Raw genomic sequence first — 57,671 nt, forward strand, 5'->3', positions numbered from 1 at the left:
AAAGGAAAACAGCGGGTCGAAAAGCCGGTGCCGGCTTTTCGGCCCGTTGTTTCTTTGTTTACTGCAGCGGCAGGATGAAGCGATTCATCCGCATAATGCCGATCAAATGTTGGTAATATAAATCGAGTTCAGCGAACATCGTCGATGGCTTAACATCAAGGTGAATGACGTCCATGCCCAGCTCCTTTGCGGTTTCCATAAATAGTTCGTACCGTTTGTTTGGCTTGACGGACGGATCGGGAATGCCTTCACGGCAAATGTAAAGTGGTTGGAAATCGCCGGGGTCCGTCGGATGAAGGACAACGGCCAAGGAGACGACCGCCTGGCCTTTTTTCACCGTATGGAAGACAAAGAATCCGGACAAACGATGGCGGTTGGCCTTCGCCAATGCAATCAGCTCATATATATCCGAATATCCTTCGCCAAGTTCGATAAATCGTTGGATCATGAATCGTTCCCCCTTGCAAGCATCGTCCACCCTTAACTTTACCGGCCATCCTCGCGAATTGCAATCAAAAAAAACCTTGCGGAAATGAACCCGCAAGGCCCTTTCCAGTTCCTTGCCTCCGCGCAGGGCGGAACAAGGATCGGAAAGAATAAAGAAAAGGGAGAGGAGAAACCGGAGGAAGAACTTATGGGGAAACGTAAGTCTTCTCCGTCACTGGCAACAACGCACGAAGCGTGTTGCCATTACTCATTATGGACCGTTTGCCGATTTCTATACATGAATGGCGAAAAAATTCCGTAGTTTGACGATCATCAACTTTATGGTAAGATTACCATGAAAACAACGAATCAAATGGATGACAAAGCCACCTTGAAACGGTGAATTGGGTGAAGATGATGAGAGTCATTTCCGGGACATGCAAAGGACGGCGTCTGCAAGCGGTTCCAGGGATGTCGACGCGGCCGACGACCGATAAAGTCAAAGAAGCGATATTTAATATGATCGGGCCATATTTCTCAGGCGGCAACGGTCTTGATTTGTTTGCTGGCAGCGGCGGCTTGGGCATCGAGGCGCTCAGTCGAGGAATCGAGCGCGTCATTTTCGTCGATCATGACAGGAAAGCGGTGCAGACGGTCCGAAAAAACGTGGCGGCCTGCGGGCTTGAGAAGCGGGCGGAAATTTACTGCAACGACGCCGAGCGGGCGCTGAAGGCGGTAGCGAAGCGCGGCCTCCGCTTTGCGGTTATTTTCCTTGATCCGCCGTACAAAGAGAAACAGTGGCCGACGTTGCTGTCGTCGATCGCCGAGCGTCAGTTGCTGGAGCCGCGCGGTGTCGTCGTCGCTGAACACTCGGCGGAGGCGGAGCTGCCGGAGGAGGTCGGCGGCCTGACACGATGGAAGCGGGAAACATACGGTATCACCGGTGTGACGATTTATAGATGGGAAGGGGATGGAAGCGATGGCGAGCATTGCGGTTTGCCCCGGGAGCTTTGACCCTGTGACGTACGGGCATTTGGATATTATTAAACGAGGGGCGAAAGTGTTTGATCAAGTGTATGTGGCGGTGTTGAACAACTCGTCGAAAAAGCCGCTGTTTACTGTCGAGGAGCGGATCGAGCTGCTTCGTGAGGTGACGCGGACGCTTCCGAACGTCCATGTCGAAGCGTTTCACGGCCTGCTTGTTGATTACGCCCGCAGCAAAAAAGCGAATGCCATTTTGCGCGGCTTGCGCGCTGTGTCCGATTTCGAATACGAAATGCAAATTACGTCGATGAACCGCGTTCTTGATGAAAACATTGAAACGTTTTTTATGATGACGAACAGCCAGTATGCGTTTTTAAGCTCGAGCATCGTCAAAGAAGTGGCGAAATACAACGGCGATATTTCCGAGCTCGTGCCCCCGGTTGTTGAGCAGGCGCTGAAGCGGAAATTTGCGTCCACGGCCGCTGATTGACGCTTCCTTATGAAGCCGCTTAAGCGAACGTTGCAGTCGGCGCCGGCCCGGTTTTGCCGTCAAGGGCGGCTCACGGCCGAGACGACGCGAACCGCCCCGATGGCTTTTTGCTGCCAAAAAGCTGGGCGCTCAAGCGTCTTATGAGCGCCCGCGCGATTCACTGGCCGCCTTGATGACGAGCCATATATAAAGGCAAAGGAACAACAGTGTCAGGAGCGGCCCGTATTGCTGCAGCAACCGCCAGCCTTCATTCCAAGCGCCGTCTTTGGCGGCGTGAAGAAACGCTGGGATGTTAGTCGGCATCCCACCGGCTGTTTTGATGTACAACGGTTTCCAAAGCAAGTATGTAAAGGAAGCGGCAAACACTCCATGCAGCAAGCGCGCGATGAAAAACGGCTGAAAGCGGATGCTCGCTTCGGCGAGAATGCTGGCGACTTGCGCTTGGACGGAAAAACCGCCGAAAGCGAGGACGAAGCTTGTTGCCACTGCTTTTTCCATCAGCATCGCCTCATCGGTCTGACTGATCATTTGGCTGCCGAGTGTAATTTCAAACAAGCCGGAAAACACTGGGATGTCAAGCTGCTCCGGCAGCTGGGCAAGGCGGAGCAGATGGCGCAGCAATGGGGCAAGCTGTTCGGTCAAATGCATCATATACAGAAGTTTATTCATAACCGAAAAGAGAATAATAAAACCGCCGATCATTAACAGTGTTTGGACAGAAGAGCGCACGGCGTCGCCAAGAAGTTTGCCAAGCGGCTGTTCGTTTTTCAGTCGCGTGCGGTGCAGTGTGCGCAGCGCATACGGGAGCGAAAATGAGCGTGGTTGCCGCTTCGATTGCCTCTGTTCTTTTCGGATGCCGTGAAAGCGCATGATCAGCCCAACGCTAATGTTTCCTAAATAGTGGGAAACGGCCAGCACAAGGCCGAGTTGCGGGTTGTTGAAAAATCCCGCTGATACAGCTCCAAAAATAAAAAGTGGGTTGGATGAATTGGTGAACGACGAGAGCCGTTCGGCTTCAATCGTCGTCAGCTGTTTTTCCTGGTACAGGCGGGCGGTCAGCTTGGCTCCAGACGGGTAGCCGGACGCCATTCCCATGGCCCAGGCGAATCCGCCGACGCCCGGGACGCGAAACAACGGGCGCATGAGCGGCTCGAGCAAGACGCCAAGGAAGCTGACGACGCCGAAGCTGATGAGCAGCTCCGAGACGATGAAAAACGGCAAAAGCGATGGAAAGACGACCTCCCACCACATATTTAAACCGCGAATGGACGCTTCAAGCGACTGTTTTGGATAGCAAATGAGCGAAAACGCAAACAAGGTGGCGGCGGAAGCGAGCAATACGGTTTTCCATTTCGCCCCCCAATTTTGTTTCACTTTTCTCCCCCCTTTTTTGCCGTGCGGTTTCTTGTAGTACAACCTCATATAACCTAATATACGAGCATAGGGGGGTGTTTTAGACCATAAGATGAAAGCGGATAGCGCTGCGACAAAGGGGGAGGAGGCGTGCCGCCAAAAGTCGGATTGGCGCTCGGGTCGGGAGGAGCGCGCGGGTTCGCCCATCTTGGGGTATTGAAAGTGCTTGAGGAGGAGCATATTCGGATTTCCTATTTGGCCGGCAGCAGCATCGGCGCGCTCGTCGCCGTCCTTTACGCAAGCGGCCATAGCCTCCATCGTCTCTATCGGTTGGCTCAATCGTTTCGACGCAACGATTTTCTTGACTGGACGGTGCCGAAAATGGGGCTGATCGCTGGCGAGCGCATCACGCAGTTTCTTCGCTTGTTGACGAAAGGGAAACGAATCGAGGAGATGTCCCCGCCTGTGGCTGTTGTCGCCGCTGATTTGCAGACAGGGGAGAAAGTCGTGTTTCGGCAAGGGGAAGCAGCCCAGGCGGTGCGGGCGAGCATCTCGATTCCCGGCATTTTTGTGCCGGCGGAGGTGAATGGCAGACTGCTTGTCGACGGCGGCGTCGTCGACCGGGTGCCAGTGTCGGTCGTCCGAACGATGGGAGCGGATATTGTCATCGCCGTCGATGTCTCTCCGCTCAACACAAAGGCGGAAATTGCGTCGATCGCCGATGTCATTTGGCAGAGCCTCGATATTTTGCAAGCGGAACTGGTCGCTCACCGTCAGCTCGCCTCAGACGTTATGATCCGGCCGCGAGTCGAACAGTATAGCTCGCGGGCGTTCACAGATATTGAGGAAATCATCGCTCGCGGGGAAGAGGAAGCGCGGAAGCAAGTGGGAGCGATCCGTCAAGCGATCGAACAGTGGAAGGAGTCATCACACGAATGAAGAAACGGACGTATATTGCCCTGTTTTTCTTTGGCGCCGCCCTCATCTTTCTGCTCATTTTTATGAAGCTGCCGTATTATGTGACGATGCCGGGAAGCGCGCAAAGTTTGGAGCCGCTCGTTCACGTGGAAAACGGCGACCGCGATAAGGGAACGTTGATGCTTACGACGGTGCGGATGGGGCGGGCGAATGTGATGGCGTATTTGTTGGCCCATATCCGCCCGTTTTATGAGCTTCATCCGGTCGAGGAAATCAAGCAGGAAGGGGAGAGCGACAAGGAATATACGATGCGCCAGCTTGAGCTCATGGAACAGTCGAAGGAAGCGGCGATCATCGTCGCTTATCGTCACGCCGGAAAGCCGGTGTCGTATGAACCTCATGGCGTTTATGTCATGAGCGTCCTCCCGGATATGCCGGCCGCCGGCCGTCTAAAGACCGGTGATCGCATCGTCGCGATCGACGGAAAGCCGCTCGGCACATCGGAGCAGATGGTCAACTACATTCGCGGAAAACAAGCGGGTGATCGCGTCCGCGTCGCATTCATTCGCGGCCGGAAGCGGCAGGAAACAGAGCTCGAGCTCAAGCCGTTTCGACAGCACCCGAACCAAGTCGGCCTTGGGGTGACACTCATGACCGATTATGACGTCCGCACCGACCCGCCGGTTGACGTGGAGTCGGAACAAATCGGCGGACCGTCGGCTGGGCTCATGTTTTCACTTGAAATTTACAACCAACTTGTCGATGAAGATATTACAAAAGGTCATAAAATCGCCGGCACCGGGACGATTGATCTTGACGGAAACGTCGGGCCGATCGGCGGTGTTTCGCAAAAAGTCGTGGCCGCTGACCGCGAAGGAGCCGAGGTGTTTTTCGCCCCGAACGAACATGGTGCGCCGACGTCGAACTATCGCGAGGCGGTACGGACGGCGAAAAAAATCGGGACGCATATGAAAATCGTCCCGGTCGATACGTTCGACGAGGCAGTTCGTTATTTGCGTTCGATGCCGGAAGCGTAAATCGGCGCCGTGGCGTATTCTTCTTTCAGCGCGGCGCTGTAGAGCGGCTCCGGAAAAGCGGCGGCGTACACAGCTGCCGCTCTTTTTTCTTGCTCATAAAGAGGGTCGCCATTGAGTTTGGATGCTCTGGCGACGAGCGGGAGCGCAGCGCTTTTTTTCACCTGCTTTAAGTAGCGGCGGCCGGTTTCACTCATGCCGAGCAGCCGGATATAGGTCGGGTTGGCCGCTTTGGCTTGCTCCTCTTTTGTGAAATTCGTCAACACATGCGCGCATAGGCGTTGCAGCCTTGTCCAGGTGTATCGCTTCGTTTTGACAGCGGCGATGAAGGCGGCAAACGTTTCGGCGTGGGCGATGTGTTGCTTCAGCCGGTGTTCGATCCCTTCCTCCACGCCGGCGATGCGGCGCAAGTCGGCCTCTGTGGCGGTCAACAGCCGATATTTTAGGAGCGGAAAATACACTTCCCAATCGTGAAAGCGCCCGTATGTCTCCCGGTATTGGCGGAGTTGTTCGAGCGCAGCGGGCGGAACGTACGCCGCGATCGACTCGAGACGACCGGTTTGTCGCAATGTTTTCCGCAGGCTGGTGGCGCTCGCAATCGACGGGTGGGAAAATGATTCGTCATGATAGCCGGCGGCCAGCCGCGGAATCGTGCGCGGCATCATCGCCAGCTTGTTTTGCCAAATGGCTTTCACATACGCGAAACCAAGCACGTTGTTTGGCTTGGACAAATCAAGCGGAGCGGCGCCGAACGTTTGCCACGCTTCAGCGGCGGCTTTCGGAAAGCTTTGTCCGCGCGAAAGCCCGGTGCGGATGAGGGAATCGAACGTTTCCTTCTGTTCAAGCCATGTTTTGGCCGCGGATAAAAAAGCGGAAATTTCCCCCGATTCGCTGCCAAAGCAAAGCTCTTGGCAGCCGATCGACGCAAGCAGCTGCACCGCCCCATGTGCGAACTGTTCAGCCGCTTGCACAGCGAAGGCGTATGGCAGCTCGATGACCACATCTACGCCGGCGGCGAGCGCCATTTTGGCCCGCGCCCATTTGGAGACGATGGCCGGCTCACCGCGCTGCAAGAAGTTTCCGCTCATAACGGCGATCAAACAGTCCGCATCTGTCTTTTGCCTCGTTTCGTTCAAATGGTGGAAATGACCGTTGTGAAACGGGTTGTATTCCACGATCACGCCGACGGCTTTCACCTTTTTTCGCTCCTTTCATGGCGATTCGCGCGGCTTGGCCGCAACGAAATGGCTGTCTATTCTATCTGAACTTAGTATGGAATAGAAAGCGGCGAAGATCAACGGCAACATGCGGTGAGGACAGCAAAAGAAACGAAGCGGTCGACCGTTTTCCGATGTCCGCGCGCCGACCGTGCATGTTCGGAATGGCATTTGGACATGATGGGAGTATGCCGTTCTTTTCCCAAGGAATGAGTGGTTGTAAAGAAAAAACATTGACAAAACTAGAAACGAAACGTATAATTTTATTCGTTGCCTTGAGGTGATGATATGAAATGGACGGTCCAACAGCTTCGCCGTTTTCAACATAAGGAAATGGCGATTGATGAGACGGTCGATGTGTCCGATTTAAAACAAATTGACACGTTGATCCGCGATATTTCGCCGGTGCACGTCCAAGGAAAAGCGGATGTCGGGTCGACGAAATTCACGTTTCATTTGACGTTGTCTGGAACGATGGTGTTGCCTTGTTCGCGGACGCTTGTCGATGTGGCGTATCCGTTTTCCATTCAGACGACGGAGACGTTTTTTGCGGATGGCAGCGGCATCGTGGAGACCGATGAGGACACCCATATGGTGGCGGGGGACACGATTGATTTGAATCCCATCATCCGCGAGTTGATTTTGCTTGAAATCCCGTTGCAGCTGATCGCCGAAGGACCGGTTGCCGGCGGAGCTCCGCAACATGGGGAAGGATGGGACGTTCTGTCGGAAGAAGAATGGGAGAAAGCGATGCAAGAGCGGGAAAAGAAAGTAGATCCTCGCCTTGCAGGGCTGGCCAAGTTTTTCGAGGAAAAACGAGAGGAATGATCGTGAGTCGGCGTTGCCGGCCGATGGCGCCGAATATTGCGCACCGTCCGGCAGCCGCCTTGTGTGCCGGCGGACGGCGGCCTCGAGGTTGACTGATCCGCCGGCATGGATATGCCAAAATGCGCCCGACAAGGAGGTGGGAATGATGGCAGTACCTTTTAGAAGAACATCGAAAACGAGAAAACGGCTGCGCCGCACGCACTTTAAACTGCAAGTGCCAGGCATGGTGCAATGCCCGAACTGCGGCGAATGGAAATTGGCGCACCGCGTCTGCAAAGCATGCGGAACATACAAAGGAAGAGATGTCGTCAACAAATAATGGCCGACATCGAACGACAGGCTGTCCGAAAAGAGGACAGCCTTTTTGATTGTCTGCAAAAAATCAGTTGTTCGTCCAGGCGGCAGTTTTTTTCGGCGTGAGGCAGGAAATTGAAGAGAACGCGCCCAATTCATTGATGAAGAAAGGAGAGACGTGCTGATGGAAGCCATGTTGGAGCATCATGACGGCATTGCGCTGTTTACGATTTGCCGTCCAGAGAAACGGAATGCGATCAATTTTGCCGTGATGGGGGCGCTTGAGGAGGCGATGGAACAGGCGGCGGCTGATCCACAGGTGAAAGTGTTCGCCATTACCGGCGCCGGCAGCGAGGCGTTTTGCTCCGGCGGCGATTTAAGTGAGTTTGGGCATTTGCGCGGCACGGAGGCAAGACAGATGCTCATGCGCATGGGAGAGCTGCTGTACAGGCTGCTGACGTTTCCGAAGCCGACGGCCGCCCTTGTCAACGGAACAGCGATGGGGGCGGCTGCGAGCTGGCGACCGCTTGCGATTTTCGCTTTGCCAAAGAAGGAAGCCGGATCGGATTTGTGCAAGGCCGGCTTGGCATTACGACCGGCTGGGGAGGAGCGTCGATGTTGTTTGCCAAACTTCCGTACGGGCGGGCGCTTGATGTATTGCTGCGCGCCGAGCCGATGACGGCGGAGGCGATGGAAGCGTGCGGTTGGGTTGACGCCATCCTACCAGCCGAACATTGGCGCGAACAATGGCGTGAACGGCTGGCGCCTTATGCGGAGCGGTCGCTTTCCGTCTTGCAGGCATATAAGGCCGCAGCCGGCGAAAAATGGCGAACAGCTTGGTTTCGAGAGCAGTTCTTCGCCGAGATCGCCCGTTGCGCCGAGCTGTGGGGGTCGGCCGAACATGAACAGGCATTGCGTACTTTTTTGTGTAAGAAGTAATTTTTTCCTTCTACCGTTTCTACTAGCCGCATACATATAATGACAAAGCGGCGATAAGGGGGAAGGGGATGACGGGAGTGCGTCAAGACGCATGGACGAAAGAAGAGGATGAGTTGTTGGCGAATGTCGTGCTTCAGTATATTCGCGAAGGCGGCACCCAGCTGGAGGCGTTTGCCGAAGTCGGGCGGCGCTTGTCGCGGACGGCGGCAGCGTGCGGATTTCGCTGGAATTCGTGCGTTCGCAAGCAGTACAAGGAGGAGATCGAGCAAGCCAAGCAAGAACGGAAGATGCGAAAAAAAGAAACCCCATCGGCAAAGGAAAGCGAGGGGCAGGCGAAGGTGGAAACGGCAGTCAAAAGCCATTTGTCATGGGCGGAAGTGCTGGCCTTTTTGCAAGCTGAGGAGCAAAAGGCGCGCGACGCCCGACGGACGGCCGATGAAAACCGGGCGCTCAAAAACGATATGGAGCAGCTGCAGCAAATGGTAACGAAGTTGCAAATGGAAAAAGAATCGCTGCAAAAACAACTAGCTGCGATCCAGGAGGAGTATAAAACGCTGCTTTCCATTATGGAGCGGGCGCGCAAAATGGTGACAGACAGCGGGAAACCGGCGCCGAATGCAGTGGCTGAAGGCGTCGACGAAGGGTAAAGGCTGGCTTTTCGCCGGCTTTTTTTCTTAACGGAAGAAGAAGATCTCTGCTAAAATAAGGCTAACGCCATGTTGCAAGAAAGCGGGGGAGAAGGATTGAACATTGGGATTGTCGGCGGCGGAGCAATCGGATTGCTGCTCGCCGCTTATCTTGGGCGGCGCCATGGGGTGACGGTCTATACGAGGCGTCCGTCCCAAGCAAGGCAGCTTGCCGAGCATGGTGTGGCGCTGAAAAAAGATGGCGAGACATCGGTCGTGGCGGTGCGCGCGCAGCCGTTTGCTGGAGCGGAGCTGGACGAGCCGCTCGTGTTTGTGACCGTCAAACAGTACGATCTCGCTTCCGTCTGTGCGCAAATCGACGCGTTTCGCCGCGTTCGCACGCTCGTTTTTTTGCAAAACGGCATGGGGCATCTCGAGCAGTTGACGATGTTTGCCGACAAAAATGTCCTCGTCGGCGTCGTGGAGCATGGTGCCATAAAGCTGGATGACCGGACGGTGGCGCATACGGGCGCCGGAAAGCTGACACTTGCTTCCCGCTATGGTTCATTTGGCGACGCCTGGGAGCTTCGGGAAGGGGAGCGCGGCTTTCCGATCGAATGGGCCGATGATTGGGAGCGCATTCTTGTGGACAAGCTTGTCGTCAACGCAGTCATCAATCCGCTCACCGCTCTATTGCAAGTGAAAAACGGGGCGCTGCTAGAAACGGCTCCGTACCGCGATATGATGAGGCAGCTGTTTGATGAGGTGCGGAACGTGCTGCCGCTTGAAGACGCCGATCGGGCGTGGGAGCGCGTCGTCCGCATATGCCAAAAAACAGCGGACAACTATTCGTCGATGTATATGGACTTGGCGAACGGGCGCCGGACGGAGATTGACGCCATTTTGGGCTATGTGTTGAAACAAGGGGAGGCGCGCGGCGCTATGTTGCCGGTCGTCCGCTTTGTCTTTTGCGCGGTGAAAGGGAAGGAAGGGGGAGAGACGGATGGGTGATTGGCTCGCTTCGACGCTGGCGACGTTTGTGACCGCGCCGCTTCTGCTGTTTTTGCTCGTCTACTTCGGAGCACGCTTGGTCGGCAGGCGGAGGCGGGCAGCGTTTTACGCCGCGGTCAACGCTGCGACTGCTTTTTTCATCGCCGCTGTCTATTTTTTGCTGACAGTGCTGTTTGGGAAATCGTACTTCGTTCCTCTTCTTCTCTTTTTGTTTGGTCTGCACGCGGCGATCGCGCTTGGCTATTGGCGGAAAATGGCGGACTTTCGTTTGCGGACGGTGTTCCGTGTCTTTTGGCGGGCGAGTTTTCTTATTTTTGCCTCCCTTTACGCCGGGCTGCTTGTATACGGAATGGCCATGCGCGTTGCGATGAGCCTTTAGTGTGGCCGAGCAAGCTTTTTTTCTCTTGGCCATAAACGTGCTATACTCATGAAAGAATACATAAGAAAGGGAGTTTTTCGCCATGGAAGTTCGCGAAATTCCGTTGCCAGCAGCGACGAAATTGGCGGCTGATTACATAACCGGCGCGTTTCCAGCAGAGAGCGGCTTCGCTTATGCCCAGGCGGACGATGAAGCGTTTTGTCGGCGGTTGGCCTATTTGCAAGGAAGAACCTATGACCGAGAAGGGCTTGCCGACTATTTGCGCGCTTATCACCGGCGCTTCTCGGCGAGTGTGGCTACGATGGCAAATATTGAGAAACTGCGCAACGAGCGAAGCGTCGTCATTGTCGGCGGGCAGCAAGCCGGGCTGTTGACTGGGCCGCTGTATACGATTTATAAGATCATCACCATCATCCAGCTTGCCAAAGAGCAGGAACGAAAATTGGGCGTCCCGGTCGTGCCGCTGTTTTGGATCGCCGGCGAAGATCATGACATCGCGGAAATCGATCATGTCTATGTCGTTGAGGAAGGAGAAGTAAAAAAAGCAGCGTACCCACACAAAACGAACGAAAAACGGATGGCTGCCGATGTGCTGCTGGACCGGATGGCTGCGAAAGAGTGGATCGAGCGCGTCGTCAAAACGTATGGGGAAACGGACGTGACGAATGAGCTGCTCTTCTTTTTGTCATCGTGTCTTGACGAGGCGCGCACGTTTGTCGACTTTTTTGCCGCCATTGTGCTCCGGTTGTTCGCTGATCACGGTTTAGTTGTTTTGAACGCTGGCGATGCGGCGGTGCGGCCGCTTGAGCGCCGCTTTTTCGCCGCGCTCATTGAACGCCATCGCGATGTGACGGCCGTGGTGCTCGCTCAGCAAGAGGCGTTGCGCGCGCTCGGATATGCGCCGCTGATTGAAATCGGTCGTGACGCGGCCAACTTGTTTTATTACGACGGCCGTGAACGTTCGCTTTTGCAGTATGATGAGGAACGCGGCCTGTTTCACAATAAAGCGGGAACTCTCGTTTGGACAAGAGAAGAGCTGCTTGAGCTTGCCGAAACGAATCCGGCCCGTTTAAGCAACAATGTCGTCACCCGTCCGCTCATGCAAGAGCATTTGCTGCCGACGCTCGCTTTCGTTGCCGGACCGGGGGAGATCGCTTATTGGGCGGAATTGAAAGAGGCGTTTCCGCTTTTCGACCTAGAAATGCCTCCGGTCGTGCCGCGTCTGCAGGCGACAATCGTCAGCCGTTCGCTGCAAACCGACCTGTCCGATATCGGCCTTGAGGTGGCTGATGTATTGTCCGGGCGGCTCGATGAAGCAAAGCGGGAGTGGCGGGAGGCGACCGCTCAAGCGCCGCTTGCTTCGGTGTTTGCCAAAGCGAAGGCGGACATTGACGCGGCGCACCGGCCGCTCCGTGAGCTTGGGGTGGCGATTGACCGCGGATTGGAGGGATTGGTGGCGAAAAATGCCGCCATCATTCAGGCGCAAATCGAGTTTCTTCAGCACGCGCTCGAGCGGGCGCTGTTGCGCAAACATGAGGCGGAGCGGCGGAAATTTTGGCGCATCGAGACGTCGCTTCGGCCGAACGGTGCGCTCCAGGAGCGGGTTTGGAACGTGTTTTATTACATCAACCGCTACGGATTTGATTTTGTAGAAAAACTTTTGGCCATTCGCAGTCCTGGCAATGGAATGCATAAAATTGTATATATGTGAGGCTTTTTCAAAGAAAAAGTCGAAAAGAAACATCCTGCTTTGAGCAGGATTTTCTTTTTTGTGAAATGAATTGTAAAAAAACAATATTCACGAAATGGAAATAAAAGTAAAGGGGTGAAGCCGCCAGGATGGCCGTGATTGGTCCGTCCGACAAAAAGAAACAAAAAAGGACGTTTTTTTACAAAAAAAGCTAAAATTTTGTCCATCTTTGCGATATAATAAGGAGGCGGCCACTGGCCGATGTGAGTGTGGCTTTATGCAACGAAGGTGGTGGACATGTGTTTCAACATACAACCGTGTTGCTGAAAGAGGCAGTCGATGGGCTGAACATCCGCCCTGACGGCATTTACGTCGATTGTACGCTGGGCGGCGGCGGCCATAGCGAGTATTTGCTCTCCCGTTTGTCGGCACGTGGGAAGCTGTTTGCCTTTGACCAAGACGAAGCCGCCATCATGCATGCGCGTGAACGACTCGCCCGCTACGGCCGGCAAGTGCAGTTTGTGCACCGGAACTTCCGGTTTTTGCAAGAGGAGCTTTCGGCGCTTGGCGTCAAGTCCGTCGATGGCGTCTTGTTTGATTTGGGTGTTTCTTCGCCGCAGCTCGACGAACCCGAGCGCGGCTTCAGCTATCAGCACGATGCGCCGCTTGATATGCGGATGGACCGCAAGCAGCGGCTGACGGCGGCGGAGATTGTCAACCGCTGGCCATACGAGGAGCTCGTCCGCATCTTTTTCCGTTACGGCGAAGAGAAGTTTTCGAAGCAAGTGGCGCGCAAAATCGAGGAAGTGCGCCGCACGAGGCCGATTAAAACGACGGGGGAGCTCGTTGAGGTGATTAAGGAAGCGATTCCCGCTCCGGCGCGCCGCAGCGGCGGACACCCGGCCAAACGCATTTTTCAGGCGCTTCGCATCGCGGTCAACGACGAACTTGAGGCGTTTCGCGAGGCGCTCGAGCAGGCGATCGAACTGCTCGCCCCCGGCGGCCGGGTGAGCGTCATTACGTTTCATTCGCTTGAAGACCACATTTGCAAAGAAACGTTTAAAAAGGCGAGCGAAAGCCCGCCATTGCCCCCGGGGCTTCCGGTTCTCCCCGACGACTACCGCCCCGTGCTGAAAATCATTACAAAAAAACCGATCGTTCCTTCCGAGGAAGAGCTCGAACGAAACCGTCGCGCCCGTTCGGCCAAACTCCGCATTGCCGAAAAGCTGTAGATGACGAAAATAGCGGGGAAACACAACCAAATTTCAATGCGGGCGCCGCCCAGTGCGGCGAAAAACGAATGCATGGAGAAACAGGAGGGGAAAAATGTGAACGATGCAGCAGTCAAAGTCGCGCGCGAACAACGACATCCGGCGTCACCGCCAAGCCCGAAGACGCGGCGGAAGCAGCGCTTTCGCCTGTCGCTGGCTGAAAAGATGCTGTTTGTGTTGTTTTGCTTGTTTGTTTTCTATGCGGCGGTTCATATCGTCTCGAACCAAGTGCGCATTTACGAATTGAACAAAGGGGTGCAAAAGCTCGAGGCGTCGATTGACGAACAGAAAAAGAAGAACAATGACCTATATGTCGAGGTGCAACGGCTGAGCGCGTACGAGCGCATTTTGCAAAAGGCAAAAGAGCTCGGTTTGTCGCTCAACGAAAACCATGTGAAAGTTGTGCAGGAATGATCGGCGATGGAGGCAAGAAAGCATCGCAACACCCATCAAGGAGCGTTCATCCTGTTTTGCCTGTTCGGCTTCCTCTTTTCTCTGTTGTTCGCCCGCTTTGTGCAGCTTGAATGGACCGGCAAAGCGGACGGCCAAACGCTGGCTGTGATCGCGGAGCGGCAGCATCAACAAACGCGGACGATCAAGGCGAAGCGCGGAACGATTTTCGACCGCAACGGCGCCGTTTTGGCTGAAGATGTGCCGTCGTATACGGTTGTGGCCGTTTTGGATCCGAAGATGACAACCGATCCGGATCATCCGCACCATGTGGTCGATCCGAAAAAAACAGCGGAACAACTCGCCCCGTTGCTTGGCATGGACGTCGAGGCGATGGAGCGCATTTTGACCAAAAAAGCGAAGCAAGTCGAGTTTGGGTCCTACGGCCGCAACATCAGTTTTGAGCTGAAACGGAAAATCGAAGCGCTCCATTTGCCAGGCATCGCTTTCATCCGCGACACGAGCCGGTTTTATCCGAACGGCGTGTTTGCGTCGCACGTCATCGGCTACGCGCAAAAAAATGAAGCTAACGAAACGGTCGGCAAAATGGGCGTGGAAAAAGAACTTGACCGGTATTTGCGTGAAAAAGACGGCTATGTGTCGTTTGCCGGCGACGCAAACGGCTTCCGCCTCCCCGGGGGGAAGAGCGCATTGTCAAGCCGGACAATGGGGCAAACGTCTATTTGACGATCGACGGAAAGATCCAATCGTTTTTGGAAGATGCGATGAGCAGTGTCGAGAAGCAATACAAGCCGAAAAAAATGATCGCCATCGTCGCTGATCCAAAAACAGGGAAAATTTTGGCAATGGCGACGCGTCCGAGCTTCGACCCAAACAAGCGTGATATTACGAACTTTTTAAATGACGCCATTTCCTATCCGTATGAGCCGGGATCGACGATGAAAGTGTTCACGCTCGCGGCGGCCATCAACGAAGGAGTGTATAACGGCAACGAAACGTATCGCTCCGGTTCCTACAAAGTGGGGCCGAACACGATCCGCGACCATAACGATGTCGGCTGGGGGACGATCACGTTTAATGAAGGGGTGCAGCGCTCTTCAAACGTCGCCTTTTCGATTTTAGTGAAAGAAAAGCTTGGTGAAGATCGGTTTTTGCAATATTTGCACCGTTTCCATTTTGACCGGAAAACGGGCATCGATTTGCCGAACGAAGCGGTCGGGCAAATCCGCTATCGCTACCCGATTGAACGAATTACGACCGGATTCGGCCAAGGGACATCGGTGACGCCAATCCAGCAAATCCAAGCGGCGACGGCGATCGCCAACGATGGGAAAATGATGAAGCCGTATGTCATCGAGAAAGTCGTCGACCCAGACAGCGGCAAAGTCGTGCTCGATCATGGGCCGACCGTGGTCGGCGAGCCGATTACGGCGGAAACCGCGCGCAAAGTGCGCGCCATTTTAGAGACGGTCGTCACGTCCGAGCACGGCACCGGCCGTCCGTACCAAATCAACGGCTACCGCGTCGCCGGCAAAACGGGGACGGCGCAAATTCCGTCGGCTTCCGGGGGCTATTTGACCGGACGGGAAAACTACATTTTTTCGTTTTTAGGCATGGCGCCGACGGATGATCCGAAGCTTCTCATGTATGTCGCGGTCCAACAGCCGCACCTCGATGTGACCGAAACCGGAGCGGCGCCGGTGTCGCAAATTTTTACGACGGTGATGAAAAGCAGTTTGCAATATTTGCATATTGAACCGAACGGGGAAAAACGAATGAAAGCAAAGACTGCAAAACCGCAGGCGCTTGATTCATGGATCGGCCAGCCGGCGGCTTCGGCAGCCAAGCAGCTGAAGGACAAGGGATATGTGCCGGTCGTGATCGGCCGCGGCAAATATGTTGAGCAGCAGCTTCCGCAAGGCGGCGATCACGTTCTTTTGGGCGAACGGGTCGTGTTAAAAACGGACGGGGCGGCAACGATGCCGGATTTGCGCGGCTTCTCGCTGCGCGACGCTATGAAAGTGGCTCATATACTCGGCTTGCGGCCGAGCACGAAAGGGACCGGCTATGTCGTCAGCCAAAACATTCGTCCGGGAGCGGAGGTGCGCAAAGGCGATTATTTAATTGTTGAATTGGCTCCACCGCGCCAATGGGAGAAAGCGGCGGCGGAGAAGGAGAAAGAGGCGGCTTTACGGAAAGAAGCCGAGCCGCACGAATGATTTTTGCCGTTCTATAACGGGGCGTACAAGCATATAGTGGAACGAGCCCACCATGAAGGAGGTTCCGCCATATGCGCGTATCGTACGTTACCGTGCGCAAGCGGTTGACGATCGTGTTTTTGATCGGGATTTTGATTTTTGCCATTATCGATCTCCGTCTCGGCTACGTCCAATTTTGGCTCGGCGATCTATTAGCGGAACGGGCGAAAGGGCTATGGGGCCGGAACATTCCGTTTGAGCCGAAGCGAGGCGAAATTTTGGACCGCAACGGCGTCCCGCTGGCGACGAACATGAGCGCGCCGACGGTGTATGTCATTCCGCGGCAAGTCAAAAACCCGGCAGAGGCGGCGAAAAAGCTGGCGGGGGTGCTGGGCGGTTCGGTCGAATCCATCTATAAACAAATCACGCAAAAAACGTCGATCGTCCGCCTGAAAGAAGGGCGGAAAATTTCCGATGAAAAAGCGGCGAATGTGCGCTCTCTCGACTTGGATGGGGTGTATATCGCTGAAGATACGAAGCGCTACTATCCGTTTGGCAGCTATTTGTCGCACGTGCTCGGCTTCACCGGCATTGACAACCAAGGGCTCACCGGGTTGGAGCTGTATTATGACAAGGAACTGAGGGGCGAGCGCGGCTCCGTGCAGTTTTATTCCGATGCGAAAGGGCGGCGCATGCCCGATATCGCTGATGACTATACGCCGCCGACTGACGGCTTGAATTTGGTGTTGACGATCGATTCGCGCATTCAGACGATCATGGAGCGCGAACTTGACATCGCGGAGGCGAAATACAATCCGGACGGCATCATCGCGATCGCCATGGACCCGAACACCGGTGAAATTTTGGCGATGGCGAGCCGGCCGACGTTCAATCCAGCGGATTACCGGAGCGTTCCTCCGGAAATTTACAACCGCAACTTGCCGATTTGGAGCACGTACGAACCGGGATCGACGTTTAAAATCATTACGCTGGCCGCGGCGCTTGAGGAACATAAGGTGAATTTGCTGAAAGACCATTTCTTTGACCCGGGCTACGCCAAAGTAGCCGGCGCTACGCTTCGCTGCTGGAAAAAAGGCGGCCACGGAGATCAGACGTTTTTGGAAGTCGTGCAAAACTCGTGCAACCCGGGGTTTGTCGAGCTTGGCGAGCGGCTTGGAAAGGAGACGTTGTTTCGTTACATTAAGCAATTCGGTTTTGGTGAGAAAACGGGCATCGACTTGCAAGGCGAAGGAACAGGCATTTTGTTTGATTTGAAACGGGTTGGGCCGGTGGAACTGGCAACGACGGCGTTTGGCCAAGGAGTGTCGGTGACGCCGATCCAGCAAGTCGCTGCCGTGTCGGCGGCAATCAATGGCGGCATTTTGTACACTCCGTACATTGCCAAGCAGTGGGTCGACCCGGAAACAGGAGAGATCGTTCGCCGCAACACGCCAAAAGCGAAACGGCGCGTCATTTCCGAGGAAACATCGAAACAAGTCCGTTACGCACTTGAGAGCGTCGTCGCTCAAGGAACAGGGAAAAAGGCGTATGTCGAAGGGTACCGCGTCGGTGGAAAAACGGGAACGGCGCAAAAGGCGCAAGGCGGCCGCTATTTGCAAAACAACCATATCGTTTCGTTCATCGGCTTCGCTCCGGCGGATGACCCGAAGCTTGTCGTGTACGTCGCCGTCGACAACCCGAAAGGAACGGTTCAGTTCGGCGGCACGGTCGCTGCCCCGATTGTGGGGAAAATTATGGAAGATAGTTTGCGCACGTTGGGCGTGAAGCCCCGCAAAGACCAGCTCGAGAAGGAGCGCGACTGGAACGAGCCGAAAGTCATTGAAGTGCCAAACTTGATCGGAATGACAAAAAATGATTTGCAAGAGCAGCTTTTTGACTTAAAATTAGATGTTAGTGGCGAGGGAGATGTCGTTGTGGAACAATCCCCGAAGCCAGGGGCGAAAGTGAAAGAAGGCTCAACGGTCCGCATTTATTTGGCGAAACGCGAAGCGGCGGAAGAACGGTAAGACGAACGTGCAAGGGGCGACCGATGCGATGACACATCGGGTTGGTTGTGCCCCTTTTTCCGCTGTCTGCCTAACGGAGCGGACGATTTCGAAGCGAAAGGGATGAACGAAATATGAAACTGCTGACGCTGCTGTCACACTTGCCCGGTTTTTGGGTGCACCATGGAGGCAATCCCGATATCGTGGCGCTCGAAATGGACTCGCGCCGCGTTGCCCCCGGTTCTCTCTTTTTTTGCCTTAAAGGGTTTACAGTAGACGGACACGACTTTGCCGAGGAAGCGGTGGCGCGCAAAGCGGCGGCGATCGTGGCCGAGCGACCGCTTTCCGTTGATGTTCCCGTCGTTCTTGTGTCGGATAGCCGGCGGGCGATGGCGATTTTAGCGGACGCATTTTACGGACGGCCGACCCACCGCCTTCATTTAATTGGAGTGACAGGCACAAACGGCAAGACGACGACAACGTCGATCATCGAACAAATCGCGAGAAAAGCCGGCAAGAAAACAGGGCTCATTGGCACGGTTCACATCAAGGTCGGCGACCGCTCCTATCCGGCGGCCAATACGACGCCGGAGTCGCTCATTTTGCAGCGCACGTTTAAACAGATGGTCGATGAAGGAGTGGAGTTTGTCGCCATGGAAGTGTCGTCGCACGCGCTGCACCAAGGGCGGGTGCATGGCTGCGATTACGATGTGGCCGTCTTTACGAACTTAACGCAAGACCATTTGGATTATCACGGGACAATGGAAGAATATCGGAACGCCAAAGGGCTTTTGTTCGCCCAGCTCGGCAACCGCTACGACGAACGGCGGCCGAAATTTGCCGTTCTCAATCATGACGATCCGGTTTCGCAGTATTATAAACATATGACGGCCGCGCCGATCGTCACATACGGGATGAGGGAAAAAAGCGATGTGATGGCGGAACAGATCCGCATGACCGCAGGCGGCATGGCGTTTCGGCTGTGCACGCCGCACGGATCGGCGGCGGTCGAAACGAAACTTGTCGGCTCGTTCAATGTCTATAACATTCTCGCCGCTGCCGCTGCCTGCCTTGCCTCTGGCTTTTCGCTTGAAACGATCGCCGCGGCGCTTGCGGATGTCGAGCCGGTGCCGGGTCGGTTTGAAACGGTTGATGAAGGGCAAAACTTTACGATCATCGTCGATTACGCCCACACGCCGGACAGTTTAGAAAATGCCTTAAAAACGGTGCGCCAATTGGCGAAGCGAAACGTGTATGTCGTCATCGGCTGCGGCGGCGACCGCGACCGGTCGAAACGCCCGCTCATGGCGCAGGTGGCGGTGCGGTATGCGGATGTCGCTATTTTTACCTCCGACAATCCGCGCTCGGAAGACCCGCAGCAAATTTTGCGCGACATGGAAGCGGGAGTAAGCGCTGAGGTCGGAAAGCATGTGACGATTCCTGACCGTGAAGAGGCGATCCGCTACGCCATTGGCCAGGCGCAGGAAGGCGATGTTGTGTTGATTGCCGGCAAGGGGCATGAAACGTATCAAATCATTGGCAATGATGTGATTGAGTTTGACGATCGTGCTGTTGCCCGAGCGGCAGTGAAGGAGAGAGGATGACGATGATCGCATACAGGATGGTGCAATCGATGGCGGTGGAGGCGCGCGGCATTGTCGATGAAACGATTTGTTTTCATGCCGTGTTCGTCGATCCGATCCAGCAGGTGAAGAAAGGATTGTTCGTCCCGCTTGAGCGTGGGGCGGAAACATTGAAAACAGCGATTGAACACGGGGCGATCGGTTCGTTTTGGCCTCTTGGCGAACCGTTGCCGCGCTACATTCCTAACCAATTTCCACTTTTTTTCGTTCCGTCGCCGCTCGAGGCGGCCGCGGCATTGCTTGAACGGTATTTAGAGCAAGGCGGCGAGAGGGAGGCGCAGTTTTTCTTCGAGCTTCCCGAAGACAGCCCCATCGCTGGGGAGGCCGTGCGTCGCCGGTTGGCGAAATTGAAGAAGCGATGGCTGGACGCTCGGCCGTTTAAAGGATGTGACAATGCATGCGAGAACAAGTGATCATCATGGCCATGGCGGCTTCCTTTCTCATCACTGTCATTTTATCGCCGCTGTTCATTCCGTTTTTGCGGCGGTTGAAATTCGGACAAAGCATCCGCGAGGAAGGGCCGAAGTCGCATCAAAAAAAATCAGGCACGCCGACGATGGGCGGCATCATGATTTTGTTGGCGATTGTGGCGACGACCCTATGGATTACGCCGAGAATCGCCGGCTTGTCGACGAGGACGTATTTGCTGTTGTTGGTCACCGTCGGCTATGGGGTGCTCGGCTTCCTCGACGATATGATCAAAGTCGTGATGAAGCGAAATCTTGGCTTGACGAGCCGGCAAAAATTTATCGGCCAGCTCCTGATCGCAGCCATCTTTTTTGCCGTCTACCGCCAAAGCGGCTTTTCGACGGTGTTACATATTCCCGGCGCCGATTGGTCGGTCGACCTTGGATGGACGTACGGTGTGCTCTTGTTGTTCATGCTTGTCGGCAGCTCGAACGCCGTCAACTTGACCGATGGGCTTGACGGGCTGCTTGCCGGAACAGCGGCGATCGCCTTTGGCGCTTATGCTGTCTTGGCTTGGAATCAAGGCCAGTACGATGTCGCTGTATTTTGCGTTGCTGTTGTTGGCGCCGTGCTTGGCTTTTTAGTGTTTAACGCCCACCCGGCGAAAGTGTTTATGGGCGACACTGGCTCGCTCGCACTTGGCGGGGCGATCGCCGCTGTCGCTGTCCTGACGAAGCTTGAATTGTTGCTTGTCATCATCGGCGGTGTGTTTGTCATCGAGACGCTGTCGGTCATCATTCAAGTGGCTTCGTTCAAAACGACGGGACGGCGCGTGTTCCGCATGAGTCCGCTTCATCATCATTATGAGCTTGTCGGCTGGTCAGAATGGCGGATCGTTGTGACGTTTTGGGCCGTCGGCCTTTTATTTGCGATGCTAGCAATTTATATCGAGGTGTGGATGTAATTGAAACCGACTCGTTTTTATCAACATCGTCGTGTGCTTGTCATTGGATTGGCGAAAAGCGGAGCGGCGGCAGCTCGGCTTCTTGCGGAGTTAGGCGCTAAGGTCGTCGTCAATGATCAAAAGCCGCTTTCGGAAAACATGGAGGCCAAGCAGCTTGAACCGCTCGGCATTCGCGTCGTTTGCGGCGGTCATCCGCTTGAACTGCTTGATGAGCCGTTTGACCTTGTCGTGAAAAACCCGGGCATTCCGTACACGAACCCGATGGTGAAAAAGGCGCTTGAGAAGGGGCTTCCGGTTGTGACCGAAGTGGAGCTTGCTTATCACATTTCCGAAGGGCCGTTTATCGGCATCACCGGGTCCAACGGAAAAACGACGACGACGACGCTCATTTACGAAATGTTAAAAGCGGATGGCCAAGATCCGCTGCTTGCCGGCAACATCGGCCTTGTCGCCTGCGAGGTGGCGAGGGAAGCAAAGCCGGGGCAATGGCTTGTCACGGAACTGTCTTCGTTCCAGCTTGCCGGCATTGACAAGTTTCGCCCAACCATTGCGGTTTTGCTCAATATTTTCGACGCCCACTTGGACTACCACGGAACGAAAGAGGCGTATGCAGCGGCAAAGGCGAACATTTTCCGCAATCAAACGGAGCGCGATTATGCCGTCGTCAATGCCGACGATCCGCTCGTGATGAACATTGCCTCCTCGGTTCGATCGCAAAAAGTGCTGTTTTCGGCGACGAAGCTTCTTGGCGAAGGGGCGTACGTTCAAGATGGCGCCATCTATTGGAACGGTGATCCCGTTATCAGAATCGCTGACATCGTTCTTCCTGGACAGCACAATTTGGAAAACATTTTAGCGGCGGTGGCGGCCGCCAAGCTGGCCGGCGCCAGTGATGAGGCGATCCGCCAGGTGCTGGCGACGTTTTCCGGCGTGAAACATCGGCTTCAGTATGTGGCGGAAATTGACGGCCGGCGGTTTTACAACGACTCGAAAGCGACGAACATCTTAGCGACGCAAAAGGCGCTTTCAGCGTTTGCGGGCGAGCCGGTCATTTTGTTGGCCGGCGGGCTTGACCGCGGCAATGAGTTTGATGATCTTCTCCCGTATTTGCAACAGGTGAAGGCGGTCGTACTGTTCGGCCAGACGGCGGATAAAATCGGCCGCATCGCCCAAAAAGCGGGAATAGAAACGATCCGATATGTCGATAATGTGGAAAAAGCCGTCCCGGTTGCTTTCGAGCTTTCCGAGCCGGGCGACGTCATTTTGCTCTCTCCAGCATGCGCCAGCTGGGATCAATACAAAACTTTCGAGGAGAGAGGGGACATTTTTATCAATGCCGTGCATAAGTTGAAATAGAGGGAAAGGGACAGCCCTTCCCCTCTAGTTTACAAAAATAGAGGTGTTGGGCATTGCCGCGGAAAAAGTCTGCGCCAGATTTTTTGCTCATGATTTTGACGTTTTCGCTCTTGGCCATCGGACTTATTATGGTGTACAGCGCGAGCGCCATTTGGGCGGAATACAAATTCAACGATTCATTTTTCTTCGCCAAGCGCCAGCTATTGTTTGCGGGCGTCGGCATAATCGCGATGTTTTTTGTCATGAACATCGATTATTGGGTGTGGCGCGACTGGTCGAAAGTGTTGCTTGGCGTCTGTTTTGTGCTGCTCGTTCTTGTGCTCATTCCCGGCATCGGCATGGTTCGCAACGGGTCGCGCAGCTGGATCGGCGTCGGGGCGTTTTCGATCCAGCCGTCCGAGTTTATGAAGCTGGCGATGATCGCGTTTTTAGCCAAATATTTATCGGAAAACCAAAAAAAAATCACGTCATTTAAACAAGGACTGTTGCCGGCGCTTTTGCTTGTGTTTGCCGCGTTCGGCATGATTATGCTGCAGCCGGACTTAGGAACGGGCGCCGTTATGGTTGGCACGTGCGTGACGATGATTTTCGTCGCCGGCGCCCGTCTCAGCCATTTTGCCGGGCTTGGTGTTTTGGGGCTCGCTGGGCTTGCCGCCCTCATCCTGTCGGCTCCCTATCGAATCAAGCGGATTACATCGTTTTTAAACCCATGGGAAGATCCGCTTGGAAGCGGATTTCAAATCATCCAGTCGCTGTACGCCATTGGGCCGGGCGGTTTGTTCGGCCTTGGGCTCGGGCAGAGCCGACAAAAGTTTTTTTACTTGCCGGAGCCGCAAACCGACTTTATTTTCGCCATTTTAGCTGAAGAGCTCGGCTTTATCGGTGGTTCACTCGTTCTCCTGCTCTTTGCCCTTCTTCTTTGGCGCGGCGTGCGCATTGCCCTTGGCGCCCCTGACTTGTACGGAAGTTTTTTGGCGCTTGGCATTATTTCGATGATCGCGATTCAAGTGATGATCAATATCGGCGTTGTGACGGGACTGATGCCCGTTACCGGCATCACGCTCCCGTTTTTAAGCTACGGCGGATCGTCGCTGACGTTGATGCTGATGGCCATCGGCGTGCTGCTTAATATCAGCAGGCATGCCCGGTATTAGGCAAGCGGCGGATGTCCGCCGTTTTTTTGGCGTCTCTCGAACGCAGCCCATCGTCGAACGGTGCCGGCAAATGCGATAAAAACAGGCTCTCTCTTGCATTCATTTGTGATATAATGAAAATAAGTGCAAAAACAAAGAAACGGCAGCGGATGCCGTTTGTTTTTATACCGGTCGTTTCAGCGCGGGCGTTGAAGAAGAAAGCGGGGAATGCGATGGAAAAGGGAAAAGTCGTCGTCCTGGAGGACCGCGTGCCGAAACTGAAGGAGCGGCGCCGCCAGAAAGCGAACCGCCGGCTCATTGCGTACTTATCTTTCTTTTTTCTATTTATTTTGTGCGTCCTTTACTTCCAGTCGCCGCTTGGCGCTGTCGGGCATGTGGAAGTGAGCGGCAACCGTCATCTCACAGCGGAGCGCATCATCAGCTTAAGCGGTATTACGAAGCGGACAAGCTTTTGGAAAGTGAATGAACAAAATGTAGAAGAAAAGCTCACTCGCCATCCAGAAATTAAGGAGGCAACAGTGGAAAAACAGCTGCCGAACACGATCGTCATCCACGTCCGCGAATGGCGGCGAATCGCTTATGTGTATGACCGGCAAACGTTTTTTCCATTGCTTGAAAACGGGCGGCTGTTAAAGCAAGAAGGGACGAAGACGGCGCCAAGCGATGCGCCGGTGCTTGTCGGCTGGAAAGACGGCGACGCCATTGCTGAAATGACGGGGCAGCTCGCCGAACTGCCCGCGGCCGTGCTGGGCGCCATGTCGGAAATTCACTACAAGCCGACGAGGGAATATGAAGACCGCGTCATCGTCTACATGAATGACGGTTATGAAGTAAGCGCGACAATCCGGCAATTTGCGGACAAGCTGTCGCATTATCCGGCGATTGCCGCCGCGCTTGACCGAAACGTCAAAGGAGTCATTCATTTGGAAGTCGGCAGCTATTTTGTTCCTTACTCCCCGCCGAAAAAGGAGGATGGCGATGAAACGACAAGCCCGTAGCCGCCTCCTGCTGACGTTGATCTGCTTGATCTTCGGCGTCATGCTCGGGTTCTCGTACCAACATGCGAAAAACGAAGCATCCCGCCGCGAATGGAGCGACAGCGAGTGGAAAAAAGAGTACGAATATCGCTCGGCGCTTCTTGCTTTGCAAAAAGAAAACCGGTCGCTCAAGCAGCAGCTTGTCAAAAAGCAGGAGGAGCTGGCTGCATGGGAGAAGAAGCTGGCCGCGGAGCAGGAGAACGAGGCCGGATTGGCAAAAGAAGCGGAACAGCTGCGCATGCATGTCGGAAAAGCGAGGGTGAAAGGGAAAGGTGTAGCAGTCACCCTTTCCGATTCCTCTTATATCCCCTCTGAAGCGAGCGCTACCAATTATATCGTTCACGAACAGCACGTATGGAAAGTTGTTCACGAGTTGCTCATTTCCGGCGCCGAAGCGGTCGCGATTAATGGGCAGCGCATTTCCCACCGTTCATACATCGTCTGCAACGGCCCAGTCATTGAGGTCGATGGAACGCAACATGCCGCTCCGTTTGTCATTTCGGCCATTGGCAATCCGGACGTGCTCATGTCCGCTCTAGAGCTTCCCGGCGGCATCGTCGACGAACTTGTCGAAGACCATATCGACGTAAAAGTGGAAAAGCAAGGAGCGATCGTGTTGGATCCGGTGTTTGCGCCCGAGCCGTAAAACGGGCGGAAAGGGGCGATAAAGCGCATTGGAACGGAAAAATCGATTCTATTTTGCCGGCGTAGCTGCCATATTCGGTGTGATGCTGGCCGTCGGGCTTCGGACGACGCTGCATCCAGAAGGACGCGACACGCGCGACATTTGGGAGTTGCGCGCCGATTTGACAAAAGAGCAGAAGCTTGAACAACGGCTGCTTGAGGAGCTAGAGAGTTACGAGGAAACATTGCGCCGCTACCGGCGGGAACACGAGGCGGGCGGCGCGACAGAGCTTGAAGCGACAGTCGCGAAGCTGAGGGAAGAAGCCGGGCTGACAGAAGTGAGAGGAAGCGGTCTCGTGTTGACGATCGCGCCGCTTTCGGCGGCCGGCTACGTTGGTCCGGCCGCTGCCGCCGTATCGCCCGAGCTATTGCAACGGTTAGTGAATGAGTTGAACAAATACGGGGCGAAAGAAATCGCCATCGACGGTGAGCGACTGACGAACCGGACGGCCATTCGCGATGTCAATGGCGCAACGAAAGTCGGGAGCCGCTCAGTGAGGCTGCCAGTCGAAGTGAGAGCAATCGCCGATGATGCGGACAAGCTGTACAGCGGGCTCGCCGTTTCGCCGATCCGCGATGATTTCGCCGTGGAAAACTTGGAGCTGTCCATATCCAAGCCCCAGCCGCTCGTTGTCATTCCGCCCGCGGCTAGCCGCCCTGATGTGAAATACATGGAGACAGAAAACGGCGGCAAGGAGGAGAAATAGCATGTGGCTTCCGCTTCTCGGATTGCTTCTTGGGTTTGCCATCGGCGTTCTCGCCGGCTGGGAAGTTCCCGATGAATATTCACATTATTTGTCGATTGCCATTTTGGCCGCCTTTGATACATTAATCGGAGGGTGGCGCGCCTACCTGCAGCGGACGTACGACGAAACCGTATTTATAACCGGGTTTTTTTTCAACATTGTTCTGGCCGCAACTTTAACTTTTCTTGGGGTGCATCTTGGTGTAGACTTGTATTTAGCGGCTGTGTTCGCCTTCGGCGTCCGCTTGTTTCAAAACATTGCCATCATCCGCCGCCTTTGGCTTGCTGAGTGGGCCAAGCGGCGGTACAACCGCGAAAAAAGTTAGGCAAAAGACAGGGAAAGTGTTTTCGCGTGTTGAATTATATGGGGTAAAACAAAATATCGTGTTGTTGCGAAACTCGCAAACTAGACATAGACCAATAGACAAAGAGATGGGAAATTTCAGCCGAAAAAGGAGGTGTCGCTGCTTACTGAAACGCCGGCCGGCACCGGCGCGTTTTTAGTAGGCAGATGCCAAAAAATGAGCAGCAATGAGATCGTCGTTAGCCTGGATGTCGGAACATCGAGCGTGAAAGTCATCATCGGGGAAATGCTAGGCAGCTCCATCAATATTATCGGGGTGGGCAATGTCAAAGCGGAAGGGCTCAAAAAAGGGGCGATTGTTGATATAGATAAAACGGTGCAGTCGATCAGACGGGCCGTCGAGCAAGCGGAGCGGATGGTCGGTTTATCGATCCGCCGTGTGATCGTCGGGGTGGCCGGCAGCCATATTCAGCTCCATGACTGCCACGGCATTGTCGCCGTCGCGAGCGAAAACCGGGAAATCAGCGATGAAGATGTCGCCCGCGTCATCGATGCCGCGCAAGTCGTCTCGATTCCTCCCGATCGGGAAATCATCGGCGTCGTTCCGCGCCAGTTTATCGTCGATGGGTTGGACGGCATTCATGATCCGCGCGGTATGCTCGGCGTCCGCTTGGAAATGGAAGGCACTATGGTGACGGGTGCGAAGACGGTATTACATAATCTTCTTCGCTGTGTGGAGCGGGCAGGCTTGGAAATCAGCGATATTTGTCTTCAGCCGCTGGCGGCCGGTTCGCTCGTGCTGTCCGATGACGAACGGCATTTGGGGGCGGCGCTCGTTGACCTGGGAGGCGGCTCGACAACGGTCGCTGTCTTTGAGCAAGGGACGTTGCAAGCTGTCTCTTCGCTGCCGGTCGGCGGGGAGCACATTACGAAAGACTTGGCCATCGGATTGCGGACGACAACGGACGATGCCGAAAAAATCAAACTGAGGCACGGACATGCATTTTACGACTACGCTTCGGAGGAAGAAGTGTTCAGCGTGCCGATCATGGGCACCGATCAACACCAGCAGTTCAGCCAGCTGGAGATCGCCGATATTATTGAGGCGAGACTGGAAGAAATTTTGCAAATGGTTCAGCAGGAAGTGCGTCGTCTCGGGTTTCGCGATCTCCCCGGCGGCTATGTGCTGACCGGTGGCGTCGCCAATATGCCAGGGTTGCTTGAGCTGGCCCACGTCGTTTTAGGGACGAGCGTCCGCATTGCCATGCCGGATTATATCGGTGTGCGCGACCCGCAGTATACGATCGGCGTTGGCTTGCTCAAGTTCGCCTACCGGCAGGCGCAGCTGCAAGGGAAAACGGTCCCGGCTGCCGCTGCGGTGGAGCCGGTCGAGCGCTCCTCGCCAAAACAGCAGTCGAAACCGAAAAAGAAAGAAGACCATTTTGGGAAGAAGGTCAAGAAATTTTTCGGTTCTTTCTTTGAATAGAGATTGAAATTTTAGGAGGATTTGGCCATGTTGGAGTTTGAGACAACAGTCGATCAGTTGGCAACGATCAAGGTGATTGGAGTCGGGGGCGGCGGCAACAACGCCGTCAATCGGATGATTGAGCATGGGGTGCAAGGTGTAGAGTTTATTGCAGTCAATACGGATGCACAGGCGCTCAACTTGTCGAAGGCGCCGATCAAGCTGCAAATCGGGGCGAAGCTGACACGCGGCTTGGGCGCGGGAGCGAACCCAGAAGTTGGAAAAAAAGCAGCTGAGGAGAGCAAAGAGCAAATTGAAGAAGCGCTTCGCGGCGCCGATATGGTGTTTGTCACCGCTGGCATGGGCGGCGGCACGGGAACTGGGGCGGCGCCTGTCATCGCCCAAATTGCGCGCGAGTTAGGGGCGCTTACGGTCGGCGTTGTTACACGCCCGTTTACGTTTGAGGGGCGGAAGCGGGCGACGCAGGCCGCAAGCGGCATCGCCGCCATGAAAGAGGCGGTCGATACGCTCATCGTCATTCCGAACGACCGGCTGCTTGAGATTGTCGACAAAAATACGCCGATGCTTGAGGCGTTCCGCGAAGCGGACAATGTGCTGCGCCAAGGGGTGCAAGGCATTTCCGATTTGATCGCCGTGCCGGGGTTGATCAACCTTGACTTCGCTGATGTGAAGACGATCATGTCGAATAAAGGTTCGGCATTGATGGGGATTGGCATCGCCAGCGGCGAAAACCGAGCGGCTGAAGCAGCAAAAAAAGCCATTTCCAGCCCGCTGTTGGAGACGTCGATCGACGGCGCGCAAGGGGTGCTCATGAACATCACCGGCGGCATGAACTTAAGTTTGTACGAAGTGCAGGAGGCTGCCGACATCGTCGCTTCGGCGGCCGACCAAGAAGTGAACATGATCTTCGGCTCCGTTATTAATGAGGACTTAAAGGACGAGATCGTCGTGACGGTCATTGCGACCGGATTCAACGAAAACGTCGCTTCGCAGCCGCGGCCGCCGCGCATTGGCATCGGCACTGTGCCGAAAGCGGCGCCGGCGTCAAAGCGGGAAAAGCGCGAAGAGCCGATACAAGACTATGCGGCGCTCCGCTCGGGGCAAGCAGAAGATCCGCTTGACATTCCCGCTTTCTTGCGCAACCGCAACCGCCGCCGCTAGATGGCGAAACGAGGGTGTCCCAAAAGCAACGGGACACCCTTTCTTCATCACAAGATGCATGCACGAACGTGCACGAAGCACTTCGGTGAAACATATATTGTATCTCTCTTAAAGAAAGACGATCTTTTGAGACAGCCTCGCTTTTCCGATTAGGACTAAAAACTTCTCGCGTTGGCCGCCCGCTCTCTCGCAACGAAAGGGCGAAAAAGAGAAGGCGGGTTAGGCTTTCGTGCCGGCCGATTTGATCCGCCGTGGTTCCCCTGTTTTGACAAAACATCCCCTTTTTCACCGCCACCGATTGACAGACTTTCCCCGAAGAGATGCTATATACTTGTTTCAGATAAAGCCGATGTGGGCGGGGGGGAGGGGCTTGACGGTTGGTTGTCTATCTCGATGTCATTTGGCTGTTGAACGTCTGTTTTGACGCGTTGCTTCTTTGGCTGACGGCGCTCATGCTCAAACGGCCGATCGTCTGGTGGCGCCTGTTGGCCGGGGCGTTGATCGGTTCGCTGCTCGTTGTGCTGCTGTTTACCCCGTTTTCCGCCATCGCCCAGCACCCGTTGATAAAAGCAGCCGTTTCCGTGTTGATCGTATGGGCCGCCTTCGGCTTTAAGCGCCCGCGCTATTTGCTTGAAAATATGCTGGCGTTTTACTTTGCTACGTTCGCTGTCGGCGGCGGCATGCTGGCGGTTCATTATTTTTTCGCGCACCAACTGTCCGTCCGCCAAGGAATGCTTCTCATGCATCATCCCGGGGCGGGCGATCCGGTCAGCTGGCTGTTTGTTGTCATCGGGTTTCCGGTTTTATGGCTTTTTTCCCGCCGAAGGGTGGAGGCGATTCGCGAAAAAAAACTGCGGTTTGAACATATCATTGAGGTCAAGATCGTATGGGACGGGCGGCCGCTTATGCTGCGCGGCTTGATTGACAGCGGCAACCAGCTCGTCGATCCGTTGACAAAAACGCCGGTGATGGTAGTCGAACAGGAAAAAGCGAAGGCCGTGCTTCCGGAAGAGCTATTGGGTTGCCTCAGCGCTCACATGATGCTGGCTTCCCCGCCGGAGCGGTGGGTCCATCGCCTACGTCTCATTCCGTACCGCGCGGTCGGCAGCGGTCCACAAATCATGGCGGCGGTCAAGCCAGACCGCATTATGCTTCGGTATGAAAACGAATGGTTGGAAGTAGCGCAAGGGCTTGTGGCGCTAAGCGCTGATCCGCTGTCGACGGATGGGGAGTACGACTGCATCGTCCATCCGAAAATGGTGCAGGCGGGAAGAAAGCTGACCGCTTCGTAGGTTTTGTTAGTATATCATACTCGCTTTTGATCCGTTTAGAAGGGGGATTTTCATGAAAAAGTGGAAACTTCGTTTCATGTACTGGCTGTATAAGTTTTTGGCCAAGCTCGGCTTGAAGGCGGATGAAATTTATTATATCGGAGGCAGCGAAGCCCTCCCGCCGCCGCTGACAAAAGAAGAAGAGGAGCAGCTGATCGCCAGGCTCGCCGCCGGCGATGACACGGCGAGATCGCTTTTGATCGAACGCAATTTGCGTCTTGTCGTCTACATTGCGCGCAAGTTTGAAAACACCGGCATTCACATTGAAGATTTGATCAGCATTGGAACGATCGGCCTCATTAAGGCGGTCAACACGTTCAACCCAGAGAAGAAGATCAAGCTGGCGACATACGCGTCGCGCTGCATTGAAAACGAAATTTTAATGTATTTGCGCCGCAACAACAAAGTGCGGGCGGAAGTGTCGTTTGATGAACCGCTCAATATCGACTGGGATGGCAACGAGCTGTTGCTTTCCGACGTATTGGGAACGGAAGACGACGTGATTACGAAAGATTTGGAAGCGGATGTCGACCGGCGCTTGCTCTTAAACGCCTTGCGCCAGCTGAGCGACCGCGAGAAGCAAATTATGGAATTGCGTTTTGGCCTCTCCGGCGGCGAAGAAAAGACGCAAAAAGACGTCGCTGATTTGCTCGGCATTTCGCAATCGTACATATCACGGCTCGAGAAGCGGATCATTAAACGGTTGCGCAAAGAATTCAATAAAATGATGTAGCGGGCGGCGGGAGCGAAATTCCGCCGCTTTTTCCGCGTCGGACAGGCTGTGCATATTTTTCCCTTCCAAGGAGATACTGAAAACTGACGACTTAGCATCTCCTGATGGGAGGGAACAACTTGACGAGGAACAAAGTCGAGATTTGCGGCGTAGACACTTCGAAGCTTCCCGTCCTCAAAAATGAGGAAATGCGTGAACTGTTTCGACGGATGCATGAGGGGGATTTGGAGGCGAGAGAGAAATTAGTAAACGGCAACTTGCGCCTCGTGTTGAGCGTCATTCAGCGCTTCAACAACCGAGGCGAATTTGTCGATGATTTGTTTCAAGTCGGCTGCATCGGACTTATGAAATCGATTGATAATTTTGACCTCAATCAAAACGTGAAGTTTTCCACTTACGCAGTGCCGATGATCATCGGCGAAATACGCCGCTATTTGCGCGACAACAACCCGATCCGCGTTTCGCGCTCGCTGCGCGACATCGCCTACAAAGCGTTGCAAGTGCGAGAGCGGCTCATGAGCGAGACGGCGAAAGAACCGTCAACCGAGGAAATTGCCAAAGAACTCGGCGTCGCCCATGAGGAAGTGGTTTTTGCCCTCGATGCCATTCAAGATCCTGTTTCGTTGTTTGAGCCGATTTACAACGACGGCGGCGACCCGATTTATGTGATGGACCAGCTGAGCGATGAGCGCAACCGCGACAGCCAATGGATCGAAGAAATCGCCTTGAAGGAAGGGCTTCGGCGGTTGAATGAGCGGGAAAAAATGATCATCCGCAAACGCTTTTTCCAAGGAAAGACGCAAATGGAAGTGGCCGAGGAAATCGGCATTTCCCAAGCGCAAGTGTCCAGGCTCGAAAAAGCGGCGATCCGGCAAATGAATAAAAACATCCAAGTGTGACAGGCTGCAGGTGCAGCCTTTTTCTTTGGCACATAACTGCTCATTCGGCGTCATATAGATGAAAAAGAGGGAGAGGAAAGGCGGGGAGAAAAATCGTGATGAGAATTTCCGAATTTCAGACGAAAGATGTCGTCAATGTAGCCAATGGGAAGAAGCTTGGCAATATTGGGGACATTGATATTGATTTAGATACTGGAAAAATCCGCTCACTCATTATTTTAGGCGCCGGAAAGATGCTCGGGCTGTTCGGCCGCGAAGAGGCGGTCGTCATTCCATGGCAGAACATCGTCAAAATCGGAGCCGATGTTATTTTAGTCCGCCTTCATGATACGGATTGAATCCCGAGGATGGCCTAGGGTTGACAGCAATGTTTCGACAAAATCGCAAATAAAGGTTATCATGGACAAACAAACTATGATAAAATAGGAAAAAAAGTGATAAAAAACTACAAAAAGCAGCGTGAGGGTTGACGTGAATGCCGGACATTTTTCAACAAGAAGCCCGCGGCTGGCTCCGTTGCGGGGCGCCTCCGTTTGCTGGAGCCGTCGCTGGATTGACGACGAAACATGGCGGGGAGAGCAAAGGGCCGTTCGCCTCGCTGAATATGGGGCTGCATGTCGGCGATGACCGCACGGATGTCGTCAACAACCGCCGGCGCTTGGCGGAATGGCTTGCATTCCCGCTTGAGCGATGGGTATGTTGCGAACAAGTGCATGGTGCCGACATTCAGAAAGTGACGAAAAGTGACCGGGGGAACGGGGCGCAAGATTTCGCCACGGCGGTTTTAGGGGTCGATGGGTTGTATACAGACGAGGCGGGGGTATTGCTCGCGCTTTGTTTTGCCGATTGTGTGCCCATTTATTTTGTGGCGCCATCTGCTGGGTTAGTCGGCCTTGCTCATGCCGGGTGGCGGGGAACGGCGGGCGGCATCGCTGGTCACATGGTGCGGCTTTGGCAAACGCGCGAACACATCGCGCCGAGCGACATCTATGTTGCCATCGGACCTGCCATCGGTCCGTGCTGTTATACGGTTGACGACCGGGTCGTGGACAGTCTGCGTCCGACGCTTCCTCCGGAAAGCCCGTTGCCATGGCGGGAAACAAGCCCAGGGCAATATGCGCTCGACTTAAAGGAAGCCAACCGGCTTCAGTTGCTCGCGGCTGGCGTTCCGAACAGCCATATTTATGTGTCGGAACGCTGTACAAGCTGTGAGGAAGCGTTGTTTTTTTCCCACCGCCGCGACCGCGGAACGACCGGAAGGATGTTGGCGTTCATTGGCCGAAGGGAGGAATGGACATGACGGTGCGCGACAACTTGGCGGCCATTCGCCGAGAAATCGAGGCGGCCTGCGCCCGCGTCGGCCGCGATCCGGCCGGCGTGCGCATCGTGGCGGTCACCAAATATGTGGATGCAAAGCGGGCGCTTGAGGTGCTTGACGCCGGCATTGCCGACCTCGGCGAAAACCGCTCCGACCAATTGATTGAAAAGCATGCACGGATAGGAAATCAAGCGACGTGGCATTTCATTGGGACGCTTCAGTCGCGCAAAGTCAAAGACATTATTGATAAAGTCGATTACATTCATTCGCTCGACCGTCTGTCGCTCGCGAAAGAAATCGAAAAGCGGGCGGTGCGGCCGGTAAAATGTTTTGTTCAAGTGAACGTATCGGGCGAAGCGACCAAACACGGGCTCGCCCCGAAGAAACGATTCCGTTTATTGAACAGCTTCGCGCCTTTTCGCGCATCGAAGTCGTCGGATTGATGACGATGGCGCCGCATACCGGCGACGAAGCGATATTGCGCGCTTGCTTTCGCCAATTGCGGATGCTGAAGGAACGCGTTCAGGCGTTGGGAATGGCCCATGCGCCATGCACCGAACTGTCAATGGGCATGTCAAACGACTACACGATCGCCATCGAGGAAGGAGCGACATTTGTGCGCATCGGCAGCGCGCTTGTCGGATCATTGTAGGAGGTGAAACCGGATGGGGTTGATGAAAAAATTTCGCGATTATTTTTTAGAAGAAGACTACGAAGACTATGATGAAGAATATGAAGCGCCGCAGCCGGAAGAGGAGGCGCCGCTGAAGACGGCAGGCAAGGCGAACGTCGTCAGCCTGCAAAGCGTGCAAAAATCGGCGAAAGTCGTGCTTGCTGAGCCGAGGGTGTATGCGGAGGCGCAGGAGATCGCCGACCATTTGAAAAGCCGGCGCGCGGTCATCGTCAACTTGCAGCGCATCCAGCATGAGCAGGCGAAGCGGATCGTCGACTTTTTAAGCGGCACGGTGTACGCCATTGGCGGCGACATTCAGCAAGTCGGCACAAAAATTTTTTTATGCACCCCGGAAAACGTCGACGTCAGCGGCTCGATTTCGCTCGACGGCGAGGATGACAGACCGATGAAGAGGTGGTAGCCGTTGGATTATGTACTCACGTTTTTGACGACAGTGATTCAAGTGTACTCGTATGCGCTGATCATTTATATTTTAATGTCGTGGTTTCCCAATGCGCGCGAAACGCGGTTCGGACAGATGCTCGCCGCCATTTGCGAGCCGTATTTGGAGCCGTTTCGGCGCGTCATTCCGCCGCTTGGCATCATTGACGTCTCCCCAATCGTCGCGTTTATCGTTCTTGAATTCGCGACGAGAGGGCTTCACGCCCTGTTCGACATTCTTCAGTCGCAGTTTTAGGCTTCGTTTTGCGCGCACGGCGCCGCCGCTCTCCGTCTGGCAGGCAAAAAGGCGGAAGGGCGGAACTCGCAGAGAGGAATCCGTTGTGGGTTCCTTTCTTCCATGAAAGCAAGGTGACGTCGAGTGGAGCTGTATCAGCATTTTCGCAAAGAGGAACATCCGTTCATTGATCAAGTGCTCGAGTGGAAGGAGATGGTGAGCCGTCAGTACGCTCCGAAGCTGACCGATTTTCTCGATCCGCGTGAGCAGCAAATCGTGCAAAGCATCACGGGCGGCGATGGAGACGTGCGCGTGTTTTTTTTCGGAGGCGCCTCGTTTGTCGAGCGGAAGCGGGCGTTTCTCGCTCCGCCGTATATCGACCCTGAGGAAGAGGATTATGGCATTGTGCTGTTTGCCGTCCGCTATCCGGCGAAATTCGTTTCCCTTGAACATCGCGACGTGTTGGGGGCGCTGATGTCGCTTGGCTTGCGGCGCGGCAAGTTCGGCGATATTCTCGTCCAAGGAGAAGAGATCCAATTTTTTGCCGCCGCCGAGGTGGCTGATTACATCCGCCTCCATGTCGGGACGATCGGCAAAGCGCCGGTTTCGCTTGAGCCGCTGCCGCTGTCGGCTGCCATGCCGCTTGCCGAAACGTGGGAGGAAGGAACGGTCACGGTGTCTTCTCTAAGGCTCGATGCTGTGCTCGCTCAGGCGTTTCGCCTTGCGCGCGAGAAAGCGCGTGCGCTTGTTGAAAGCGGGCTTGTCAAAGTGAACTGGAAGGTGGTGGACAAGCCGGATTTCCTCTGCGGACCGGGCGATGTCCTGTCGGCGCGCGGTTTGGGCCGCTGCAAGCTGTTTTCGGTGGAAGGGCCGACGAAAAAAGAGCGCTGGCTCGTTCAGATCGGCCGACAAAAATAAGCAAATGACGGCAGGAAATCGGCAAACCGTGTCGAATGAAAGTGAAGAAAAGGAATGATGGAGACGGAGGTGGCCGTTGTGCCGTTGACGCCATTGGATATTCACAACAAGGAATTCAGCCGCGGGTTTCGCGGGTACGATGAAGACGAAGTGAACGAGTTCCTCGATCAAGTCATTAAAGACTATGAAATGCTCATCCGTGAAAAAAAGCAGCTGGAAGAGAAAGTGGCCGAACTGACGGAAAAGCTGAACTACTTTGCGAACATTGAGGAGACGCTCAACAAGTCGATTCTTGTTGCTCAAGAAGCAGCGGAAGAAGTGAAGCGGAATGCGCAAAAAGAGGCGAAGCTGATCATTAAAGAGGCGGAAAAAAACGCCGAGCGCATCATCAGCGATGCATTGGCGAAATCGCGGAAAATTGCCCTCGAGATCGAGGAGCTGAAGCGGCAGTCGAAAGTGTTCCGCGCCCGTTTCCGCATGCTTGTCGAGGCGCAGCTTGATATGATCAACAGCCGCGATTGGGACGAGTTGATGGAGTATGAGGCGCCGGATTTGGAAGAAGGGGCGAGAGAACCGCTGTCACAGCCTTGACGAACCGAAGACGTTTCGGTTATAATAATTGGCAAAAATCGCCGCATCAGCCGCCGTGGGAGGCGGTTGGCTTTTTTCAGGATGAATAGCGAAATAGCCATCGACGATGAAAGGGACAGTAGCTCTTGTACGACCGGTCGCAGCGAGCCGGGGATGGTGGAAGCCTGGCATCGGCGCAAGAGTGAACATCACCCTGGAGTTCCATGCCGAACATCAAGTAGGCCATGGCGCGTCATTCCCGTTACGAATGAAAAGTGGGCTGTGCGTCGTTTGCATGGCCAAGAAGGGTGGTACCGCGAGACCGTTCTCGTCCCTTGCCGGGGGAGAACGGTTTTTTATTTGGAATCTATCGTTCGAAGGAGGAGCAAGGATGGATTACAAAGAGACGCTGCTTATGCCGCAAACCGAGTTCCCGATGCGCGGCAACTTGCCGAAGCGGGAGCCGGAGATGCAAAAAAAATGGGAGGAAATGGACATTTACCGGAAAGTGCAGGAGCGGACGAAAGGGCGTCCGTTGTTCGTGCTGCATGACGGCCCGCCGTATGCCAACGGCGACATTCATATGGGCCATGCGCTGAACAAAATTTTAAAAGATATCATCGTCCGCTACAAATCGATGAACGGCTATTGCGCGCCGTACGTGCCGGGCTGGGATACGCACGGACTGCCGATCGAAACGGCGCTCGCGAAGCAAGGCGTCGACCGCAAATCGATGAGCGTCGCCGAGTTCCGCAAGCGGTGCGAGCAATACGCGTATGAACAAATCGACAACCAGCGCCGGCAGTTCAAGCGGCTCGGCGTGCGCGGCGACTGGGACAACCCGTACATTACGCTCAAACCGGAGTACGAAGCCCAGCAAATTAAAGTATTTGGCGAAATGGCGAAAAAAGGGCTCATCTACAAAGGGTTGAAGCCGGTCTATTGGTCCCCGTCAAGCGAATCGGCGCTCGCCGAAGCGGAAATCGAATATAAAGACAAGCGTTCGCCGTCGATTTATGTCGCCTTCCCGGTGAAAGACGGCAAAGGCGTGCTTGAGGGCGATGAGCGAATCGTCATTTGGACGACGACGCCGTGGACGATTCCGGCGAACTTGGCGATCGCGGTTCATCCGGATTTGGATTACCATGTTGTCGATGTCGGCGGAAAACGGTATGTCGTCGCTGCCGCCTTGGCGGAATCGGTGGCGAAAGAAATCGGTTGGGACGCATGGTCGGTCGTCAAAACGGTCAAAGGAAACGAGCTGGAATACGTCGTGGCGAAACATCCGTTTTATGAGCGCGACTCGCTTGTCGTCTGCGGCGAACACGTTACGACCGATGCCGGCACCGGCTGCGTCCATACGGCGCCGGGCCACGGGGAAGACGACTTTCTCGTCGGGCAAAAATACGGACTTCCGGTCCTTTGCCCGGTCGATGAGCGCGGCTACATGACCGAGGAAGCGCCGGGATTTGAGGGGATGTTTTACGAAGACGCCAACAAGGCGATTACACAGAAGCTTGAGGAAGTCGGCGCTTTGTTGAAGCTCGGGTTTATCACCCACTCGTATCCGCACGATTGGCGAACGAAGCAGCCGACGATTTTCCGGGCGACGACGCAATGGTTTGCGTCGATCGATAAAATCCGCAGCGAGCTGCTTCAAGCGATTAAGGAAACGAAATGGATTCCGGAGTGGGGGGAAATCCGCATCCACAACATGGTGCGCGACCGCGGCGACTGGTGCATTTCCCGCCAACGCGCCTGGGGCGTGCCGATTCCGGTCTTTTACGGCGAAAACGGCGAACCGATCATCACCGATGAAACGATCGAGCATGTGTCGAACTTGTTCCGCCAATACGGGTCGAACGTCTGGTTTGAGCGCGAGGCGAAAGACTTGCTGCCGGAAGGATTCACCCATCCGTCGAGCCCGAATGGCATCTTTACGAAAGAAACGGACATTATGGATGTCTGGTTTGACTCCGGTTCGTCGCACCAAGCCGTGCTCGTTGAACGCGACGATCTCGTGCGTCCGGCTGATTTGTACTTGGAAGGGTCCGACCAATACCGCGGTTGGTTCAACTCATCGCTGTCCACCGCCGTTGCCGTCACCGGCAAAGCGCCGTATAAAGGCGTGTTGAGCCACGGCTTTGTCTTGGACGGCGAAGGGCGGAAAATGAGCAAGTCGCTCGGCAACGTCGTCGTGCCGGCGAAAGTGATGGAACAGTTCGGCGCCGACATTTTGCGGCTTTGGGTCGCGTCGGTCGACTATCAAGCGGACGTGCGCATCTCCGATCATATTTTAAAACAAGTGTCCGAAGTATACCGGAAAATCCGCAACACGTTCCGGTTTATGCTCGGCAACTTGTTCGATTTTGACCCGAACCAAAACGCCGTGCCGATTGGGGAGCTTGGCGAAGTCGACCGCTATATGCTGGCGAAGTTGAACAAGCTGATCGCCAAAGTGAAAAAGGCCTATGACCGCTACGATTTCGCCGCGGTTTACCATGAGATGAACCATTTCTGCACCGTTGAGCTGAGCGCGTTTTACTTGGATATGGCGAAAGACATTTTATACATCGAAGCGGCCGACTCGCGCGCCCGCCGCGCCATGCAGACGGTGCTGTATGAAACGGTCGTCGCGTTGGCGAAGCTCATCGCGCCGATTTTGCCGCATACCGCCGATGAAGTGTGGGAGCATATCCCGAATCGAAGAGAAAACGTCGAAAGCGTCCAGCTCACCGATATGCCGGAGCCGATCGCGATCGACAGCGAAGAAGCGCTGCTGGCGAAATGGGATGCGTTTATGGACGTGCGCGATGATATTTTCAAAGCGCTCGAGAACGCCCGCAATGAAAAAGTGATTGGCAAATCGCTGACCGCGAGCGTCATCGTCTACCCGAAAGACGAGGCGCGGAAGCTATTGGCGTCGCTTAATGCCGACTTGCGCCAGCTTCTCATCGTTTCCGCCTTTTCGATCGCCGATGAGCCGTATGACGCCGCGCCGGCCGAAGCCGAGCGGCTCGACCACGTGGCCGTCCTCGTCCGCCCGGCGGAAGGCGAGACGTGCGAGCGGTGCTGGACGGTGACGAAAGAAGTCGGCGCCGATCCATCGCATCCAACGCTTTGCCCGCGTTGCGCACATATCGTGAATGAACATTATTCCGCGTAACGAAAAGCGGCAGGCTGCCTCAAGGGGCGGCCTTGCCGCTTGCTTTTGGTGGAGGAAAAAACCAAAACGATGGTGTAAAAAGCGCAAAGGGATCAGGGGGTTGTCAAGAAAAAGTGCAGAATGTTGCAGTGTATAAATTTATATACATGCTCATTGAAAACTTAACATTTGACTTCTCCTGCAACGAGCTTCCTCCCCCATGGCGCAGCCTGCGGGTTGAGCCTACAAGATTTTTAGAGGAAATGATGCAGCGCTTAGGGTGTGCAGGATAACGGAGAGGTTAACTCTTCATGTTGCATGTATATAGTTGTGTAGTTGAATCAATTCTATAGTTGAACGAATTCTGTCAAACTCCGTGTCTCATGAGCCTCCGTCGCATTTACTCCATTATCTTCGACCACACGTTTGCTTAAAATTATAAGGTTTATAGCGCAATTTTCCTATTATTTGTGAATATACTGTGAATTTCCATGTAAAAGGTTGACATCTTCTTTTTTTCTCTTTATAATGCCATTGAATTTTACAAACATTTCAAATTCATGATTAGAGAGGGCATTCCATATGAAATGGGTGTTCATGTCAAGAATGGCGTCCCGCTTAAAAGCAGAAGTTAGTTTCCTATTCGCATTTTCTGGGGTTTTGATCTTTGTTTGCCTCAATCCCCATACGATTAATCCAGCGGAATGGATTTTATATACGAAATACTTGGTTCCGATTGGAATGGCGGTCTGGCTGTTCTTCAGCTTCCGCTTGCATGTATCGTTGTTCACTTCGACGCCGATTCACTGGATCGCGATGAATGACATCATGCCAAACCCGCAAACGATCGTCTTCTGCCAAGCTTTGATCGCGTTTGTTTGTTTTTTCGCTTGGCAACTGGCCTTGGCCGGGATCATCGCCGGTGCGGTGGTGATCAACTATTCAGCGGGTTGGGATCTTTTCACTTTTCTGTTTCCGTTGTATTTGATTCATTTTCTTCTCCCATTTCTATGGGCGTGGATGATCGGATTGTCCGCAGGCGCTGTTTATGCCTATCATTCTTCGAAAAAAGCGATGTTGCTCGTTGGTGTGTTTGTTTTGTGGATCATCGTGCTGTTTTCTTTGGAATATCGCAATCCATCCTTCTCCTTGTGGGGAAACCATCGTTGGCCTTACATTGACCCGTTATTCAGCCTAACCTTCCAAAAAGAACGCGTGCTGATCAAGTTGGCGTATATCCTTTCTTCCATTGCCGTTTATGGCGTTTTTCGAAGCATGCGGCGATCCTTCGCGGGGCTTGCGGCTGGTGTGACTCTCGTTATTTTCGTAACATTTTTCCTTCAACATGCACAATCAAAATTCCAGTTGGATGACATTCTGTTGGCAAACGACGCCAAACTCTATCAACAAATCAAACATCAGGCTCAACCCAAGAACATCCCTTTGCATGGATATTGGAAAATCAAGGAGATCGAGGTGAATCCGAAATCCACGTATCCGATCAAAGCCACACTCTCTCTGCATCCGAACGAACGCACCGTTCGTTTTTCGATCAACGAGCAATTTCAAATCGATCACATCCAAGGCGGAGGGAAGCGTTTGCCCTTTCAACAAAAAGGAAACGTTGTTCAGGTGCAGACCAATGGTGCCCCATCCATGACGATCTATTATCGACATACGTTCGGCTCAACCTTTTATCCGTTGACATCGGGCGTCACGTTGTTGCCATTTGAAGCCAACTGGTATCCGCAGTCCATGGATTCAACGCTTTACGATCTCGACTCATCCGGAACGCTTCACTCCAATGTAGAAACGAAAACATGCACACGAGTCAAGGTGATTGTCGGAAAGGAAAAGTACCGTTGGCATGGGGGCCATCTCCCTTGTCTCTCCGTGATCAACGGTCCTTACAAACAAATTCAAGTGCAACATACTCGTTTCCTTGTTTATAAACCATTTCTCACTACAACAAGAAATTATATGGAATTGAAGCATCAACTCGTTTCCATCCGCAATGAGCTATGCCACTTGTTTCCGAATCTTGCAAATACAGATTATTGCACAAAAGAAGTCAAGAGCGTCTCAATCATCCCAAAAAGCATCAACACCACAAACCTTTCGCTCTACGACAGCACGGTGGCTGACGGAACCTATACATTTTACGTTGATCCGTTCTTGGACGTCAATGGCATCCCGGCAACCAAACATATTCAGGAGTTGGCTGCGTTTTTCATCCCATACCGATTGTTCGAAAACGAACAGATCAGTCTCTTTGCCGGCTTATATTTAATGGAAAAATTACATATTCCATCTATCGGATATGGAAACAGGATAGCGGAAAAGTCCTCCATCGACTCAACAACGTGGGAGCACTACATGGCACGATCCATAAAAGAAAAAGAAAACATATTGATTCAACTAGCGCAAGGAAGGGGAAAGGAGACAAATGATGGAATTGAAAAATGTGACCCTCAAGCACCGTCGCCAACTGATTTTGCATCATTGTTCTGTCAATCTTCCTTCCCAATCCATCATTCTAGCCAAAAATCACATTCGCACAGATATTGTCGCCAAAGCGCTTGCCGGCTTTCATCCTATCGATGAAGGGGAAATCCATTTCGATGAACAGGCAGCAAAAGGAAAACGCAATAAAACCGTATTTTTCGTGATTCCTGAGAACTACCACCAACTGTGGAGAAACTATCGTTTGCAAGATATTTCGATATGGCTGAATCGTCCTTTTCAGCAATCGGCGCTATGGAAAAAATATCGCCTCCCTTCCCATGCATCCATCGATTCATTGACGATGTTTCAACGGCTGATTTATCTTGTTTCTCTTGGACAGTCGCTAAATCGCACAGTATTCATTTTCGATCAGCCGACGAAACACTTTGACTTCGAAGACTTAGAACACTTTTACCATTTTTTACGTCATGATTTTGTGGATGCTAACTATATGATCTTGAGCAACCGAATTGAGAATGGATTTACTGATCTTTCAATTTATCAAATTCATAATGCAAAATTAGTTGCCTTTGAAAGGAGGTGAAAAAGAGTGTTAGGAAACAACAATGAAAAATGGAAAAGCTCATCGTTATTGGTTCCATAGCCTCTTACGAAATGAAGCTGGAACCGCAGTAAAGACGAGAACAAGCGATATAATATTTGGAGAGGAGAAGGGATAACATGATCGTGAACCGAAAAAAGAAATGGAAATCAAAATGGGCATCTTTATCACTGGCAGCAGCAGTAATAGCCACTGCCGGTGCAGCGGGAGCAGAATCCGCAACAGCCTTTTTAGATGGGTCAAGTACTTACAGCAATACAAAAACTATTAGAGCAAATACAAATGGTACAGGGAATATTCATGCTGTAAATAATGGTGCCAATACCCAAACGAGAGGCTATGCTTACAAATCGATTGATTGGTGGCCCGACAGCGTCGTCGCCTCCACCAACTGGCTCAATCCTAGGCAAGAAGAAACGCGCAATTTTACACAACAAGAAGGCGATAAATATTATGGCCAAATTGTTGGTCAAACGGTTGGTTCAAGAGGATACGTGACCATTACGGTCAAATAACGATGCCGAATCCGGATGATAAAGGAGTCAGGGATACGCGTAAAAAATAAAGCGGTCCCTGACCGCATTTTTTCTTTTGTCAACTTCTTGGAAAGAAAGCGGTTGATCGGCGATGAGGTGGAAATGGCTGTTTGTTTTTTATTGGAAACGATTGTTGAAAAGCAAGTTATACATTGGTGCTAGTTTCTCTTTTTTTCTTTTGCTGGCCGTACGGTTTACACTATTTTTTACCGATCCGTACAATATGGAGAGTTATGGGGATATCCCTCATGAAGTGTTCATGCTTGTCCAAATCGTTTCGCTCTTTTACATCGTGTGGTTCTACCTTCTCTACTCCAACGAACTTCGTTACGGCGTTTCGTCATGGTTCGCCGACGGCTACCGGATTTTGCTGGAGAAAATGAGCGCCTTGCTTGCGGTTCATGCGCTGTGCCAAGGGATCATGCTGATGATGAGCTGCGGCGTTTTTTCAATCGTGTATCTCTTCGTTGGGGTGGAGCCTTCGGATCTGTATTTGTCGCTGCTTCGGTTTCTCGCCGTCTATCAGTTTGGACCGCTCGTGCTCACCGTCCTGTACGGCGTCATCATCGCGCTGCTGTTGGAAACGAAAAAGGTCAGTTTTTTCGCTATGTTGCTTGTATGGATCCTGACCGGACCGATGACGACGGAGCTGTTCATCGATCTGTCCAAAACTGTTCATGCCCGCGACTGGGCGTCGCTGCTGTTTATCGGAAAACACGCGATTCAACAAGCGTATGATTCCTACATCGGGTTTGAGGTCGACCGCGGCGGGGAATGGAAACTAGCCACGTGGCTTCTCGTCCTTCTCGGCCTGGCCTTGCTGTCGTCGATCCGCTTTGCGCAGACGAGAAAGGAGCGGCATACGATTCTTAAAGCGCTGCTTGTCTTTCCCGTTCTCATCGTCTTGACCGCCTACAGCTCCTTGCAAACAAACACCAAGGCGTTCACCCGGGCCGATCAGACGACCGAACTTGAGGAGTACCGTCGAATGCCGCAAACCATCAAGGCCGATTTGCGCTACCGTATCCAGTCGTATGACATTTCTTTGCATGGATCGCGTGCGGTCGTGCGCGTGGCCTTGTCCCAGTTGGACACGAACCGGCCCACGTTTCAACTGTACCATTTGTATCCGCTCCACTCGATTGAAGCGGACCATCAGCCCGTCAAGTTTACAAGAAACGGCGATCTCGTGACCGTGTGGCTGCCGAAACGCACCTCGACGCTCACGTTTTCGTATGAGATCGTCGATACAGCTCTCATCCCGTACACCAATGGCCGTATCGTTCTGTTGGCTGATCGAGCGTGGTATCCGAAAAAACGAGCTACACACATGTATCGGACCTACGAATATCGAGTAGCGGGAACGAGAGCTTGGGGCGGGGCATTCACCGATCAATTCTTTCCGGACGAAACATATACGTTTACCTTGAACGTAGACGGCGATGTGCTGTTTTGCAATGTGCCAAAGCGGGGGACGGTTTACCGAGGGAAGGCGCAAGCGGTCACCTTGATCAAAGGGCAAGGGCATCAACTCGTCGATCAAGGATATGAGATCACCTACCCGGCCGATTGGCCGCACATGGCGGAACGGGCGCCGACGGTCATCCACCAGATGGAAAAAACATTCCGTCATGTACAACAAATCGCATCAACGGCGGTTTCATCGTTGCCGAACAAGATTGTCTTCTCTAGTTTCGGACTGTCCTCCTTTCTCGCAAACGATCATCTTGTATATAACACAAATGACTTATATGGGATCGATCAATATATTATGGAACAAAATTTTTACGAAAAAATACTTCGGCTTTCCGTACCGCCGAAAGGATCGCGGATCATGTACAACGAGTGGATTTCGCTGGCCACCCGCTGGCTGATGCAAAAACAAGGCCTTTCGGTGATCGACTGGAGCTCCAAAAGCGAGTGGTTCGAGTCGCAACCGTCATCCGTAAAGAAGCAAATTGAAGCCATTTATCAGGCGTTTCAGCCGCTGGATGTCGACCAAAAACAACAATGTTTGCGGACATGGTATGCGAACATGGATGACGGTTGGACATGGGACCGCATCTTTGAGATGATGCAGGAGGTGAACGGCGTTGGCGGTCGTCATTGAAGGATTGACGAAAATCGTGAAAAAGAAGCCGATTTTATCCGATGTCTCCCTCACCCTCTCCGGCGTGTACGGCTTGCTGGGACCAAACGGCGCCGGCAAGACGACGTTGATGCGCATTGTGGCCGGACTGTTGGAGTTCAATGCCGGACAGGTGTTGCTGGGGAGGAACGGATCAGCACCGGCACGAGAGTAAAACGGGTGAACGAGATCGGCTATTTGCCGCAAGAGTTTATGATGTACCCGGAGCTGACGATGTATGAAGTGCTGGAGCATCTCGCCGTCTTGCAAGGGGAACATCCCGCCGCCTGCCGCTTCAAAATCGAGAAGGTCATCGAACAAGTCAACTTGTCTTCGCACCTCAACAAAAAAATGCGCGAGCTGTCCGGCGGCATGCGGCGGCGAGTCGGCATTGCCATGCTGCTGCTTCGGGAGCCGTCCATCCTGCTGTTTGATGAGCCGACGGCCGGGCTTGACATCCGCGAGCGCGTGCGGTTTCGCAATTTGTTGAAGCGGCTGGGGCACGATCATACGATCGTCATCTCTTCGCACCTTGTCGAGGACATTGAATTTTTGTGCACGAAAATCGGGGTGTTGGACCGCGGCGTGGTGCTGTTTGAAGGCAGTCCCGATGAGCTCAAGCAAAAAGCCGCCCCTTATACGTATGAGTTGGACGTGCCATTGGAGGAGCTTGACTCGGTTATGGCCGCCAACGAAGTCGTTCAAATGAGCGAAGAGCCTTCCCACGTCGTCGTGCGCGTCTTGTCCGAACAACCCATCGGCCGGCCTGTCGCCCCGCGGCTGATGGACGGATATTTGGCGTTGTTGAAAGAGGCGGAAGCGCATGGATAAAAAAACGATCGCCCATCATTTTTCTTTTGACCGCCGCTTGCTCGGCCGATTGTACTGGTTTCCGTTTCTCGTGTATGGGCTGTGCGTCGGGTTGATGGCGGTCTTGTCCGCCCGCTCCGACGAACCGTTTTTGCCGTACACCGTCATCCAAGGCATTGCCGTGCCGATCGCCGGATGGCATCTCGTCTTTTTGTACCGCCATTTGTACGACGAAGGGGCGAAAGACGCGTTGGTATGGCATTACCGGAAAGCGGTCGTCTTCGACTTGGTCCGCTATGCCGTTTTGCATGGGGGATGCATCGCTCTTCTTGTCGCGGCGGTCATAGGGATTCAAGGAACGATGTTTCTCACCGCTCCCGTGTTGGGGCACCTGTTTCTGTTGTTTTTGTTTTACCAGTTGATTGGGCTTGCCTTGTTAGGCGTCTTTGGCAGCCTGGATGTCGCCTTGTCCGTCATCGCGGTCTATACCTTTATGGAAGTCGCGACGCAAGGGACGTTCATGCCGTGGCCGCATCTGTTTTTGTTTCAAGCGCCGGCCGATTCGCTGTCCCTCCTTCTCCCCATGATGTGGCTGGGGGCGGGCATTGTGATCGCCGCCATTTTGATTGGACGGGAGTTTTGGTAAACGAATTGGAGGCCATCGGCTGAATGTGGGAATGGGGAGCTTCTATGGAACGATGTCCGTTCGTTAGTGCACCCGGCCGCCCACTCCTCTTGCTGCTTCCATGGTCAGGAAGTGGGAAGTCGTTTCTCCTTTTTATCATGGCTAATTGAGATGGCCGCCGTAAATCGAAAAATCGAAAAAAGCTCTCCATAAAGTCTTGACTGACTCCTTTTTGCCGCTTCATTTGTTTGCCATGGCGAATTATGCTACAATGCAAAAAGGATGAATGAGAAGGACAGGGGACTTGGCACGGTGGCATACTATTGGATTGCGGCGGCGGTCGTCATCCTCGACCAATGGACGAAATGGCTTGTCGTCCGCTATATGCGGCTTGGGGAAAGCATCCCGATCATTGACAATGTGCTCTATATTACGTCGCACCGCAACCGCGGCGCGGCGTGGGGGATGCTCGAAGGGCAGTTTTGGCTCTTTTATTTGATTACAGTCGTTGTTGTGGCAGGTATCATCATCTATATCCGCCGTTTGAACCCTTCCGAGCGTTTGGCGGGCGTAGGGCTTGGGCTGATGCTCGGCGGGGCGGTCGGCAACTTTATCGACCGTGTGTTCCGGAAAGAAGTGGTTGACTTTATCCATACGTATATTGGCACGTACAGTTTTCCGGTGTTCAACGTGGCTGACTCGGCGCTGACGGTCGGCGTCATCTTGCTGTTTGTCCATATGTTTTTTTTCGCGACACCAGAGAAAGGGAATGAGTAGATGGACACGATCACGTTTCACATCGAAGACGAATATGACGGCGAACGAATTGATAAAGTGATCGCGGCGTTAAATGAGGAATGGTCGCGTTCGCAAGTGCAGCAATGGATCAAAAACGGGCTTGTGACCGTGAACGGCCAGACGGTGAAAGCGAACTACAAATGCGAGGCGGGCGACTCGGTCGCCGTTTCGCCTCCTGAGCCGGAGCCGCTTCATGTCGAGCCGGAGCCGATTCCGCTGGACATTTATTATGAGGATGAGGATGTCCTTGTCGTCAACAAGCCGCGCGGCATGGTCGTCCATCCGGCGCCCGGGCATATGCGCGGCACGCTTGTGAACGCGCTTCTCGCCCATTGCCGCGACCTGTCTGGGATCAACGGCGTGCTTCGCCCCGGCATCGTCCATCGGATTGACAAAGACACATCAGGACTATTGATGGTGGCGAAAAACGACGCCGCCCACCGCTCGCTCGTCGAGCAGCTGGTGAACAAAACGGTGACGCGCCGCTACAAGGCGATCGTCCACGGCGTCATTCCGCACGATTATGGCACGATCGATGCCCCGATCGGCCGCGACAAGCGCGATCGAAAGAAAATGGCCGTCACCGAGGAAAACGGCAAGGAAGCTGTCACCCATTTCCGCGTGCTCGAGCGGTTTCGCCATTATACGTATGTGGAGTGCCAGCTGGAAACAGGGCGGACGCACCAAATTCGCGTCCATATGAAATACATCGGCTATCCGCTCGCTGGCGACCCGCAATACGGGCCGAAAAAAACGCTCGCCATCGACGGCCAGGCGCTTCACGCCGGGGTGCTCGGCTTCCGTCATCCAAGAAGCGGCGAGTATTTGGAATTCGAAGCGCCGCTGCCGCCGGAGTTTGCCGAGTTGCTTGATTGGCTGCGAAAAAACGATTGACAAACGAACACGCCCCCTTTACAATGAAAACAGGTGAACAGGAACCTTTAAGTTCAGTCCTGTGAGGCTGAAAAGGGTCGGAATGACAAAGAAGGGCGATGTATGCCCATCTTGTTTGGCGATAAGCGCGCCATGCCCCCGCTTCACAGGCGGGGGATTTTTTTATGAAAACAGGCGAACGTCCTCTGTTGGCGGGCCGCCTGTGGGAACGCGCTCGCTGCGTGCATGCGCTGTTAGGAGGTGGACGGAATGCAAAAGGCGGTCGTGATGGACGAACAGGCGATTCGCCGCGCTTTGACGCGCATCGCCCATGAAATCATCGAACGAAACAAAGGCATTGAGAATTGCGTATTGGTCGGCATTAAAACGCGCGGCATTTACTTGGCGCGCCGCTTGGCTGAGCGGATCGAGCAAATCGAAGGGGCGTCCGTTCCCGTCGGTGAGCTTGACATCACCTTGTACCGCGACGATTTGACCGTGAAGACGGATGACCATGAACCGCTTGTGAAAGGAACGAACGTGCCGTTTCCGGTGACCGAGCGGAATGTCATTTTAGTCGATGACGTGCTCTTCACCGGCCGGACGGTGCGGGCGGCGATGGATGCGGTCATGGATTTGGGCCGCCCGTCGCGCATCCAGCTCGCCGTGCTTGTTGACCGCGGCCACAGGGAACTCCCGATCCGCGCTGATTTCGTCGGCAAAAACGTGCCGACCTCCCGTTCGGAGCTGATTGTCGTCGAGCTTTCCGAAGTGGACGGCGTTGACCAAGTGTCGATTCATGAGAAATAAAACAGCTCCCTTTTAAGCGCAGTCCCGTGAGGCTGCAAAAGGGGCGGAATCGTTTCGGGCGTTTCTGCACCCTCTTTGCGCCTTCATGGGCAAAGAGGGTGTTTTTGTGCACACTAAAAAACGAACTTCGCTCATTTGGCGAAAGGAGAGGCGAAAGATGAACAAACCGGTGTTGGATATTCAAGACCGCCCGACTGTGGGGCAATGGGTGACGTTAAGCTTGCAGCATTTGTTCGCCATGTTTGGGGCGACGATTTTAGTGCCGTACTTAGTCGGGTTGGATCCGTCGATCGCCTTGCTCACAAGCGGGCTCGGGACATTGGCGTTTTTGCTCATTACGAAATGGCAGGTGCCGGCGTATCTTGGCTCCTCGTTCGCCTACATCGCGCCGATCATCGCGGTGAAAACGGCCGGCGGCCCGGGAGCGGCGATGATTGGCAGCTTCCTCGCCGGATTGGTGTACGGGGTTGTCGCCCTCATCATTAAAAAAGCCGGCTACCGCTGGGTGATGAAGCTGCTGCCGCCGGTTGTCGTCGGTCCGGTCATCATCGTCATCGGTCTCGGCTTGGCCGGCACGGCGGTCGGGATGGCGATGAACGGCCCGGACGGCAAATACAGCCTGCTTCATTTCTCGGTGGCGCTTGTGACGCTCGCGGCCACGATCGTCTGCTCGGTGCTTGCGCGCGGCATGTTGAGCTTGATTCCAGTGCTTGTCGGCATCATCGTCGGCTATCTCTACGCGTTGGCGGTCGGGCTCGTCGATTTGTCGAAAGTGGCGGCGGCGAAATGGTTCGAATGGCCGGATTTCTTGATCCCGTTTGCCGATTATCCGGTGCGCATCACTGCCGAGATCGTCATGCTCATGGTGCCGGTGGCGATCGTCACCTTGTCCGAACATATCGGCCACCAGCTTGTGTTAAGCAAAGTCATCGGCCGCGACCTCATTCAAAAACCGGGGCTGCACCGCTCGATTTTAGGGGACGGAACGGCGACGATGATCTCCGCCTTGCTCGGCGGCCCGCCGAAAACGACGTACGGGGAAAACATCGGCGTGCTCGCGATCACCCGCGTCTACAGCGTCTACGTGCTCGCCGGCGCGGCGGTCATCGCGATCGCCTTTGGCTTCGTCGGCAAAATCACGGCGCTCATCAGCTCGATTCCGACGCCGGTCATGGGCGGCGTGTCGATCTTGCTGTTTGGCATCATCGCCTCGTCCGGATTGCGGATGCTCGTTGACAGCCGCATCGACTTCGGCGCGACGCGCAACTTGGTCATCGCCTCGGTTATCTTGGTGATCGGCATCGGCGGTGCGGTGCTGAAAATCAGCGACAGCTTCCAAATCACCGGCATGGCGCTCTCGGCGATTGTCGGCGTCCTGCTCAACTTAGTGCTGCCGGGGCGTCCGCAAGAAGCGGAAAATTTATTTGAAGCTGAAAACGACAGCGGCCATGTTGCCTAAATCGAATACAAAACACCTTTTAATTAAGTCCCGTGAGGCTTGAAAAGGTGTGAAAACAGGCGCATCCAGGGCCGGAGTGCACCTTCTCCGGTTCTGCCATGCGCTGATCGTCACACCTTGCCCAGCCGGCAAGGTGTTTTTTTTGCAAAAAAAGAAAGGGAGAGAGGCCAATGACCCATCTTTTTACATTGAGCGAACTGCCGCTTTCCGACATCACCCGGCTGCTTGATGAAGCGGAAGCGTTCCGCCGCGGCCGCGCTTGGCGCCCGGCGGCGCCGATGTATGTCGCCAATTTGTTTTTCGAACCGAGCACGCGCACGAAATGCAGCTTCGAGATGGCGGAACGGAAGCTTGGGCTTCATGTCATCCCGTTTGACCCGGAACGGTCAAGCGTGCAAAAAGGGGAGACGCTGTACGATACGGTCAAGACGCTTGAGGCGATCGGCGTTGACGCGGTTGTCATCCGCCACCACGAAGATGCGTATTTCGAAGCGCTCCGTCATGCGGTCGGCATCCCGGTCATCAACGCCGGCGACGGCTGCGGGCATCATCCGACCCAGTCGCTCTTGGACTTATTGACGATTCGCCAAGAGTTTGGCGCTTTCACTGGCTTGACGGTGGCGATTATCGGCGACATCCGCCACAGCCGCGTCGCTCGCTCCAATGCGGAAGTGTTGACACGATTGGGCGCGAACGTCCTGTTTTCCGGACCGGAAGAGTGGAAAGACGAAACGAATCCGCACGGGACGTACGTCGAACTCGATGAGGCCATCGCCTGCGCCGATGTCGTGATGCTGTTGCGCATCCAACATGAACGCCATGCGGAAACGATGGGGCTGACGAAAGAAGAGTACCATGCGCGGTACGGGCTGACGCTTGAGCGGGCGCGGCGGATGAAACCAGGGGCTGTCATTTTGCATCCAGCGCCGGTCAACCGCGGGGTCGAAATCGCCAGCGAACTCGTCGAAGCGAAGGCATCGCGCATTTTTAAACAAATGGAAAACGGCGTCTACGTGCGGATGGCGGTCTTAAAACGGGCAATGGAAGGGAGAATGGAGTATGGACGTATGGCTGAAAAATGGCATGTCGTTCAATAAAGATGGGGAATTGATGCGGACACATCTCAAAATCGAACACGGAACCATTGCGGCGATCCTGTATGAACAGCCGCTCGAAGCGGATGGGGAGGACGTGATCGACGTCGGCGGCCGTCTCATCGTTCCTGGCCTGATCGACTTGCACGTTCATTTGCGCGAACCGGGCGGCGAAGCGAAAGAAACGATTGAAACGGGCACGCTCGCCGCGGCGAAGGGCGGTTTTACGACCGTTGCCGCCATGCCGAACACCAACCCAGCGCCGGATCGGAAAGAGCAGATGGAACGGCTGCAAGCCCGCATCCGCGAAACGGCGCTCGTCAACGTGCTTCCGTATGCGGCGATCACGATCGGGCAAAAAGGAGAAGAGCTGGCTGACTTTGCGGCGCTTAAAGAAGCGGGAGCGTTCGCGTTCACGGATGACGGCGTCGGCGTCCAGTCGGCTGGGATGATGTTTGAAGCGATGAAACAGGCGGCGGCGCTCGATATGGCGATCGTCGCCCATTGCGAGGACGACACGCTGACAAACGGCGGCGCGGTGCATGACGGCGAGTTCGCCCGGCGCTATGGACTTCGCGGCATTCCGTCTGTGTGCGAGGCGGTGCACATCGCCCGCGACGTCCTGCTCGCGGAAGCAGCGGGATGCCATTATCACGTCTGCCATATCAGCACGAAAGAGTCGGTGCGCGCCGTCCGCGACGCGAAGCGGGCCGGCATCCGCGTCACGGCCGAAGTGACGCCGCACCATTTGCTCTTGTGCGACGAAGACATTCCGGGGTTGGATGCAAACTACAAAATGAACCCGCCGCTGCGCAGCCGCGCGGACCGCGAGGCGCTCATTGAGGGCCTGCTCGATGGCACGATCGATTTTATCGCTACGGATCATGCGCCGCATACAGCAGCGGAAAAAGCGAAAGGCATCGAGGCGGCGCCGTTTGGCATCGTCGGGCTCGAGACGGCGTTTCCGCTCCTATATACGCATTTTGTCAAAACGGGTGTGTTTTCATTAAAGCAGCTTGTCGACTGGCTGACGATCAAGCCGGCGCAATGTTTTGGCCTTAAGGCCGGGCGGCTTGCCGTCGGGGCGCCGGCGGACATTGCGGTCATTGATTTGGAAACGGAAGAAGCGATTGATCCCGAGACGTTTGCCTCAAAAGGGAAAAATACGCCGTTTGCCGGCTGGAAATGCCAAGGCTGGCCGGTGATGACGTTCGTTGGCGGAACACTCGTATGGAAGAAAGGAAGAGAATGACATGAAACGGCAGCTCATTTTGGAAGACGGTTCGTTTTTTGTCGGCGAAGCGTTTGGCAGCACGAAAGAGACGACCGGCGAAGTCGTCTTTAACACCGGCATGACCGGGTATCAAGAAATTTTGACCGACCCGTCGTATTGCGGGCAAATTGTGACGATGACGTATCCATTGATCGGCAACTACGGCATTAACCGCGACGACTTTGAAGCGATCCGCCCGTACGTGCACGGATTCATCGTCAAAGAAGCGTGCCTCATGCCGTCCAACTGGCGCGGCGAACTGACGCTGGATGAGTATTTAAAAGAAAAAGACATTCCGGGACTCGCGGGCATTGACACGCGCAAACTGACACGGGTCATCCGCCAGCACGGAACGCTGAAAGGAATGATTTGCGGGCTGGATGTCCATCCGGCGGAAGCGGCGGCCAAGCTGCGGGCGATGGAGTGGCCGCGCGACCAAGTGCGGCGCGTCTCAACAAAAAGCGCCTACCCAAGCCCGGGGCGCGGCGAGCGCGTCGTCTTGATCGACTTTGGGATGAAGCACGGCATTTTGCGCGAACTGAACAAGCGAAACTGCGATGTCATCGTGTTGCCGTACAACGCGACGGCGGAAGACGTGCTCAGCTGGCATCCGGATGGGGTCATGCTCTCGAACGGACCGGGCGACCCGAAAGACGTGCCGGAAGCGATCGAGATGATCCGCGGGATCTTGGGCAAAGCGCCGCTCTTTGGCATCTGCCTCGGCCATCAGCTGTTCGCGTTGGCGTGCGGGGCGAATACGGAGAAGATGAAATTCGGCCATCGCGGCTCGAACCATCCAGTCAAAGACTTGCGCACCGGCAAAGTCGCCATCACGGCGCAAAACCATGGTTATACGGTCACGCATGAATCGCTTGCCGGCACGCGTCTTGAAGTGACGCATGTCGCCTTAAACGACGGCACGGTCGAAGGGCTCCGCCATCTCGATTTCCCGGCGTTTACGGTGCAATATCATCCGGAAGCGTCGCCGGGGCCGGAAGATGCGAATTCGCTGTTTGACGAGTTTTTGGCGCTCATCCGTGAGTTCAACAAGAAAGGGGAAGTCATCCATGCCTAAACGCCGCGACATTGAAACGATTTTAGTCATCGGCTCGGGGCCGATCGTCATCGGCCAGGCGGCCGAGTTCGACTATGCGGGAACGCAAGCGTGCTTAGCCCTAAAAGAAGAAGGATACAAAGTCATTCTGGTGAACTCAAACCCGGCGACGATCATGACCGATACGGAAATCGCCGATAAAGTCTATATGGAGCCGCTGACGCTTGAGTTTGTCGCCCGCATCATCCGCAAGGAGCGGCCGGATGCGATTTTGCCGACGCTCGGCGGCCAGACGGGCCTTAACTTGGCGGTCGAGCTCGCCAAAGCCGGGGTGCTCGAGGAGTGCGGCGTCGAAATTCTCGGCACGAAGCTTGAAGCGATCGAAAAAGCGGAAGACCGCGAACAGTTCCGCGCTCTCATGAACGAGCTTGGTGAGCCGGTGCCGGAAAGCGCGATTATTCACAGCTTGGAAGAAGCGTACGCCTTTGTCGAACAAATCGGCTATCCGGTCATCGTCCGTCCGGCGTTCACGCTCGGCGGCACGGGCGGGGGCATTTGCACGAACGAAGAAGAGCTTGTCGAGATTGTGTCAACCGGCTTGAAGCTGAGCCCGGTGCACCAATGCTTGCTCGAACGGAGCATCGCTGGCTACAAGGAGATTGAATACGAAGTGATGCGCGACGCCAACGACAACGCCATCGTCGTCTGCAACATGGAAAACATCGACCCGGTCGGCATTCATACGGGTGACTCAATCGTCGTCGCCCCGAGCCAGACGTTAAGCGACCGCGAATATCAGCTTTTGCGGAACGCGTCCTTGAAAATCATCCGCGCCCTTGGCATCGAAGGCGGCTGCAACGTCCAGCTGGCGCTCGACCCGGACAGCTTCCGCTATTACGTCATTGAAGTGAACCCGCGCGTCAGCCGCTCGTCGGCGCTGGCGTCAAAAGCGACGGGGTATCCGATCGCGAAACTGGCGGCGAAAATCGCCGTCGGGCTGACGCTTGACGAAATGATCAACCCGGTCACCGGGAAAACGTACGCCTGCTTCGAGCCGGCGCTCGATTATGTCGTGACGAAAATTCCGCGCTTTCCGTTTGACAAATTTGAATCGGCGAACCGCCGCCTTGGCACGCAAATGAAAGCGACCGGCGAAGTGATGGCGATCGGCCGGACGTTCGAAGAATCGCTGTTAAAAGCCGTTCGTTCGCTCGAGATCGGCGTGCATCATCTCGAATTGAAGGAAGCGAAACACGCGGCCGACGACGTGATCGAAAAACGGATCCGCAAGGCGGGCGATGAGCGGCTCTTTTACATCGCCGAGGCGCTCCGCCGCGGGGTGGCGGTCGATACGTTGCATGAATGGAGCCAAATTGACCGCTTTTTCCTGCATAAGATTCAAAACATCATCGAGATGGAAACAGTGTTGAAAAGCCGCCAGGGCGACCTTGACGTGTTAAAGAAAGCGAAAGCGCTCGGCTTCTCCGATGCGGCGATAGCGGCGTTATGGAACAAAACGGAGCGCGACGTTTACGCGCTGCGCCGCCAGGAAGGCATCGTGCCGGTGTACAAAATGGTCGATACGTGCGCGGCCGAGTTCACGTCGGAAACGCCGTACTACTACAGCACGTACGAGGAAGAAAACGAATCGATCGTGACGGAAAAACCGAGCGTCATCGTGCTTGGTTCCGGCCCGATCCGCATCGGCCAAGGGATTGAGTTTGACTACGCGACCGTCCATTGCGTCTGGGCCATTAAGCAGGCCGGTTATGAGGCGATCATCATCAACAACAACCCGGAAACGGTCTCGACCGACTTCAGCACATCGGACAAACTGTATTTCGAACCGTTGACGGCTGAAGATGTGATGCATGTCATCGACCTCGAACAGCCGGTCGGCGTCATCGTCCAATTCGGCGGTCAGACGGCCATCAACTTGGCGGCGGAACTCGAAGCGCGCGGCGTCCGCTTGCTTGGGACGACGCTTGAGGATTTGGACCGTGCCGAAGACCGCGACAAATTTGAACAGGCGCTCTCGGAACTCGGCATTCCGAAGCCGGCCGGCAAAACCGCCGTTTCGGTCGAAGAAGCGGTTGCCATCGCCGAAGAAATCGGCTATCCGGTGCTCGTCCGCCCATCGTACGTGCTCGGCGGCCGGGCGATGGAAATCGTGTACAACCGCGAAGAGCTGCTTCATTACATGGAACATGCCGTGCGCGTCAATCCGCAGCACCCGGTGCTCGTTGACCGGTACATCACCGGCAAGGAAGTCGAAGTCGACGCCATCGCCGACGGCGAGACGGTCGTCATTCCGGGGATCATGGAACATATCGAACGGGCCGGCGTCCATTCCGGTGACTCGATCGCCGTCTACCCGCCCCAGACATTAAGCGCGGAAGTGATCGACAAGATCGCGGATTACACGATCCGACTGGCGCGCGGACTGCATATTGTCGGGCTGTTGAACATTCAGTTTGTCGTCGCAGGAAGCGACGTCTACGTCTTGGAAGTGAACCCGCGCTCAAGCCGCACGGTGCCGTTTTTAAGCAAAATCACCGGCGTGCCGATGGCGAATCTCGCCACGAAAGCCATTTTAGGGGCGAAGCTCGCCGACATGGGCTATGAGACGGGCGTCTGCCCGGTGCGCCCCGGCGTGTACGTGAAAGTACCGGTGTTCTCGTTTGCGAAATTGCGCAACGTCGACATTTCGCTCGGCCCGGAAATGAAATCGACCGGCGAAGTGATCGGCAAAGACGTGACGTTTGAAAAAGCGCTCTATAAGGGGCTCGTCGCCTCCGGCATCCAGATCCAGCCGCACGGGGCGGTGCTGTTGACGGTGGCCGACAAAGACAAAGAAGAAGCCGTCGAGCTGGCGCGCCGCTTTGCCGACATCGGCTATCAGCTGCTGGCGACGAACGGCACGGCGGAAACGTTGAAAGCGGCCGGCATTCCGGTGACGGTCGTCAATAAAATCCACTCGGCGTCGCCGAACATTTTGGATGTCATCCGCCAAGGGAAGGCGCAAGTCGTCATCAACACGCTGACGAAAGGGAAGCAGCCGGAAAGCGACGGCTTCCGCATCCGCCGCGAAGCGGTCGAAAACGGCATCCCATGCTTGACGTCGCTTGATACGGCAAGGGCGATGCTGCAAGTGCTCGAATCGATGACGTTCTCGACAACGGCGATGACGGAAGGGCTGGTGCGGTCATGATCGGCCGTGAACGAATGACGGTCGCAAGCCAGCGGCGGATCGCCGAGCGGACGTATGAATTGACGCTTTCCGGCCGCCTCGTGCAAGAGATGAAACAGCCGGGCCAGTTCGTTCATGTGAAAGTGGCCGCATCCGCCGATCCGCTTTTGCGCCGCCCGCTCAGCCTTTGCCATATCGACCACAAGCAGGGGCAATGCACGATCATTTACCGCCAGGAAGGGAAAGGCACGGCGATGTTGGCGCAAAAACAGCCGGGCGATGCGGTCGATGTGCTCGGCCCGCTCGGCAACGGCTTTCCGCTCGAGGCCGCGCCGGCGGGCGGCCGGGCGCTGCTGGTCGGCGGCGGCATCGGCGTCCCGCCGCTCTATGAACTGGCGAAACAGCTCACAAAGCGCGGCGTCAAAGTGGTGAGCGTGCTCGGGTTCCAAACGAAAGCGGCGGTCTTTTATGAAGAGGAATTCGCCGCGTTTGGGGCGACGTATGTCGCAACCGATGACGGCTCGCACGGAACGCCGGGCCGCGTCACCGATGTGATCGAAGCGCGCTTGCTTGAGTTTGACGTCTTGTACGCCTGCGGCCCGAAGCCGATGCTTCGGGCGCTGGCGGAACGGTTTCCGAACCGGCCGGTGTACTTGTCGCTGGAAGAGCGGATG

Annotated in this window: 53 protein-coding genes, 4 pseudogenes and 1 other annotated feature (2 of these 58 running past the window's edge); of the genes and pseudogenes, 54 read left to right on the forward strand and 3 right to left on the reverse strand. The window is 54.6% G+C overall.

Features of this window, described 5'->3' with window-relative positions:
- Positions 1-2 carry a 2-nt sliver of a YlbG family protein gene (locus tag A0V43_RS02645; protein ID WP_011230596.1) on the forward strand. 268 nt of this gene lie to the left of the window's left edge, so only 2 of the gene's 270 nt are visible here; its start codon lies off the left edge, out of view; the stop codon is cut by the window's left edge — 2 of its three bases fall inside, at positions 1-2.
- 56 nt (positions 3-58) lie between these two features.
- Here A0V43_RS02645 and A0V43_RS02650 read toward each other — a convergent pair whose 3' ends face one another.
- Positions 59-448, reverse strand: a complete 390-nt coding sequence (locus tag A0V43_RS02650) for a DUF7147 family protein (RefSeq protein WP_063192318.1) — start codon at positions 446-448, stop codon at positions 59-61.
- A gap of 395 nt (positions 449-843) precedes the next feature.
- Between A0V43_RS02650 and rsmD the strand changes: the two genes are divergently transcribed.
- Together rsmD and coaD are read left to right on the forward strand one after the other, a co-directional pair.
- Positions 844-1,440 carry a 16S rRNA (guanine(966)-N(2))-methyltransferase RsmD gene (rsmD, locus tag A0V43_RS02655; protein WP_015731677.1) on the forward strand — a complete coding sequence of 199 codons (597 nt, stop codon included), beginning with the start codon at positions 844-846 and terminating at the stop codon, positions 1,438-1,440.
- Positions 1,406-1,900, forward strand: coding sequence for a pantetheine-phosphate adenylyltransferase (gene coaD / locus A0V43_RS02660; protein ID WP_011230599.1), 495 nt, complete (start codon positions 1,406-1,408; stop codon positions 1,898-1,900). Before rsmD ends, coaD begins: the two co-directional genes overlap by 35 nt.
- A gap of 138 nt (positions 1,901-2,038) precedes the next feature.
- Here the strand turns inward: coaD and ylbJ are convergent, their stop codons facing one another.
- Positions 2,039-3,274, reverse strand: coding sequence for a sporulation integral membrane protein YlbJ (ylbJ, locus tag A0V43_RS02665; protein WP_063192319.1), 1,236 nt, complete (start codon positions 3,272-3,274; stop codon positions 2,039-2,041).
- A 129-nt stretch (positions 3,275-3,403) separates the two neighbouring features.
- On the opposite strand from ylbJ, the gene A0V43_RS02670 reads away from it, so the two are divergent.
- Together A0V43_RS02670 and A0V43_RS02675 are read left to right on the forward strand one after the other, a co-directional pair.
- Positions 3,404-4,192 carry a patatin-like phospholipase family protein gene (locus A0V43_RS02670; RefSeq protein ID WP_063192320.1) on the forward strand — a complete coding sequence of 263 codons (789 nt, stop codon included), beginning with the start codon at positions 3,404-3,406 and terminating at the stop codon, positions 4,190-4,192.
- Entirely contained in the window at positions 4,189-5,208 is a 1,020-nt protein-coding gene (locus tag A0V43_RS02675; protein ID WP_033005868.1) for a SepM family pheromone-processing serine protease, read from the forward strand. The genes A0V43_RS02670 and A0V43_RS02675 overlap by 4 nt, the downstream gene beginning before the upstream one ends.
- Here A0V43_RS02675 and A0V43_RS02680 read toward each other — a convergent pair.
- On the reverse strand, positions 5,181-6,401 hold the full coding sequence (locus tag A0V43_RS02680) for a nucleotidyltransferase (protein ID WP_063192321.1): 1,221 nt from the start codon (positions 6,399-6,401) through the stop codon (positions 5,181-5,183). The genes A0V43_RS02675 and A0V43_RS02680 overlap by 28 nt on opposite strands.
- Positions 6,402-6,710: 309 nt before the next feature.
- Between A0V43_RS02680 and A0V43_RS02685 the strand changes: the two genes are divergently transcribed.
- The 49 genes and pseudogenes from A0V43_RS02685 to A0V43_RS02925 form a co-directional block, all read left to right on the forward strand.
- Positions 6,711-7,250 carry a YceD family protein gene (locus A0V43_RS02685; RefSeq protein ID WP_013523329.1) on the forward strand — a complete coding sequence of 180 codons (540 nt, stop codon included), beginning with the start codon at positions 6,711-6,713 and terminating at the stop codon, positions 7,248-7,250.
- A gap of 145 nt (positions 7,251-7,395) precedes the next feature.
- The gene (gene rpmF, locus A0V43_RS02690; RefSeq protein WP_011230605.1) at positions 7,396-7,569 is read left to right on the forward strand and encodes a 50S ribosomal protein L32; all 174 of its coding nucleotides are present in this window, start codon (positions 7,396-7,398) and stop codon (positions 7,567-7,569) included.
- A 159-nt stretch (positions 7,570-7,728) separates the two neighbouring features.
- Positions 7,729-8,483: pseudogene (locus tag A0V43_RS02695) on the forward strand (enoyl-CoA hydratase/isomerase family protein).
- Between the two features lie 68 nt (positions 8,484-8,551).
- On the forward strand, positions 8,552-9,130 hold the full coding sequence (locus tag A0V43_RS02700) for an RsfA family transcriptional regulator (RefSeq protein ID WP_063192322.1): 579 nt from the start codon (positions 8,552-8,554) through the stop codon (positions 9,128-9,130).
- A gap of 69 nt (positions 9,131-9,199) precedes the next feature.
- Positions 9,200-10,120, forward strand: a complete 921-nt coding sequence (locus tag A0V43_RS02705) for a 2-dehydropantoate 2-reductase (protein ID WP_063192323.1) — start codon at positions 9,200-9,202, stop codon at positions 10,118-10,120.
- Entirely contained in the window at positions 10,113-10,499 is a 387-nt protein-coding gene (locus A0V43_RS02710) for a DUF3397 domain-containing protein (RefSeq protein ID WP_063192324.1), read from the forward strand. Before A0V43_RS02705 ends, A0V43_RS02710 begins: the two co-directional genes overlap by 8 nt.
- Before the next feature lie 82 nt (positions 10,500-10,581).
- Positions 10,582-12,210: a bacillithiol biosynthesis cysteine-adding enzyme BshC gene (bshC, locus tag A0V43_RS02715; RefSeq protein ID WP_063192325.1), complete on the forward strand. Its 1,629-nt coding sequence runs from the start codon at positions 10,582-10,584 to the stop codon at positions 12,208-12,210.
- Between the two features lie 278 nt (positions 12,211-12,488).
- Positions 12,489-13,421 (forward strand): 16S rRNA (cytosine(1402)-N(4))-methyltransferase RsmH, encoded by a 933-nt coding sequence (rsmH, locus tag A0V43_RS02720; protein WP_063192326.1) that lies wholly within the window; start codon positions 12,489-12,491, stop codon positions 13,419-13,421.
- A 96-nt stretch (positions 13,422-13,517) separates the two neighbouring features.
- A complete protein-coding gene (ftsL, locus tag A0V43_RS02725; protein WP_063193789.1) occupies positions 13,518-13,874 on the forward strand; it encodes a cell division protein FtsL in 357 nt (118 codons plus the stop codon).
- A 6-nt stretch (positions 13,875-13,880) separates the two neighbouring features.
- Positions 13,881-16,090 (forward strand): annotated as a pseudogene (locus A0V43_RS02730) (penicillin-binding protein).
- 71 nt (positions 16,091-16,161) lie between these two features.
- Positions 16,162-18,096 carry a stage V sporulation protein D gene (locus A0V43_RS02735; RefSeq protein WP_060787941.1) on the forward strand — a complete coding sequence of 645 codons (1,935 nt, stop codon included), beginning with the start codon at positions 16,162-16,164 and terminating at the stop codon, positions 18,094-18,096.
- Between the two features lie 113 nt (positions 18,097-18,209).
- Positions 18,210-19,679 carry a UDP-N-acetylmuramoyl-L-alanyl-D-glutamate--2,6-diaminopimelate ligase gene (locus tag A0V43_RS02740; protein ID WP_020756474.1) on the forward strand — a complete coding sequence of 490 codons (1,470 nt, stop codon included), beginning with the start codon at positions 18,210-18,212 and terminating at the stop codon, positions 19,677-19,679.
- Positions 19,676-20,131: a hypothetical protein gene (locus A0V43_RS02745; protein ID WP_063192327.1), complete on the forward strand. Its 456-nt coding sequence runs from the start codon at positions 19,676-19,678 to the stop codon at positions 20,129-20,131. Before A0V43_RS02740 ends, A0V43_RS02745 begins: the two co-directional genes overlap by 4 nt.
- Positions 20,116-21,090: a phospho-N-acetylmuramoyl-pentapeptide-transferase gene (gene mraY / locus A0V43_RS02750; protein WP_063192328.1), complete on the forward strand. Its 975-nt coding sequence runs from the start codon at positions 20,116-20,118 to the stop codon at positions 21,088-21,090. The genes A0V43_RS02745 and mraY overlap by 16 nt, the downstream gene beginning before the upstream one ends.
- Complete coding sequence (gene murD / locus A0V43_RS02755; RefSeq protein ID WP_063192329.1) at positions 21,091-22,446, forward strand: UDP-N-acetylmuramoyl-L-alanine--D-glutamate ligase; 1,356 nt, start codon at positions 21,091-21,093, stop codon at positions 22,444-22,446.
- 53 nt (positions 22,447-22,499) lie between these two features.
- Complete coding sequence (gene spoVE / locus A0V43_RS02760) at positions 22,500-23,600, forward strand: stage V sporulation protein E (RefSeq protein ID WP_063192330.1); 1,101 nt, start codon at positions 22,500-22,502, stop codon at positions 23,598-23,600.
- A 212-nt stretch (positions 23,601-23,812) separates the two neighbouring features.
- Positions 23,813-24,598, forward strand: a complete 786-nt coding sequence (gene divIB / locus A0V43_RS02765) for a cell division protein DivIB (protein ID WP_206501578.1) — start codon at positions 23,813-23,815, stop codon at positions 24,596-24,598.
- On the forward strand, positions 24,579-25,283 hold the full coding sequence (locus tag A0V43_RS02770) for a DUF881 domain-containing protein (RefSeq protein ID WP_015374359.1): 705 nt from the start codon (positions 24,579-24,581) through the stop codon (positions 25,281-25,283). Before divIB ends, A0V43_RS02770 begins: the two co-directional genes overlap by 20 nt.
- 28 nt (positions 25,284-25,311) lie before the next feature.
- A complete protein-coding gene (locus A0V43_RS02775; RefSeq protein WP_063192332.1) occupies positions 25,312-26,028 on the forward strand; it encodes a DUF881 domain-containing protein in 717 nt (238 codons plus the stop codon).
- A 1-nt stretch (position 26,029) separates the two neighbouring features.
- Entirely contained in the window at positions 26,030-26,392 is a 363-nt protein-coding gene (locus tag A0V43_RS02780) for a small basic family protein (RefSeq protein WP_025949767.1), read from the forward strand.
- A 195-nt stretch (positions 26,393-26,587) separates the two neighbouring features.
- Entirely contained in the window at positions 26,588-27,856 is a 1,269-nt protein-coding gene (ftsA, locus tag A0V43_RS02785; protein ID WP_063193790.1) for a cell division protein FtsA, read from the forward strand.
- A gap of 27 nt (positions 27,857-27,883) precedes the next feature.
- Complete coding sequence (gene ftsZ / locus A0V43_RS02790) at positions 27,884-29,017, forward strand: cell division protein FtsZ (RefSeq protein ID WP_015374363.1); 1,134 nt, start codon at positions 27,884-27,886, stop codon at positions 29,015-29,017.
- Positions 29,018-29,394: 377 nt separating this feature from the next.
- Positions 29,395-30,309, forward strand: coding sequence for a sigma-E processing peptidase SpoIIGA (spoIIGA, locus tag A0V43_RS02795; RefSeq protein WP_063192333.1), 915 nt, complete (start codon positions 29,395-29,397; stop codon positions 30,307-30,309).
- 52 nt (positions 30,310-30,361) lie between these two features.
- Positions 30,362-31,081: an RNA polymerase sporulation sigma factor SigE gene (gene sigE, locus A0V43_RS02800; protein ID WP_013145838.1), complete on the forward strand. Its 720-nt coding sequence runs from the start codon at positions 30,362-30,364 to the stop codon at positions 31,079-31,081.
- Between the two features lie 119 nt (positions 31,082-31,200).
- Entirely contained in the window at positions 31,201-31,980 is a 780-nt protein-coding gene (gene sigG / locus A0V43_RS02805; protein ID WP_011230628.1) for an RNA polymerase sporulation sigma factor SigG, read from the forward strand.
- A 95-nt stretch (positions 31,981-32,075) separates the two neighbouring features.
- Entirely contained in the window at positions 32,076-32,318 is a 243-nt protein-coding gene (locus tag A0V43_RS02810; protein WP_013145837.1) for a YlmC/YmxH family sporulation protein, read from the forward strand.
- Between the two features lie 137 nt (positions 32,319-32,455).
- Positions 32,456-33,280, forward strand: a complete 825-nt coding sequence (gene pgeF / locus A0V43_RS02815) for a peptidoglycan editing factor PgeF (protein ID WP_063192334.1) — start codon at positions 32,456-32,458, stop codon at positions 33,278-33,280.
- A pseudogene (locus A0V43_RS02820) lies at positions 33,277-33,950 on the forward strand (YggS family pyridoxal phosphate-dependent enzyme). Before pgeF ends, A0V43_RS02820 begins: the two are co-directional and overlap by 4 nt.
- Before the next feature lie 13 nt (positions 33,951-33,963).
- Positions 33,964-34,392 carry a cell division protein SepF gene (locus A0V43_RS02825; RefSeq protein ID WP_025949774.1) on the forward strand — a complete coding sequence of 143 codons (429 nt, stop codon included), beginning with the start codon at positions 33,964-33,966 and terminating at the stop codon, positions 34,390-34,392.
- Between the two features lie 3 nt (positions 34,393-34,395).
- Positions 34,396-34,668 carry a YggT family protein gene (locus A0V43_RS02830; protein WP_011230633.1) on the forward strand — a complete coding sequence of 91 codons (273 nt, stop codon included), beginning with the start codon at positions 34,396-34,398 and terminating at the stop codon, positions 34,666-34,668.
- A 123-nt stretch (positions 34,669-34,791) separates the two neighbouring features.
- Complete coding sequence (locus tag A0V43_RS02835; RefSeq protein ID WP_063192335.1) at positions 34,792-35,565, forward strand: YlmH family RNA-binding protein; 774 nt, start codon at positions 34,792-34,794, stop codon at positions 35,563-35,565.
- Between the two features lie 78 nt (positions 35,566-35,643).
- The gene (locus A0V43_RS02840) at positions 35,644-36,156 is read left to right on the forward strand and encodes a DivIVA domain-containing protein (RefSeq protein WP_011230635.1); all 513 of its coding nucleotides are present in this window, start codon (positions 35,644-35,646) and stop codon (positions 36,154-36,156) included.
- A 97-nt stretch (positions 36,157-36,253) separates the two neighbouring features.
- Positions 36,254-36,474, forward strand: a binding site (T-box leader).
- A 52-nt stretch (positions 36,475-36,526) separates the two neighbouring features.
- Complete coding sequence (gene ileS, locus A0V43_RS02845; protein ID WP_063192336.1) at positions 36,527-39,301, forward strand: isoleucine--tRNA ligase; 2,775 nt, start codon at positions 36,527-36,529, stop codon at positions 39,299-39,301.
- Positions 39,302-39,333: 32 nt separating this feature from the next.
- Complete coding sequence (locus tag A0V43_RS02850; RefSeq protein ID WP_063192337.1) at positions 39,334-39,573, forward strand: hypothetical protein; 240 nt, start codon at positions 39,334-39,336, stop codon at positions 39,571-39,573.
- Positions 39,574-39,862: 289 nt separating this feature from the next.
- Positions 39,863-41,884, forward strand: a complete 2,022-nt coding sequence (locus A0V43_RS02855; protein WP_236930903.1) for a DUF2339 domain-containing protein — start codon at positions 39,863-39,865, stop codon at positions 41,882-41,884.
- The gene (locus tag A0V43_RS02860) at positions 41,775-42,329 is read left to right on the forward strand and encodes a P-loop NTPase family protein (protein ID WP_236931007.1); all 555 of its coding nucleotides are present in this window, start codon (positions 41,775-41,777) and stop codon (positions 42,327-42,329) included. Before A0V43_RS02855 ends, A0V43_RS02860 begins: the two co-directional genes overlap by 110 nt.
- Positions 42,330-42,466: 137 nt before the next feature.
- Positions 42,467-42,862 (forward strand): hypothetical protein, encoded by a 396-nt coding sequence (locus A0V43_RS02865; RefSeq protein WP_011230640.1) that lies wholly within the window; start codon positions 42,467-42,469, stop codon positions 42,860-42,862.
- 112 nt (positions 42,863-42,974) lie between these two features.
- Positions 42,975-44,993, forward strand: coding sequence for a M1 aminopeptidase family protein (locus A0V43_RS02870; protein WP_063192338.1), 2,019 nt, complete (start codon positions 42,975-42,977; stop codon positions 44,991-44,993).
- Positions 44,977-45,842: pseudogene (locus tag A0V43_RS02875) on the forward strand (ATP-binding cassette domain-containing protein). Before A0V43_RS02870 ends, A0V43_RS02875 begins: the two are co-directional and overlap by 17 nt.
- Complete coding sequence (locus A0V43_RS02880) at positions 45,835-46,467, forward strand: hypothetical protein (RefSeq protein WP_063192339.1); 633 nt, start codon at positions 45,835-45,837, stop codon at positions 46,465-46,467. The pseudogene A0V43_RS02875 and the gene A0V43_RS02880 overlap by 8 nt, the downstream one beginning before the upstream one ends.
- A 261-nt stretch (positions 46,468-46,728) precedes the next feature.
- Positions 46,729-47,223: a signal peptidase II gene (gene lspA / locus A0V43_RS02885; protein WP_206501579.1), complete on the forward strand. Its 495-nt coding sequence runs from the start codon at positions 46,729-46,731 to the stop codon at positions 47,221-47,223.
- Positions 47,224-48,138 (forward strand): RluA family pseudouridine synthase, encoded by a 915-nt coding sequence (locus A0V43_RS02890; RefSeq protein ID WP_011230646.1) that lies wholly within the window; start codon positions 47,224-47,226, stop codon positions 48,136-48,138.
- A gap of 249 nt (positions 48,139-48,387) precedes the next feature.
- Entirely contained in the window at positions 48,388-48,927 is a 540-nt protein-coding gene (pyrR, locus tag A0V43_RS02895) for a bifunctional pyr operon transcriptional regulator/uracil phosphoribosyltransferase PyrR (RefSeq protein ID WP_063192340.1), read from the forward strand.
- A 157-nt stretch (positions 48,928-49,084) separates the two neighbouring features.
- Positions 49,085-50,386 (forward strand): solute carrier family 23 protein, encoded by a 1,302-nt coding sequence (locus A0V43_RS02900; RefSeq protein ID WP_063192341.1) that lies wholly within the window; start codon positions 49,085-49,087, stop codon positions 50,384-50,386.
- Positions 50,387-50,556: 170 nt separating this feature from the next.
- A complete protein-coding gene (locus A0V43_RS02905; protein WP_063192342.1) occupies positions 50,557-51,483 on the forward strand; it encodes an aspartate carbamoyltransferase catalytic subunit in 927 nt (308 codons plus the stop codon).
- Entirely contained in the window at positions 51,446-52,732 is a 1,287-nt protein-coding gene (locus A0V43_RS02910; protein WP_063192343.1) for a dihydroorotase, read from the forward strand. The genes A0V43_RS02905 and A0V43_RS02910 overlap by 38 nt, the downstream gene beginning before the upstream one ends.
- Before the next feature lies 1 nt (position 52,733).
- Positions 52,734-53,828: a carbamoyl phosphate synthase small subunit gene (locus A0V43_RS02915; RefSeq protein WP_063192344.1), complete on the forward strand. Its 1,095-nt coding sequence runs from the start codon at positions 52,734-52,736 to the stop codon at positions 53,826-53,828.
- On the forward strand, positions 53,821-57,018 hold the full coding sequence (gene carB / locus A0V43_RS02920) for a carbamoyl-phosphate synthase large subunit (protein ID WP_063192345.1): 3,198 nt from the start codon (positions 53,821-53,823) through the stop codon (positions 57,016-57,018). Before A0V43_RS02915 ends, carB begins: the two co-directional genes overlap by 8 nt.
- Positions 57,015-57,671, forward strand: partial view of a dihydroorotate dehydrogenase electron transfer subunit gene (locus tag A0V43_RS02925; protein ID WP_063192346.1) — the 5' portion only. It continues 117 nt past the right edge of the window; only the first 657 of its 774 coding nucleotides appear in the window; it begins with the start codon at positions 57,015-57,017; the stop codon falls past the right edge of the window. The genes carB and A0V43_RS02925 overlap by 4 nt, the downstream gene beginning before the upstream one ends.

This window comes from Geobacillus sp. JS12 (genome assembly GCF_001592395.1).
GTDB classification, from domain to species: Bacteria; Bacillota; Bacilli; order Bacillales; family Anoxybacillaceae; genus Geobacillus; species Geobacillus zalihae.

Coding starts and splice junctions, on each gene's coding strand:
- A0V43_RS02650 (WP_063192318.1), bottom strand. CDS start 448: ATGATCCAACGATTTATCGAACTTGGCGAAGGATATTCGGATATATAT.
- rsmD (WP_015731677.1), top strand. CDS start 844: ATGAGAGTCATTTCCGGGACATGCAAAGGACGGCGTCTGCAAGCGGTT.
- coaD (WP_011230599.1), top strand. CDS start 1,406: ATGGCGAGCATTGCGGTTTGCCCCGGGAGCTTTGACCCTGTGACGTAC.
- A0V43_RS02675 (WP_033005868.1), top strand. CDS start 4,189: ATGAAGAAACGGACGTATATTGCCCTGTTTTTCTTTGGCGCCGCCCTC.
- A0V43_RS02685 (WP_013523329.1), top strand. CDS start 6,711: ATGAAATGGACGGTCCAACAGCTTCGCCGTTTTCAACATAAGGAAATG.
- rpmF (WP_011230605.1), top strand. CDS start 7,396: ATGGCAGTACCTTTTAGAAGAACATCGAAAACGAGAAAACGGCTGCGC.
- A0V43_RS02700 (WP_063192322.1), top strand. CDS start 8,552: ATGACGGGAGTGCGTCAAGACGCATGGACGAAAGAAGAGGATGAGTTG.
- A0V43_RS02705 (WP_063192323.1), top strand. CDS start 9,200: ATGTTGCAAGAAAGCGGGGGAGAAGGATTGAACATTGGGATTGTCGGC.
- A0V43_RS02710 (WP_063192324.1), top strand. CDS start 10,113: ATGGGTGATTGGCTCGCTTCGACGCTGGCGACGTTTGTGACCGCGCCG.
- bshC (WP_063192325.1), top strand. CDS start 10,582: ATGGAAGTTCGCGAAATTCCGTTGCCAGCAGCGACGAAATTGGCGGCT.
- A0V43_RS02735 (WP_060787941.1), top strand. CDS start 16,162: ATGCGCGTATCGTACGTTACCGTGCGCAAGCGGTTGACGATCGTGTTT.
- A0V43_RS02740 (WP_020756474.1), top strand. CDS start 18,210: ATGAAACTGCTGACGCTGCTGTCACACTTGCCCGGTTTTTGGGTGCAC.
- A0V43_RS02745 (WP_063192327.1), top strand. CDS start 19,676: ATGACGATGATCGCATACAGGATGGTGCAATCGATGGCGGTGGAGGCG.
- mraY (WP_063192328.1), top strand. CDS start 20,116: ATGCGAGAACAAGTGATCATCATGGCCATGGCGGCTTCCTTTCTCATC.
- divIB (WP_206501578.1), top strand. CDS start 23,813: ATGGAAAAGGGAAAAGTCGTCGTCCTGGAGGACCGCGTGCCGAAACTG.
- A0V43_RS02770 (WP_015374359.1), top strand. CDS start 24,579: ATGAAACGACAAGCCCGTAGCCGCCTCCTGCTGACGTTGATCTGCTTG.
- A0V43_RS02780 (WP_025949767.1), top strand. CDS start 26,030: ATGTGGCTTCCGCTTCTCGGATTGCTTCTTGGGTTTGCCATCGGCGTT.
- ftsA (WP_063193790.1), top strand. CDS start 26,588: ATGAGCAGCAATGAGATCGTCGTTAGCCTGGATGTCGGAACATCGAGC.
- ftsZ (WP_015374363.1), top strand. CDS start 27,884: ATGTTGGAGTTTGAGACAACAGTCGATCAGTTGGCAACGATCAAGGTG.
- sigE (WP_013145838.1), top strand. CDS start 30,362: ATGAAAAAGTGGAAACTTCGTTTCATGTACTGGCTGTATAAGTTTTTG.
- pgeF (WP_063192334.1), top strand. CDS start 32,456: ATGCCGGACATTTTTCAACAAGAAGCCCGCGGCTGGCTCCGTTGCGGG.
- A0V43_RS02825 (WP_025949774.1), top strand. CDS start 33,964: ATGGGGTTGATGAAAAAATTTCGCGATTATTTTTTAGAAGAAGACTAC.
- ileS (WP_063192336.1), top strand. CDS start 36,527: ATGGATTACAAAGAGACGCTGCTTATGCCGCAAACCGAGTTCCCGATG.
- A0V43_RS02855 (WP_236930903.1), top strand. CDS start 39,863: ATGAAATGGGTGTTCATGTCAAGAATGGCGTCCCGCTTAAAAGCAGAA.
- A0V43_RS02865 (WP_011230640.1), top strand. CDS start 42,467: ATGATCGTGAACCGAAAAAAGAAATGGAAATCAAAATGGGCATCTTTA.
- A0V43_RS02870 (WP_063192338.1), top strand. CDS start 42,975: ATGAGGTGGAAATGGCTGTTTGTTTTTTATTGGAAACGATTGTTGAAA.
- A0V43_RS02880 (WP_063192339.1), top strand. CDS start 45,835: ATGGATAAAAAAACGATCGCCCATCATTTTTCTTTTGACCGCCGCTTG.
- lspA (WP_206501579.1), top strand. CDS start 46,729: ATGAATGAGAAGGACAGGGGACTTGGCACGGTGGCATACTATTGGATT.
- A0V43_RS02890 (WP_011230646.1), top strand. CDS start 47,224: ATGGACACGATCACGTTTCACATCGAAGACGAATATGACGGCGAACGA.
- pyrR (WP_063192340.1), top strand. CDS start 48,388: ATGCAAAAGGCGGTCGTGATGGACGAACAGGCGATTCGCCGCGCTTTG.
- A0V43_RS02900 (WP_063192341.1), top strand. CDS start 49,085: ATGAACAAACCGGTGTTGGATATTCAAGACCGCCCGACTGTGGGGCAA.
- A0V43_RS02905 (WP_063192342.1), top strand. CDS start 50,557: ATGACCCATCTTTTTACATTGAGCGAACTGCCGCTTTCCGACATCACC.
- A0V43_RS02910 (WP_063192343.1), top strand. CDS start 51,446: ATGGACGTATGGCTGAAAAATGGCATGTCGTTCAATAAAGATGGGGAA.
- A0V43_RS02915 (WP_063192344.1), top strand. CDS start 52,734: ATGAAACGGCAGCTCATTTTGGAAGACGGTTCGTTTTTTGTCGGCGAA.
- carB (WP_063192345.1), top strand. CDS start 53,821: ATGCCTAAACGCCGCGACATTGAAACGATTTTAGTCATCGGCTCGGGG.